The 57671-nt window shown below is 47.5% G+C and carries 32 protein-coding genes and 5 pseudogenes (2 of these 37 running past the window's edge); 18 read left to right on the top strand and 19 right to left on the bottom strand.

What is annotated here, in order from left to right; all coding sequences use genetic code 11:
- A protein-coding gene (locus MKX71_RS02025) for a 4'-phosphopantetheinyl transferase (RefSeq protein WP_003234549.1) crosses the window boundary here: on the top strand, positions 1-138 show its final stretch. The gene continues 537 nt to the left of window position 1, outside the view; 138 of the gene's 675 nt are visible here — the last part of the coding sequence; its start codon lies beyond the left edge, outside the window; its stop codon occupies positions 136-138.
- Here the strand turns inward: MKX71_RS02025 and MKX71_RS02020 are convergent.
- On the bottom strand, positions 133-1467 hold the full coding sequence (locus tag MKX71_RS02020; protein ID WP_339231683.1) for a PLP-dependent aminotransferase family protein: 1335 nt from the start codon (positions 1465-1467) through the stop codon (positions 133-135). The two genes, MKX71_RS02025 and MKX71_RS02020, sit on opposite strands and share 6 nt — an antisense overlap.
- 123 nt (positions 1468-1590) lie before the next feature.
- Here MKX71_RS02020 and MKX71_RS02015 point away from each other — a divergent pair, with 123 nt between their 5' ends.
- Both MKX71_RS02015 and MKX71_RS02010 read left to right on the top strand, forming a co-directional pair.
- Positions 1591-2529 (top strand): DMT family transporter, encoded by a 939-nt coding sequence (locus MKX71_RS02015; protein ID WP_128992398.1) that lies wholly within the window; start codon positions 1591-1593, stop codon positions 2527-2529.
- Between the two features lie 53 nt (positions 2530-2582).
- On the top strand, positions 2583-3140 hold the full coding sequence (locus tag MKX71_RS02010) for a YcxB family protein (RefSeq protein ID WP_080528914.1): 558 nt from the start codon (positions 2583-2585) through the stop codon (positions 3138-3140).
- A gap of 14 nt (positions 3141-3154) precedes the next feature.
- On the opposite strand, the gene MKX71_RS02005 is transcribed toward MKX71_RS02010, so the two are convergent.
- The 8 genes and pseudogenes from MKX71_RS02005 to hxlR all read right to left on the bottom strand — a co-directional run bounded on the left by MKX71_RS02005 (position 3155) and on the right by hxlR (position 31555).
- A complete protein-coding gene (locus tag MKX71_RS02005; RefSeq protein ID WP_046160045.1) occupies positions 3155-4381 on the bottom strand; it encodes an MFS transporter in 1227 nt (408 codons plus the stop codon).
- Positions 4382-4481: 100 nt separating this feature from the next.
- Complete coding sequence (gene srfAD, locus MKX71_RS02000; RefSeq protein ID WP_024573248.1) at positions 4482-5210, bottom strand: surfactin biosynthesis thioesterase SrfAD; 729 nt, start codon at positions 5208-5210, stop codon at positions 4482-4484.
- 28 nt (positions 5211-5238) lie between these two features.
- A complete protein-coding gene (srfAC, locus tag MKX71_RS01995) occupies positions 5239-9066 on the bottom strand; it encodes a surfactin non-ribosomal peptide synthetase SrfAC (RefSeq protein ID WP_339231682.1) in 3828 nt (1275 codons plus the stop codon).
- A gap of 36 nt (positions 9067-9102) precedes the next feature.
- Positions 9103-16632: pseudogene (gene srfAB / locus MKX71_RS01990) on the bottom strand (surfactin non-ribosomal peptide synthetase SrfAB); the annotation flags it as partial.
- A complete protein-coding gene (gene comS / locus MKX71_RS01985) occupies positions 16578-16718 on the bottom strand; it encodes a competence protein ComS (protein ID WP_010886404.1) in 141 nt (46 codons plus the stop codon). The gene comS and the pseudogene srfAB (MKX71_RS01990), both read right to left, overlap by 55 nt.
- A 43-nt stretch (positions 16719-16761) precedes the next feature.
- Positions 16762-19854 (bottom strand): annotated as a pseudogene (gene srfAB / locus MKX71_RS01980) (surfactin non-ribosomal peptide synthetase SrfAB); the annotation flags it as partial.
- Positions 19855-19866: 12 nt separating this feature from the next.
- On the bottom strand, positions 19867-30630 hold the full coding sequence (gene srfAA / locus MKX71_RS01975; protein ID WP_339231681.1) for a surfactin non-ribosomal peptide synthetase SrfAA: 10764 nt from the start codon (positions 30628-30630) through the stop codon (positions 19867-19869).
- Positions 30631-31192: 562 nt separating this feature from the next.
- Entirely contained in the window at positions 31193-31555 is a 363-nt protein-coding gene (gene hxlR, locus MKX71_RS01970; RefSeq protein WP_003246265.1) for a transcriptional activator HxlR, read from the bottom strand.
- 231 nt (positions 31556-31786) lie between these two features.
- Here hxlR and hxlA point away from each other — a divergent pair, with 231 nt between their 5' ends.
- The 5 genes from hxlA (at position 31787) to nin (ending at position 35856) form a co-directional block, all read left to right on the top strand.
- Positions 31787-32419: a 3-hexulose-6-phosphate synthase gene (hxlA, locus tag MKX71_RS01965; RefSeq protein ID WP_003234604.1), complete on the top strand. Its 633-nt coding sequence runs from the start codon at positions 31787-31789 to the stop codon at positions 32417-32419.
- A 5-nt stretch (positions 32420-32424) separates the two neighbouring features.
- Positions 32425-32982, top strand: a complete 558-nt coding sequence (gene hxlB, locus MKX71_RS01960) for a 6-phospho-3-hexuloisomerase (protein ID WP_339231679.1) — start codon at positions 32425-32427, stop codon at positions 32980-32982.
- Between the two features lie 110 nt (positions 32983-33092).
- Positions 33093-34814: a methyl-accepting chemotaxis protein gene (gene tlpC, locus MKX71_RS01955; RefSeq protein WP_213420221.1), complete on the top strand. Its 1722-nt coding sequence runs from the start codon at positions 33093-33095 to the stop codon at positions 34812-34814.
- A gap of 167 nt (positions 34815-34981) precedes the next feature.
- Positions 34982-35431, top strand: a complete 450-nt coding sequence (gene nucA, locus MKX71_RS01950; protein ID WP_003234608.1) for a DNA-entry nuclease — start codon at positions 34982-34984, stop codon at positions 35429-35431.
- Between the two features lie 26 nt (positions 35432-35457).
- The gene (gene nin, locus MKX71_RS01945; protein ID WP_032722902.1) at positions 35458-35856 is read left to right on the top strand and encodes a DNA-entry nuclease inhibitor; all 399 of its coding nucleotides are present in this window, start codon (positions 35458-35460) and stop codon (positions 35854-35856) included.
- Positions 35857-35892: 36 nt separating this feature from the next.
- Here the strand turns inward: nin and bglC are convergent, their stop codons facing one another.
- The 4 genes and pseudogenes from bglC to MKX71_RS01925 all read right to left on the bottom strand — a co-directional run.
- Positions 35893-37326, bottom strand: a complete 1434-nt coding sequence (gene bglC / locus MKX71_RS01940) for a family 1 glycosylhydrolase (RefSeq protein ID WP_213380010.1) — start codon at positions 37324-37326, stop codon at positions 35893-35895.
- A 152-nt stretch (positions 37327-37478) separates the two neighbouring features.
- Entirely contained in the window at positions 37479-37811 is a 333-nt protein-coding gene (locus MKX71_RS01935; protein ID WP_015252849.1) for a YckD family protein, read from the bottom strand.
- 81 nt (positions 37812-37892) lie between these two features.
- Positions 37893-38346, bottom strand: a pseudogene (locus tag MKX71_RS01930) (RDD family protein).
- 18 nt (positions 38347-38364) lie between these two features.
- Positions 38365-38507 (bottom strand): annotated as a pseudogene (locus tag MKX71_RS01925) (hypothetical protein); the annotation flags it as partial.
- A gap of 215 nt (positions 38508-38722) precedes the next feature.
- Between MKX71_RS01925 and MKX71_RS01920 the strand changes: the two are divergent.
- Positions 38723-39586 carry a transporter substrate-binding domain-containing protein gene (locus MKX71_RS01920; protein WP_080528904.1) on the top strand — a complete coding sequence of 288 codons (864 nt, stop codon included), beginning with the start codon at positions 38723-38725 and terminating at the stop codon, positions 39584-39586.
- Between the two features lie 9 nt (positions 39587-39595).
- Complete coding sequence (locus MKX71_RS01915) at positions 39596-40276, top strand: amino acid ABC transporter permease (protein WP_003234624.1); 681 nt, start codon at positions 39596-39598, stop codon at positions 40274-40276.
- 48 nt (positions 40277-40324) lie between these two features.
- On the opposite strand, the gene zinU is transcribed toward MKX71_RS01915, so the two are convergent.
- The 5 genes and pseudogenes from zinU to MKX71_RS01890 form a co-directional block, all read right to left on the bottom strand.
- Positions 40325-41518, bottom strand: coding sequence for a zinc metallochaperone ZinU (gene zinU / locus MKX71_RS01910; RefSeq protein ID WP_259266317.1), 1194 nt, complete (start codon positions 41516-41518; stop codon positions 40325-40327).
- Between the two features lie 27 nt (positions 41519-41545).
- Positions 41546-41719: a hypothetical protein gene (locus tag MKX71_RS01905; protein ID WP_230488355.1), complete on the bottom strand. Its 174-nt coding sequence runs from the start codon at positions 41717-41719 to the stop codon at positions 41546-41548.
- A 237-nt stretch (positions 41720-41956) separates the two neighbouring features.
- Positions 41957-42530, bottom strand: a pseudogene (locus MKX71_RS01900) (L,D-transpeptidase).
- Complete coding sequence (folE2, locus tag MKX71_RS01895) at positions 42527-43441, bottom strand: GTP cyclohydrolase FolE2 (RefSeq protein ID WP_144500918.1); 915 nt, start codon at positions 43439-43441, stop codon at positions 42527-42529. Before folE2 ends, MKX71_RS01900 begins: the two are co-directional and overlap by 4 nt.
- 116 nt (positions 43442-43557) lie before the next feature.
- A complete protein-coding gene (locus tag MKX71_RS01890) occupies positions 43558-44763 on the bottom strand; it encodes a nitrate/nitrite transporter (RefSeq protein ID WP_339231678.1) in 1206 nt (401 codons plus the stop codon).
- 179 nt (positions 44764-44942) lie between these two features.
- Here MKX71_RS01890 and nasB point away from each other — a divergent pair, with 179 nt between their 5' ends.
- The 5 genes from nasB (at position 44943) to cobA (ending at position 53799) form a co-directional block, all read left to right on the top strand.
- On the top strand, positions 44943-47258 hold the full coding sequence (nasB, locus tag MKX71_RS01885; RefSeq protein ID WP_339231677.1) for an assimilatory nitrate reductase electron transfer subunit NasB: 2316 nt from the start codon (positions 44943-44945) through the stop codon (positions 47256-47258).
- A gap of 6 nt (positions 47259-47264) precedes the next feature.
- Positions 47265-49397: an assimilatory nitrate reductase catalytic subunit gene (gene nasC / locus MKX71_RS01880; RefSeq protein ID WP_327847571.1), complete on the top strand. Its 2133-nt coding sequence runs from the start codon at positions 47265-47267 to the stop codon at positions 49395-49397.
- 120 nt (positions 49398-49517) lie between these two features.
- Positions 49518-51935: an NADPH-nitrite reductase gene (nasD, locus tag MKX71_RS01875; RefSeq protein ID WP_003234637.1), complete on the top strand. Its 2418-nt coding sequence runs from the start codon at positions 49518-49520 to the stop codon at positions 51933-51935.
- Positions 51936-51966: 31 nt separating this feature from the next.
- Positions 51967-52287, top strand: a complete 321-nt coding sequence (nirD, locus tag MKX71_RS01870) for a nitrite reductase small subunit NirD (RefSeq protein ID WP_003246252.1) — start codon at positions 51967-51969, stop codon at positions 52285-52287.
- Positions 52288-52347: 60 nt separating this feature from the next.
- The gene (gene cobA, locus MKX71_RS01865) at positions 52348-53799 is read left to right on the top strand and encodes a uroporphyrinogen-III C-methyltransferase (RefSeq protein WP_074794510.1); all 1452 of its coding nucleotides are present in this window, start codon (positions 52348-52350) and stop codon (positions 53797-53799) included.
- 31 nt (positions 53800-53830) lie between these two features.
- On the opposite strand, the gene ffoR is transcribed toward cobA, so the two are convergent.
- The gene (ffoR, locus tag MKX71_RS01860; protein WP_163136475.1) at positions 53831-54841 is read right to left on the bottom strand and encodes a ferredoxin--NADP(+) reductase; all 1011 of its coding nucleotides are present in this window, start codon (positions 54839-54841) and stop codon (positions 53831-53833) included.
- 160 nt (positions 54842-55001) lie between these two features.
- Here ffoR and MKX71_RS01855 point away from each other — a divergent pair, with 160 nt between their 5' ends.
- The 3 genes from MKX71_RS01855 to MKX71_RS01845 all read left to right on the top strand — a co-directional run.
- Positions 55002-55856 (top strand): alpha/beta hydrolase, encoded by an 855-nt coding sequence (locus MKX71_RS01855; protein WP_015715216.1) that lies wholly within the window; start codon positions 55002-55004, stop codon positions 55854-55856.
- Positions 55857-55955: 99 nt separating this feature from the next.
- Positions 55956-56840 (top strand): permease, encoded by an 885-nt coding sequence (locus MKX71_RS01850; protein ID WP_339231675.1) that lies wholly within the window; start codon positions 55956-55958, stop codon positions 56838-56840.
- A 4-nt stretch (positions 56841-56844) separates the two neighbouring features.
- Positions 56845-57671: the 5' portion of a TIGR03943 family protein gene (locus MKX71_RS01845; protein WP_003234649.1), read on the top strand. Its footprint extends 31 nt past the window's final position; 827 of the gene's 858 nt are visible here — the first part of the coding sequence; its start codon is at positions 56845-56847; its stop codon lies off the right edge, out of view.

The raw sequence follows: 57671 nt of genomic DNA, 5'->3' as shown, positions 1-57671 counted from the left end.
ATTGAGCTTCCGGACAGCCATTCCCCATGCTATATCAAAACGTATGAGGTCGATCCCGGCTACAAAATGGCTGTATGCGCCGCACACCCTGATTTCCCCGAGGATATCACAATGGTCTCGTACGAAGAGCTTTTATAAATGGCTCATCAACAGCTTGACACCGCGCTCAATATCTTCCGTTTTCACATTGGAAATATTGATTTTTAATAGATTTTCTTTCGGATAATCTGATAAATAATGACGGTCTATCGCCTCAAGGAGAACCCCTTGTTTTTCCAGTCTATGAATCACTCTTGAGGCGGGCAGATCCTGAGGAAGCACCAGATGGGTGTGCATACAGGGTGCCTGCCCGCTGGAGAACGTAAAGCGTCCGCTTCCCAGCTGCCTGTGAGTTCGAATGGCTTGATGTAGCCTCAGCGACCGCTCTTTATAAGAATCTCTGATTTTCTCCTTATGCCTGCCGTACATACCGCTTTTCAGGTAAATCTCCAATGCCGCTTGAGAAATCATCGAACAGTCGATGTCGTTCAGCTTTTTGTACGCATAGAACGTGTCAGTCAGCGCTTCGGGCAAAACAGCCGCCCCCACGCGAAGGCCGGGGAACATCATTTTCGAGAAGCTTTTCAAATAGATGACATGTGAGGACAGATCATATGCGTACAGCGGATCTGCCTTTTTATTTTCCTCCAGATCACCGAGGTAATCATCCTCAACGAGGTAGACATCATACGCTTCTGCCAGTCTCACAAGCTCCTGTTTATCACACTCTGACAAAGAGCAGCCAAGCGGGTTATGGAAGCGGGGCATCGTATAAAAAAATTTAATCGATTCTGTTTGAAATAACCGCTCAACCTCGGCTATATCAAGCCCTTCTTCCATTCGTTTCACCCCGATGGCGGGAATCCCAAGCGTCTCAAGCTGTTCGACCATCAAATGGTAGCCCGGCTGTTCAATGGCGATCTTCTCTTTCCCATTTGGGAACGGCATGGCACAAAGCAAGGATAACGCCTGCTGGACACCTGATGTAATGAAAATATGCCTTTCATCCGCAAATACCTGTTGATTGGCCAAGAGCTTTCGGAGTACGCGGATGAGTGAGGGAAGCCCCTTTGGCGTCCCATAAATAAACAAATCGTTTTTGTATGTATCAATCGCTTTGTTGATGCAGTGCTGAAAATCAAGATACGGAAACACATCGGGATCCGGCGCAGATGTGGCAAAGTCAATGGGACCCTGCTGCCCGCTTTTGGCTTTTCCCGTCTTTTTCACAATATAATAGCCGCTTTTCGGAACGGAATAGATAAGGTGGCGTTTTTCCAGCTCCTGCAGCGCGCGGATCACTGTGCTTTTGCTGACTTGGTAGCGGGCGGACAGCTGACGGATAGATGGAAGCCTGTCTCCTTCTTGATAGGCGGTGCTTTGCATCATCTCCTCTATCCTCATTAATAGACTCATATATTTCTCCATGCCTTCTCCCCCTGTTTTGTACCGGTACAGTTCATTGTTTTTCTCATTGTACCGTTCTGACCGCGGCCATACAATAAAGGGAGCGACCGGCGCTGCAATTCAGGTAAAGGAGCCCTTCCCATTATGGTTAAACATCAGCAAGCCCCCGCTTATATAGCGGCTATTTTATATTCGTTCATTATCGGTTTATCCTTTCTATTCGTAAAAATCGCACTGCAAACAGCAGAGCCGTTTGATATTTTGGCGCATCGGTTCACCATTGCGTTTGCTGCGGCCACTATACCGATCTTATTCGGCTGGGTAAAGCTATCAATCCGCATAAAGGACGTCATTGCCATTTTGCCGCTCGCCCTGCTGTATCCCGCGTTATTTTTCAGCTTTCAGGCATTCGGCCTTGTGTACTCGTCCTCCTCTGAAGCGGGAATTATTCAGGCAGCCATTCCGATTTTCACGATGGTCTTTGCCGCTTATGTTTTAAAGGAACGCCCAACGTGGACGCAAAAGGGGTTCACGGTTTTATCCGTTGCCGGCGTCATGTTTATTTTTGTGATGAAAGGCGTTGACGTGGAATCAGCCAGCTTAAAAGGGTCTTTGCTGATCCTATTGTCCGCTTTGTCTTCAGCGATGTACAATACTGCTGCCAGAAAAATGACGCAGCGGTTCAAGCTGACCGAGCTCACCTACATCATGTCAGCCATCGGTTTTGTCGTCTTCAACGCCATCGCCCTTGTGCGTCACGGAGCGGCGGGAACAGTCGGCACTTATTTTCTGCCGTTCCGGGAGCCCGGCTTCGTTCTCGCCATTGTGTATTTGGGCGTGCTGTCTTCACTTGTCACTTCATTTCTGTCTAACTATACGCTGTCGCGAATTGAGGCGTTTAAAATGAGTGCTTTTAATCATGTATCTACCATTGTGACGATGATTGCAGGAGTTATGATTCTCAACGAAAGCCTGGCCTGGTATCATCTTGCCGGGGCTGTTTGTATTATGATTGGCGTGGTGGGGAGCAATATCAATCTGGAGAAAAAAACAAAGCGCCCTGGTATGCCTGCAAAAAAATGAGAAATTATGCTAGACTGAAAGGAAAAACATGGTTAGAGGTGTAGGTTTACCGTATGATTCAATATGCTAGTGAAAGTATCAATCTTCCAGGAGAAATCGCTTTTAAGGATGTAAGAGAAATCTTTTTTTATCAAATCGCAAAAATATCATGCTTTTACTTTCTGTTGTTTTGCACCATATTTGCTGCAGTTAACTTCATTAACGGATGGCCCCGTATCGTTTATGGCAGTGACGCGCTTAACTTGTTTATGAACAGTATGTTGATTATCGTGATGTCCGTTCTGTTTACACTGCTGCTCCTCCTTCTTCTATATGTGAAGTTTTCCAGAGCATACAAGAAGAACGAACGGATGAAATCTAAAAGAACATATACTCTGAACCAAGAAGGAATTCGTATATGTTCTAAAAAATATGACCTCATTTTCAATTGGGATGAAATTACAGCTGTTTTCGAATATAAAAATATCTTCAGGGTCAATACATCAAGTGGCCAATATATTGCGATCCCCAAACATTTTTTTCACTCCGAAGAGGAGATGAACAGATTCAAGGAGATTATCCTTAAAAATACCGAAACAAAAAAACTCAAATTTAAAAAGGATCAGCATTGACAGTGCTGATCCTTTTATATTGAATGGTGGGTTTCTTTTGCCTTCTGTTTATCTAAAAACGGCACCAGCTCTATTACAGCCGATAAACCCACAAACACGATGCACACAGCGACAATCAGCAAATAACCATGAGTCATGTCAAAAAACAAACCGCCCGCATACACGCTAAGAGCTCCGGCAACCTGATGGATAAAGAAATTGATGCCTAACAGCGATCCGATCAATCCTGTTTGATAGCTTTCCGAAATTGACGCCGCGGTCAGCGGGATCACGCCTGTGTAACTGAGCCCGAATAACAGGATAAACCCGAAGTACCAAAGGTCGCTGTGATGAATTCCGAGAATGGGAATGAGCAGGCAAATGAGGCTGAGCAGCCGAATGAAAAATAAGATGGATAGCATGACGCTTCTGCTGCCGAGGAGATCTGACAGCCAGCCCGCCAATAATCCGCCAATGATGATAAATGCCCCGAACGCGGCCATCATTCCGTTGACATGAGAGACATGCGCATCCTTCAGTATCGGGACGAGGTGAGCATCAATAATTCCCATTGTAAATCCGCAAGTAAACACGCCGAAGTACAGGATATGAATGAGGCGGGATTGCTTCATCACGTTCCAAAACCCTCGCCAATCATAAGATTTTTTCACAGTTTCCGCTTGCGCATGTGGCGGGTGCTTCATCCCAAAGACGAGGAGCGGCAGCAGAACAGCCGCCATGACGATTCCCAAAATGGTATAGGTGCTCTGCCAGCCGGCATGATACGGAGCCGCAGCCCAAATGGGCGAGAGAAGCAGCAGGCCCGCAGAGTTGGCATTGGTCAAAATAGCAAGCGCCAGACCTTTATGTGTGTCAAACCAACGGCTGATGAAGTACTGGGTCGTCACGCCGACCGCGCAGGAATAGCCGATTCCGCCAAGCACACCGTAAATGGCGGAAAACACATGAACATTCGGTGAATAAGGAAGCACCAAAAAGCTTGCGCTGATGCAGACAGCTCCCAGCGCCATAATTTTTCTGACACTGAAACGGTCGATAAAAAAACCGACAAAAAACTGGACGATGCCGGTTGTGATCATAAAAATGCTGACAGAAACCGAGATCAGCGACCTGTCGGCATGGAAGGCATCTGCCATTGGCAGCATAAAAAATTGAAAGGAATTTCTGAATGAGTTCATTCCGATGGCGAAAACAAACGTAAACAGCAATACAAACCATTTCATCCTGGGAGACGTGCGCATGTTTCGACCTGCCTTTATTTAAGTATTTCGACTATTATACCATGCAAAAATTGGCATTCAACACAAAAAAAGCGGAACAGCCGAAGCTGTCCGCTTTTGATCACGGTTGAATGATCGGATGCTGATTCAAGATCGCAAAAATCCGTTCTGCGACTTCTTCCGTTTGTGACAGCAGGAACATGTGCCCGCCGTCAAATTGATGGAATGTGATGTCTTTTGCCCACTTCTTCCACCCTTCCGCATCTCGTATGCATTTTTTATCATCAAGCCCGTTAAAGACATGAACAGGCGACTGGATCTGGGCCAGATCGAAAAGCTCAAATTGTTCAAGAGCCCGGTAATCTGATCGGAAAGAAGGCAGGAAAAAGGACATGACCTCCTTATTTTCAACAAGCTCTGCGGGCATTCCGCCTAATTGGATAATATGATCGAGAAACTGATCATCAGGCAGGTGGGACACTTTCTTCCGCTGAATATGAGGCGGCTGGATTGCAGAAATGATAACCGCCTGCGGAAAGACGCCTTCACGCTCAAGCTTTTGCGCCAGCCTGAAGGTGATCATTCCACCCATACTGTGTCCGAACAGCACAAACGGCCGATCAGGGCGAAGGTTCAGTTCTTGCTTGTACAAATCCGTCAGCTCTTCGAGATCCTCAATGGCTGACGTTTGATTCGTGCCGTGTCCCGGCGGCTCGGCAGCGAGCATCTCGCACTCCCCCTGCAAAAAAGCATGGAGAGGGCGAAACGACGCCGAATAGCCGCCGGCAAACGGAAAACAGATGAGCTGCGTTTTTTCCGACGCATCAAATGATTTGAAGAGTTGGCTCATTGGCTGTCTCCTCCTTTCATCACTTCATTTATGAAACCGTTACGGTTTGTGTATTAAGAAATTCGAGCAAAATCCCGGCATTCCTATCTAGCGTTTCGCCCTGCAGCATTTCTGCGTGTGTTCCGAAGCCTCTTTTCACACGGTAAGCACCTGTTGTAGCTTCTTCCCATGATGCAAGCCATTCCGGCATGTCAAAATTAGTGCCGGAAGTCAACAGATCAATATCTGCTTTCACCTGGCCTGTGCTGATCAGGCTGACGTAGTATGAGTAAAAGGCATGTGTTTTTTGCTTGAGGCCTTGTTTGACGGCTTCGCTGTTGAGCGCTTCATTGTCCCGATTGACATTCATCAACGCTTCGACATCACTTTCAACCGTGCGTCCGTCCAGATCACTGACACCTTGTTTTTTATAGGAATCCACCATGATGATCCGCTGAACAATACGGCCTTGTTCCTCAAGCTTTTTCGCAGCTTCAAACGCCAGGCTGCATCCCGCTGAATACCCAAACAATGTTAAAGGCCCTTCCGGCTGCAGCTTCTGGATCAAATCCGCATAGCGGTCAAGCCGGTCTTCCTCCTCAATAAAATCAAAGGCGCACAGCTTGTATGACGGCAAGCGGCTGGACAGATTTTGGTACATAAGACCATAGCCCAAGACCGGCGGGAATGCGAAAATGATCTGCTCCTGATCCTGATTCATTATCGTTACATCCTGCAAGCGATCAGGACCCCCATTTTTCAAATACGCTGAAATGCCGGCGATCGTCGGCGCTTCAAACAAAAGCTTTACTGGAAGATCAATCCCGAGCTCTTTCTTGATGCGGGACGCGGCGGTCATGGCTTTCAAGGAATGCCCTCCGAGCGCAAAGAAATCGTCATGAATGCCAATTTGCTTTCTGCCGAGAACCTCAGACCATATTTGTGCGATTGTTTCTTCCATCTCGTTCCGCGGTCCAATCCATTCTTCCGCCAGCTGATCCTGATCAGGTTTTGGGAGCAGCCGTTTATTGACTTTCCCGTTCGTCGTTAAAGGAATCTCATCCAAGAAGGTAAAGGTTTGCGGCACCATGTAAGCAGGAAGCTGTTTTTTCAGGTGCGCCTTCACGTCCTCAGCTGAAAGCTGCGTCCGGTTCACAAGGTAGGCATTGATTGATGCATCGCCAGACTCATGGCGGTCCGCCACAACGACCGCATCTTTCACACCTGGGTATTCCTGCAGCTGCTTTTCGATTTCTTCAAGCTCAATCCGGTGTCCGCGTATTTTGACCTGGTCGTCAATACGGCCGGCGTATTCAATCGTTCCATCCGGCAGCCAGCGCGCTAAATCCCCTGTACGGTAAAGCGTTTCTCCCGGCTTGAACGGGTTCTCGATAAACTTTTCCTTCGTGAGGTCAGCACGATTTACATACCCTTTTGACACGCCCATTCCGCTGATGCACAGTTCACCGATCGCCCCGAATGGCTGGAGCTGGCTTTGCTCGTTCAGAATATAAACACTGGCATTGCTGATCGGCTTTCCAATCGGCAATGAGGAGATGGAATCCGGCAGATCATGCACGACGTGAGCTGTCGCAAACACTGTTCCCTCAGTTGGCCCGTAGCAGTTAATCAGCTTGCCCGGCCCCATGATCCGCAGCGCTTTTCTGACATGAGGCACTGACGCGCGCTCTCCGCCGAATAATATACAGCGAAGCCCCTTCATCCAATCCTCTCCCGCATCTGTGAGAAGATTAAATAGTGCGGTTGTCGCAAACATGACATTGACATTCTCTTGCAGGATCAGATCTGTGAGCCGTTCTGTATCAAGCAGCGTATGTTCATCTGCGATAATGAGCCGTGCCGCATTCAGCATAGAAGCATAGAAATCAAAGGTAAATGCGTCAAAGGCGTAATTGGAAACAGATAAGAATGTATCTTTTTCAGAGAATGCCATGTAGTCTACATGCTTGACCAATCCTTGAATATTGGCATGAGTGGTGATATTGCCCTTTGGCTTTCCGGTTGTGCCGGACGTGTACATGATATATGCCGGATCATTAGGATCAATCGCGGTTGCAGGATCGCTTGCCTGTTCTTCAAACCGTGTTTGATCATCAATGAAGAGCGTTGTGCCTGTATACGGCAGCTCAGCCGCTTGTTCTTTCATCTCCTGATGCGTCAGAAGACAGGCTGCCGCACTGTTAGCCAGCATATACGAGATTCGGTCCTCTGGCAGCTTCGGATCAACCGGCAGATAGGCTGCTCCCGCCTTTAATACACCGAGAATGCCGATCACCAGTTCAAGTGAGCGCTTCGTGTACAGCGCTACAACAGAGCCTTTGCCCGCACCTTGTTTTTGCAGCCGGCGTCCAAGGCGGTTCGCTTCCTCATCTAATTGTCGATAAGACAGGGTCTGGCCGGAATACGTAAGCGCCGGTGCATCCGGATTGACGTTCACTGCTTCCTTGAACCAATCCGTCAGAGGCTTTGTTTCATGAGCTTGAGCCGGCGGGTTTAAGCCGGTTAGCAAAAATTCTCTCTCCCTGTCGTCGACGATGTTGATCGTGCTGACAGGCTGATCCGGATTCTGGATGAGCTGCTGAATTGCTGTGAGAAGCTGAGATTTCAAGCGCAGGATAAACGCCTCATCAAACACATTCTCATTATAGGCAAGCTTAATCAGCATCTCATCTCCCGGGGAAGCCATCAGGTTGAGATCATAATTCGACTTCTCAAAAACATGAACATCCACCATATCAAAGCCGTTTTCACTGCTTTCTTCATTTTTCGCATCCTGAAGCGGATAGTTCTCAAAAACAATGATGTGGTCAATCAGTTTCGGCTGATCGGCCTGGCTTTGGATGTCATAAAGCGGCACATATTGATGCGGCTCAGACTGCAGCGATTGCTCCTGCAGCTGCTTGAGCAAGCCGTTAAATGTGATACCCTCAGACAGCTTCACACGTCTCGGGACAACGTTGATAAACAGCCCGACCATATGTTCAACGCCTTTGATTTCCGCGGGACGCCCTGAAACAACTGTACCGAAAGCCAAATCGCCAGACTGCTGATAGCGACTGATCAATACGCTCCAGACTGCCTGCAGCGCCGTACTTAAAGTGGTATGCTGCGATTTTGCAAGCTCAGTAAAAGCCTTTGTTTCCGCCTCCGACAGTGAAAAGAGCAGCTCTTTCGGCTCATAGCCGTCCTTTTGTTTCTTTCTTTGCTCCGCAAACGTCGTTTGTCCTTCAAAGTCCTCTAAATACTCTCGCCAGTAACGCAGTGATGCTTGTTTATCCTGCTTTTCAAGCCACTTGATGTAGTCTTTATACGGTTTGACGGGCGGCAGGCTGTACGGCTTTTGTTCGCGCAGAGCATTGTATACCTTAAATAGATCCTGTACGACGATGCCGAAGCACCATCCGTCCAAAATAATGTGGTGGTAGCTCCACACCCATTCAAAGCTTTCTTCAGCTTTCTTGAAAATGGCTGCCCGCATCGGAATATCCCGCGTCAAATCAAAACCCCTGATCTTATCCTGTTCTTTGTACTCATTGATTTTGGCTGTTTGCTCGCTGCTCGTTAAGTGTGTCAGATCGATTTCTTCTATATGGAACTGCCGTTTTTTCAATACGACTTGGACAGGTCTTTTTACTTTTTCGTGAATGAACACGGTACGAAATACATCGTACCGGTCCATGATCACATTCATGCTTTCTTCAAGACATTTGATATTCAAGCTGCCTTTTACTTTCATCGTGATTTGTTCAAGGTAAAAGCTTTGGCCGGGATTCAGGATGGCATGAAAAAGCATCCCTTCCTGCATCGGCGATAGGTAATACATATCTTGAACCTGATCCTTGCTAAATTGACTCATATGTTTCGCTCCCGCCTTCTGTAATTCCCTTGCGTTTTATTTTAAATTCTCCTCAAGCATGTCAAAGATATCTCCCATCTCGTCCATTTCAAGGTCTTCGGCGCTGAAGTCGCTTGGTGTGAATTCCTTGTCTTCTTTTTCCGTGCAATGGCGGATTAGCATCAGGAGGTTTTCTTTAAACCGTTCCATTTGCTCCTCGACTGTAGCTCTTTCAAACTCCTTCTCATTGTAGGAGCAGGAAAGCACAAACCGGCCGTTTCTGATCATGCCGCTGAAGCTTAATGCGTACAGCGCCTCTGATTCTCCGCTTACTTGGCGCCCCATATCGAAAGCGGACGGTTCAAAGAAATCGGTTTTGACTTCACTGTCGAATTGGCCCAAATAGTTGAAGCTGATCTCCGGTGTGAAGCCCTTTGTTTCCGCTGTTTCTGTGAAATAACGAAGAATGCCGTAGCCAACACCTTTGTCCGGAATGCGGCGCAGGTTTTCTTTGACTGTTTTGATCACAGCTGAGGCATCTGCTTCAGATATGTCGAGCACAACAGGGTATTGTGCCGTAAACCAGCCGACCGTTCTGGAGATATTCACATTCGGTATGATGTCCTCCCGGCCGTGTCCCTCAAGGTTAATGCCAATTTTGGCCCCCTTTGTCCATTCTTTCATTGTCAAACCGAGCGCGCTGAGAAGAATATCGTTGATTTCAGTTCCATATGGCTGATGAACATCTGTTAAAAGATGCTTAGTGTCTTCTTCCGTTAATTCACATAGGACGGATGATGTATCCTTGACGATCCGCTGCTCTGTTTCACAATCCTTTGGTAAAGGAGAAACCTGTTCAGCGGCAATTTGCGACCAGTATTCAGCCTGCTGTAAAAGATGCGCTGATTGGCTGAATGCCGCCAGTTCTTCCGCCCAATCCTTGAAGGAGTTTGTTTTTTGCGGGAAGACAAGGCTCTCTTCTTTCTCAGCCTGCATGTAGCCTGAAGCAAAGTCTTCAAGCAAAATCCGCCATGACACACCGTCGACCACCAGATGGTGTACAGCAATGAGCAGGTGATCCCCGGCTTCTGTGCGATATTGCTCCGCCTTTAGAAGCGGCCCGTTTTGCAGATCGAGACTGCTCTGCAGCTTGTTCGCGAGAATTTTAATCTGGCTTCTCAGCATCTCTTCATCGGAGCCGTACAGATCCACGATTTCGAAGCTGACCTTGCTCTCACTGATCGGTTGATACGCCTGAACGATGTCCCCGTTTTCCTCACGATAGACCATACGGAGCGCGTCATGATGCTCGATCAGCGCCTGCAATGTTTTCTCCACCCGTTCAGGATCAAAGCCCTTTTTGGCGTGAAGCATCACCGATTGGTTCCAGTGGTGCTTGTTCGTGAAGTTCTTTTCAAAGAACCAGCGCTGGATCGGCGTCAGGATGACTTCGCCCTCCACCGGGCCTTGGTCTGCCTGTTTGCCTTCGGCACGCTCTACATATTGGGTAAGCTCCTCGATCGTCGGATGCTGGAAGAGATCTTTCATTTCCAGCTTCCAGCCGTGCTGGTTCAAGCGACTCGCCATTTGAATTCCTTTGATGGAATCTCCGCCAAGCGAGAAGAAATTGTCGGTGACACCGACTTCAGACATTCCAAGCACGTCCTGCCAGATGCCGGCAAGCAGCTCTTCCATGTCGGTCGTCGGCGCTTTGTATTCTCCGCTTCCCGCTTCGAGGTCCGGCTCAGGCAAGGCTTTGCGGTCCACTTTGCCGTTTGCCGTAACCGGAAGCTCGTTCAGCGTCACCCAGAACGCCGGGATCATGTAATCCGGCAGGGTTTCCTTCAGTGCTGATTTCAGTGCTTCTATGTCAGCTGTTTCCGGTGTGACATACGCCGCGATTGCTGTATTGCCGCCTTTATCTTTGACAGCCGTCACCGCCGCATCCTGCACCTCAGAAAGCTGGGCGAGCTGGACTTCAATTTCTGAGAGCTCGATCCGGTAGCCGCGGACCTTGACCTGCTGGTCGATCCGGCCGATGTATTCGATGCCGACGCCCGTCCATTTCACCAAATCGCCGGTGCGGTACATGCGCTCACCCGGCACAAACGGATCAGCGACAAACCGCTTCGCGGTTTCGTCTTCTCGATTCAGATAGCCTCGCGCTAATCCGCGTCCCGCCACACAAAGCTCTCCGGCTACGCCTTCCGGCTGCACCTGATTGCCCTCTCCGAGAATGTATACTCTCGTATTGGCAATGGCCCGTCCGATGGAAAGCGAGCCTTCCTCCGGATGGATTTCTGCGCTTGTGGCAACGACCGTGTTTTCTGTCGGCCCGTAGTTGTTGACGAGTGTGTACGGCTTTTTCACTGCCCGCTTCAGCTTGTCTCCTCCAGTGAGCAATACGCGAAGTGATGTGTTCTCAAGCTCCATGAACTGTTCCGCAAGCTGTGTCGGCAGGAACGTGATCGTTACGCCGTTCGTTTCGAAGTAATCGTTCAGGCGGACGATATCGAGTCGAATCGCTTCATCAATGACGTGAAGCTCGGCACCGATCGTCCAGGTCGGGAACATCTCCCAAATGGAAGCGTCGAACCCGAAGCCCGCGTACTTCGCACTGCGGTCCTCCGCTGTCATGCTGAACGCGTCGTGGTGCCAGAAGCACAGGTTCACAAGCGCATGGTGCTCGACCATGACACCCTTCGGCTGTCCGGTCGTTCCAGACGTGTAAATCATGTACGCCAAGTTCTCCGCGGTTACAGCGGTTTCTGGATTTCCCTCGTCGTTTTCATCAAGCGGCAGGCTTAGAATCGTGCGGCTTCCGTCGAGAAGAATGACATCTCCCGTAAAGCTGTCCGGCACTGAAATGCCTTCCTGTTTCAAGAGAAGCTTCGCGCCGCTGTCCTGTAAAATATACTCAATCCGCTGATCCGGGTAGTCAGGATCAATCGGCACAAACGCCGCTCCGGCTTTCAAGACGCCGAGCACCGCGGCGGACATTTCAAGCGACGGCTTCGTGAGAATGCCGACGCGGTCATCCGGGCTGATGCCGCAGTCCATCAGAATCCGCGCGAGACGATTCGCCTTCGCATTCAGCTCACCGTACGTCCAAGACTGGCCGTTGTATGTGACAGCCGGGCGGTCTTTGTGGCGCTGTACAGTCTCTTCGAATAGCTGATGAACCGTTTTGTCTGTCGGCACAGGCAGCGCTTTGCCCTTCCATGCCTCAAGAAGCGCTTGCTTTTCTGTCTCGGTGACGAGTGACAGGCTGGAAAGCGGCTGGTTCGGGTTATCCGCAACAGCCTTTAGTAGCCGCAGAACGTATTCGCTCCATTTTTCAGCTGTTTCTTTTGCGAACAGATCTGTCGCATATTCGAGCTGCAAGCCAATGCCATTTTCATCAGTAAATCCGCCCAGTGTCAGATCAAACTTAGAAGTTCCCTGATGAGCCTCATAAGGTGAAATGCTCAGATTTTGCAATGTAAGCTGTTCTTTATCAGGGTTTTCTGTCGTCACCATCACATTAAACAATGGGTTTCGGCTCATATCCCGAGGGAGATCAAGCTGATTAACCAGATCTTCAAACGGATACTCCTGATGCTCAAGCGCTGACAGGTTCGTCTGCTTTGCTTGCTCCAAAAGCTCCGCAAATGTTTGCTGTTCTTTCGCTTCCATTCTCAGGGCAAGTGTATTGACGAACATTCCCGGCATGTCCTGAACATCAGCATTCGTCCGGCCGGCAGTAACGGAGCCGATGACGATATCCCGCTGTCCGGAAATTTTGCTTAAAAAGACGTGGAAAACAGCATGGAGCACCATGTGCAAGGTCGTTCCGGTTTCGGCAAGCAGTTTTTCTACCGCCTTTGCCGTCTCACTTCCCGTACGGAAACGGATCGTATCTCCTTTAAAGCTTTGCACAGGCGGACGGGCATAATCGAGCGGGAGATCAAGCTCTGGCAGCTCGCCTGAAAGAACTGACATCCAGTACGCCTCATGCTCCTTCATCCGTTCTTTTTGCTCAGCTTCATTTTGCCAAACGGCGAAATCTTTATAATGAAGCGCCGGCTCCGGAAGCTGCTCTCCTTTGTAAAGCAGCGCCAATTCTTTTACAAAAATGCCTCTTGAGACGCCGTCTGCGATGATATGATGCATATCTAAAAGCAGCAAATGTTTTTTCGCTTCTATTCGAAGCAAAGCTGCGCGAATGAGCGGTGCGTCGTTTAAGTCGAATGGCCGGATAAATTCCTTAATCTTTTGGTCCGCTTCGTCTTCTTTGGCTTCAAACACATGAAGATCAACCTCCGCCTTCTCAATGATGCACTGAACAGGCTCACCATTAGCTTCCATAAATGACGTCCGCAATGATTCGTGACGGTTCACAAGCTGATTGAGTGAGTCGCGCAGGCACGAAATATCAAGCTCTCCTTCCATTAGAAGAACAGATGGCATGTTGTAGCTTATCGTCTGGCGGTCAAGCTGATTGAGCACGTACATCCGTTTCTGTGCGGATGACAATGGATACATAGCCTGCTTGTCAGCCGGTTTGAGGACTTGATGGCCGCCTGAAACGGCAGACGCCTCCATATAAGCCGCCAGCTGGCGAACAGTCGGCTGCTCGAACAGTGCTTTAAGCGGTACGCTTTTCTCCAATTCCGCCTGAATGTTGGCAATCAGCATCATCCCTTTTAATGAATGGCCGCCTAAATCGAAAAAATTGTCGTCAATGCCGATGGCTTCTATGCCAAGCGTTTTCTGCCAAATGCGGCATAAGCTTTCTTCAAGCGCTGTCTCCGGTGCGGCCAAGGCCTTGCCTCCGGATTGTGCCGCGTTCGGCTTCGGCAAAGCGTTTCTGTCGGTTTTTCCGTTTGCCGTCAGCGGAATCGCGTCAACCTGCACAAAGAAAGCAGGAATCATATGAGACGGCAGTGTTAGGGAAAGCTGGTACCGGAGCTCTGCTTTTTCAATAGCTTGATCCGACGTATAATACGCGCAAAGCTCTTGAAGACCGCCCTCGGAAACCGCTAGTACAACCGCTTCTTGAATTCCGCTGAGGCTGAGCATGACCGTTTCAATTTCTTTCGGCTCAATGCGGTAGCCTCGGATTTTCACCTGATCATCAGCCCGGCCGATAAATGCAAGCGTACCGTCAGAAAGTCTTCGTACGACATCTCCGGTTTTGTACATGAGGCTTCCCGGCGAATATGGATTTTCTACAAATCTCTCGGCTGTCAGCTGAGGCCTGTTGAGATACCCTCTCGCGAGCCCCTGTCCCGTGATATAGAGCTGTCCGCTCGCTCCCGGCGGCACAAGCTTCAATGCTTCATTTAAGACAAGCGCGCCGGCATTCGCAATCGGGCGTCCGATTGTCGGGCGTTTCGCAAATGCATCCGGCTCAGACAGATCAACCCGCCCGGCGATGGCGCCGATCGTTGCTTCTGTCGGGCCGTAGTGATTGATAAATTCGGTATGTCCATACATCTTACGGAAGGTGATAACATCAGTCGGGATGATTTTTTCTCCTCCCAAGACGATCAAGCGCAAGGATTCAAAGTTCGCATCTTTTGCAAAACTGGCGGTGTTCACTATTGTATGGAACAGAGACGGTGTCAGCTTAATATAAGTGATCCCATGCTCCTTGATATAGCGCGCTATTTCATCCGGCGCCGTATAGGTTTCCTTCTGGACGATATGGAGCTCGCCCCCGCCCAGAAGTACAGGGAACATGCTCGTATAGCCAAGGTCAAATGCGTAAGATGAAAGCAATACAGTCTTATCATTTTCCGTCAGGCTCGCCTCTTCACTAAACCAAGAGACATAGTTTGTCAGATTGCGATGCTCAATCTGCACGCCCTTTGGCTTTCCGGTCGTACCGGACGTATAAATGACGTATGCAAGATTGCGAGACCCGGAAATGGATGATGGGCGCTCCTTGCTTTCATTTCTCCATTTACCGTCATCAAGGCTGACAATTATCCCTTCATATTGCCCAATAGCCGTCATGTTTCTTTCATTCACGACCGCAAATTTTGCTCCGCTGTCCTCTAATGAATAACGGATTCGTTCTTCAGGTGTATCAGGATCAATCGGAAGGAAAGCTGCCCCCGCCTTCATGACACCGAGAATGGATACCATGACTTCAGCTGACCGGTCCATAACAATCGCGACGATGTCTTCATTTCCGGCCCCTTGGGCACGAAGATGATGCGCCAGCTGGTTCGCCTGTTCATCAAGCTCGCGATAGGTCAGCAGATTTCCGCCATCCTTCACCGCAGGATGGTCAGGTGTTTGCTGGGCCTGTTTTTCAAAAAGAGCTGCAAAGGTTGCTTCGGTAATTTGAGTCATATGTCTTTCTTCTAGCAAAGCAGCCGTTTCTGCAGATGAAAGCAGATCTACATCAGACAGCCGAACGTTTGGATTAGCCGCGGCCGCTTTGATGATATTGACAAAGTGGCGGCTCCAGCGGCGGATCGTCTCGTCCTTAAACAAGGCAGTCGCATAGTCAAAGCTTAGGCCGATATCCTCTTCACGCTCGACCGCTTCCAAGGAAAGATCAAATTTCGCAACATGATGAAGCATGGAATACGAGGAAATCTTCAAATCTCCTAATCTTAATGAAGGAATCTCCATATTTTGCATGTTGAACATCACGCTGAACAGCGGACTTCTGCTTGTATCCCTTGTAAGCGGAAGCTTTTCAATCAGCTCCTCAAGCGGATAGCTCTGGTGCTCGAATGCTTGAAGGCTGGCTGTTTTGACCTCTTCAAGAAATTGCGCGAAGGTTTTATCTCCCGCTGGTGCCGTTCTGAGTGCGACCGTGTTGACAAACATACCCGGCACACCTTGCAGATCAGGATGTGTTCTGCCAGCTGTCGGCGAGCCAACAATGATATCATCCTGTGACGCGTACTTGGAAAGGAGTACATTGAACGCCGCCAGCAAAAACATGTATATCGTCGTATCTGTTTCTGCCATGAGCGATTTGATTTGAGCCGTGATTTGCTTATCAAGCCCAAACATCACGCGTTCTCCCGCAAAGCTCCGTTCAGCTGGCCGCTCGAAATCCGCGGGAAGATCCAGTATTGGCAGTTCGCCTTTAAAGACATCGAGCCAGTATTCCTCATCTTTTTGATAATTAGTTTGTTCTTTGTGCCAAACTGCGTAATCTTTATAGTGAATTTGTGGCAGTTCCAGATCTGCGCCTTGATATATTTTGGCAAGATCACCGATTAGAATGCCTGTTGAACTTCCGTCAGTAATAATATGATGCATATCAATGAGCAGCAGATGGCGTTTTTCTTCCAGCTGGACAAGCTTCGAACGGACGAGCGGCGCGCGGTTTAATTCAAACGGCTGAACAAATGCTTTGATTATCTCTTCCGCGTCTTCTTCCCGTCCCTTGGCAGCCTCCAGCTGGAACGATATGTTTTTATGAACGGTTTGCACAACCTCTCCGTCGATCATGTCAAACGATGTACGGAGGATTTCGTGCCGGTTGATTAATTGCTGAATCGCGTTTTCAAGCCGGTCTTTATCTACTTCTCCCTCCAGCAGAAGTACAGCGGGGACGTTGTAGCTTGTGTTTGCTTGTCCAAGCTGATTGAGGATATACATTCTCCGCTGGGCCGGGGATACAGGATAATGCTGCTGATAAGATGCTTGCCTGATCGGTTCAAACGTCTGCTCCTCCTTGCTTTCATTCTCTTCCAAATACAGTGCCAGTTCTTGAATAGTCGGCTTTTCAAAAAGCACTTTTATCGGAACTTCCTTATGAAAATGCTCTTGGATTTTTGCCGTCATCATCATCGCTTTCAAAGAATGGCCGCCGATCATAAAGAAGTTATCGGTAACGCCTGCTTTGACGCCGAGTATTCCTTCCCAGATCTCCGCTAATTTCTTTTCACTCTCTGTTTCTGGTGCTGCGTATTCCGGCTGCACAGCTTCTGATTGCGGTGCAGGCAGTTCCTTTTTGTTGATTTTCCCGTTTGGCGTGAGCGGCAGACTGTCCATTTGAATCAGGTGGGCAGGGACCATATAGTCAGGCAAAGACTGAGACAGTGTTTTTCTCAGCTCGCTCACAGCCACTTCACGGTCCGCCGTAAAGTACGCGCAAATTTCATTTTCATCTGCTTTGTTCTTGTGGATGATCACTGCAGCTTCTGTCACATGCTCAGCCATGTTCAGTTTTGTTTCAATTTCGCCAAGCTCAATTCGGAAGCCGCGCACCTTCACTTGGTTGTCGATTCTGCCTAAAAATTCAATATTGCCGTCCGGCAGCCATCTTGCCAAGTCACCAGTGCGATAAATTCTCTCACCCGGTCTGAACGGATCTTCGAGAAATTGCTTATCTGTCAGCTCAGGGAGATTGACATACCCACGCGCTACACCGATTCCGCCTACGCAAAGCTCGCCAGGCGCGCCGATTGGCTGCAGGCATTGCTGCTCATCCAAGATGTAGGCAGTGGAATTTCCGATCGGCTTCCCGATTGGGATAGAGCCGCCATACTCGCGGTCGATCAGAAAACTTGTTGAAAACGTCGTGTTTTCTGTCGGGCCGTATCCGTTCCACAATGAAAGCGACGGCGATGCCTGTTTTACTTTGCTGACAATATGCGGGACAAGGGCATCTCCGCCGATGATTAAATGGCGCAGTGTGCCGAACATACCCGCATCCTTTGCAGCAAGCTGGTTGAATAAAGGTGATGTCAGCCACATAGTTGTGATGCTTTGCTCACGCAGGAATGCAGCAAATTGTTTCGCATCAAGCAGTGTCTCTTTTTTGACCGGATAAAGCGCTGCGCCATTTAGCAGTGCGCCGAACACTTCAAACGTTCCGGCATCAAAGCTGACTGCCCCTGTTTGCGCCATGCGGTCCTCTTCAGTAACAGGAACGTACCCGGCATTTTTGACGAGGCGCAGAATGCTTTTATGTTCGATCATGACGCCTTTCGGTTTGCCCGTTGAACCGGATGTGTACATGATGTACGCCAAATCAGACGGGGCGGATGGCAGGCTGAGATTGTCAGCCGCTTCGCTCCCTTCAAAGCCTATGTCCAGTGTAAGAACCGGCACTTGCAGCTGATGTGCCTGCCCTGTATAAGAATTTCCGGTCAAAACCATTCGAACGGAGCTGTCCTCTGCCATGAAACGAAGACGAGCCCCAGGAAGCGCTGGATCAAGCGGCACATATGCGGCACCTGCTTTTAACACAGCCAGCATGCCGACAACGGTTTCTACTGAGCGATCGTTCATAATCGCTGCTGTTTCCCCTTTTTGAAGCCCTTGTTCGACAAGCTTTCTCGCCAGACGGTTAGCCGCTGCATTCAGCTCGCGGTACGTCAGCACGGTTCCTTCATATACGACGGCAGTGCTCGCCGGCGTCCGTTTTGCTTGCTCTTCAAACACCTGATGAATAGCCATTCCTTCAGGGAGTTCGGCTTTCGTGCTGTTAAACACCTCGACAATTTGACGCTGCTCTTCGTCTCCCACAAGCCCGTACTCACGCACAAAAGCGGCCGGCTGATCGACAGCTGCTTCCATCATGCGGGTAAGGTGCTCCGCTGTCCGTTCGATAAAAGCGGAATCAAAGGCGGCTCCGTTATATTTAATTTTGACGGTCCACGTTTTGCCTGGATACACAATCAGGTTGAAATCGAAGCTCGTTTGTTCAAATGCGCTTTCTACCTTAATCGAAAACCCGAGGCGGTCTTCCATGCTGCCGTTTTCAAGCTCTTGATCAAGCGGATAATTTTCAAATGCGACCAGATGGTTTAAGAGATTGCCATCAAGGGCTGAGCGTTTTTGAATCTCATAGAGCGGCACGTAATCGTAACGCTCTGCCTCTACTGCATGCTGCTGAACAGCTGTGAAAATATCAGCGAATGCAGCATCTCGTTCAACTTTCACCCGCACTGGAATGGTGTTGATAAACAGCCCCGCCATCGTTTCGATTCCGTTGATTTCAGACGGTCGTCCCGAGACGACCGTTCCGAAGATCACATCATCCGTAAAGTTGTATTTGCTGAGAACAATGCCCCAAACGGCCTGAAATAGGTTAGGCCCTGTCACTTGATGGAGATTTGCTGTTTGCTGAATACGGGCAACCAGTGTTTCGTCCCATGTAAATGAATATTCTTTATTGACGTATTCGTCTTTTTTCACAGGCAGGCGGCCCGGGAGCACGCTTGGCTGTTCAAAACCCGCCAAGCGCTCGCTCCAGTAGCTCTCCGCTTCTTCATTGTCCTGTTTTCCAAGCCACTTGATGTAATCGGAATAAGGCTTGCCCTGACCGTTTGCCGGTGTCCTGCCTGCTCTGAGCGCTTCATAGTTTTGGAACAGGCTTTTCATGAGGACGCCCATGCTCCAGCCGTCCATCATAATATGATGATTGCTCCAGACAAGATACAGCTGATCTGCAGCAAGGCGGAAAACCGCCACCTTGAACAATATGTCTTTTGCCAGGTTAAAACCTTGGCGCTGAACGTCTTGTTTGTAACGCTCAATGTGCTCCTTCTGGCGGTTCTCGTCTGCATGACTGATATCCTCATAATGCACCTTTGTTTTGCGTTCCGCTAACACGACCTGACGCGGTTTTTGCAGCTGCTGATGCACAAATACCGTACGGAGAATATCGTATGACCGAATCAGTTCATTGACGCTTTTCTCAAAGATTTCAAGATCAAAAGCGCCGTGAATCCCAAGCTCTAATTGTGTGAAGTACGAGGAAGAATGCGGATCAAGCATCGCATGATACAGCATTCCCTCCTGCATTGGTGTCAGTGCGTACACCTTTTGAATCGATTTTTTGCTCATATGCCACCTCTATTAGAAAATTTCCATTAATTTATCCAGCTCATCCAGCGTCAAATCGTCGTCACCAAGATCACTCGGGGTCAGTTCCGTACCGTCTTGAGATAGGCAATGTTCAATGATTCTGAGAAGATGCGCTTTAAAGCTGTCACTGAATGTTTGTACTGTTTTTTCATGAAATTCAAGAGAATGATAGGCCAGTGACATCGTCAGTTTTCCGTTTTCGATATATCCGACAACATCCAGCGCATTCGGTTTTTCTGTTTCAGGGCTTAATGACTGTCCTGATGGCAGCTCTGATCTCGTAAACAAACCTGCATCCGACATTTCGTCAAACTGACCTAAATAGTTGAAGCTGACATCCGGCTGAATCGAGAACGCCACATCTTCTTTATGTTCGGGTGCCGTCAGATAGCGCAGAATGCCGTATCCGACTCCCTTATTCGGCACATGTCTGATATCTTCTTTCATTTGCTTCAGCTGGTAGCCCAGATCATCCGCATGCTTCATATCGAGCACCATTGGGTACATACTTGTAAACCAGCCGACTGTGCGGGAAATGGTCAGGTCTTCTATGATTTCTTCACGTCCGTGCCCCTCTAAATGAACATTTACTCGATCCTGACCCGTCCACTCCTTCATTGCCAATCCGAATGCCGTCAGCAAAATATCATTCATTTCTGTGTGATATGCCTCATGCACCTTTGTGGTGAGCTGTTCTGTCTCTTCAGCAGTCAGCGAGAATTCAATTGTCTTTGTATGTTTCATTCGCTGATCACCAGATTCGCGGTCTTTCGGAAGCTTTGCCGCAACAGCTTGTTCTTCAAGCTGTCTCCAATACTCTTTTTCTTTCAAAAAGGCTTTGGAGTTCGCGAAGTCTTGCAATCTCTCTGCATACTCTGCAAATGAATGTGTTTTCTGCGGGAGAACCGGTTCATTGCCTTGCTCAAGCTGTGTATATACTGCGGCGAAATCCTCCAGTAAAATCCGCCACGACACGCCGTCAACCACTAAGTGGTGAATGGCAAGAAGCAAGTGGTCTCCGTCTTCCGCTTGGAACAAGCCTGCTTTTAACAAGCCGCCTTCCTGCAAGTCGATGCTGCTCTGCAAACGCTCCGCTTCTCTCTCTATACGATCTTCGTAATCTGCAGCTTGGCCCTCAATCTGGATGACCTCCAATTGAGCTGAAGCAGCTTCAAGACCTCTGTTGTATTGAATGACGTCTTCCTGTCCCTCACGATAGACCATACGGAGCGCGTCATGATGCTCGATCAGCGCCTGCAATGTTTTCTCCACCCGTTCAGGGTCAAAGCCCTTCGCGGCGTGAAGCATCACCGATTGGTTCCAGTGGTGCTTGTTCGTGAAGTTCTTTTCAAAGAACCAGCGCTGGATCGGCGTCAGGATGACTTCGCCCTCCACCGGGCCTTGGTCTGCCTGTTTGCCTTCGGCACGCTCTACATATTGGGTAAGCTCCTCGATCGTCGGATGCTGGAAGAGATCTTTCATTTCCAGCTTCCAGCCGTGCTGGTTCAAGCGGCTCGCCATTTGAATTCCTTTGATGGAATCTCCGCCAAGCGAGAAGAAATTGTCGGTGACACCGACTTCAGACATTCCAAGCACGTCCTGCCAGATGCCGGCAAGCAGCTCTTCCATGTCGGTCGTCGGCGCTTTGTATTCTCCGCTTCCCGCTTCGATGTCCGGGTCAGGCAAGGCTTTGCGGTCCACTTTGCCGTTTGCCGTAACCGGAAGCTCGTTCAGCGTCACCCAGAACGCCGGGATCATGTAATCCGGCAGGGTTTCCTTTAGTGCTGATTTTAGTGCTTCTATGTCAGCTGTTTCCGGTGTGACATACGCCGCGATTGCTGTATTGCCGCCTTTATCTTTGACAGCTGTCACCGCCGCATCCTGCACCTCAGAAAGCTGGGCGAGCTGGACTTCAATTTCTGAAAGCTCGATCCGGTAGCCGCGGACCTTGACTTGCTGGTCGATCCTGCCGATGTATTCGATGCCGCCGCCCGTCCATTTCACCAAATCGCCGGTGCGGTACATGCGCTCACCCGGCACAAACGGATCAGCGACAAACCGCTTCGCGGTTTCGTCTTCTCGATTCAGATAGCCGCGTGCCAGTCCGCGCCCCGCCACGCAAAGCTCTCCGGCTACGCCTTCCGGCTGCACCTGATTGCCCTCGCCGAGAATGTATACTCTCGTATTGGCAATGGCCCGTCCGATGGAAAGCGAGCCTTCCTCCGGATGGATTTCTGCGCTTGTGGCAACGACCGTATTTTCTGTCGGCCCGTAGTTGTTGACGAGTGTGTACGGCTTTTTCACTGCGCGCTTCAGCTTGTCTCCTCCGGTCAAGAGGACGCGAAGTGATGTGTTCTCAAGCTCCATGAACTGTTCCGCAAGCTGTGTCGGCAGGAACGTGATCGTTACGCCGTTCGTTTCAAAATAATCGTTCAGGCGGACGATATCGAGGCGGATCGCTTCATCAATGACGTGAAGCTCAGCGCCGATCGTCCAAGTCGGGAACATCTCCCAAATGGAAGCGTCGAACCCAAAGCCCGCATACTTCGCACTGCGGTCCTCCGCTGTCATGCTGAACGCGTCGTGGTGCCAGAAGCACAAGTTCACAAGCGCATGGTGCTCGACCATGACACCCTTCGGCTGTCCGGTCGTTCCTGACGTGTAAATCATATACGCCAAGTTCTCCGCGGTTACAGCGGTTTCTGGATTTCCCTCGTCGTTTTCATCAAGCGGCAGGCTTAGAATCGTGCGGCTTCCGTCGAGAAGAATGACATCTCCCGTAAAGCTGTCCGGCACTGAAATGCCTTCCTGTTTCAAGAGAAGCTTCGCGCCGCTGTCCTGTAAAATATACTCAATCCGCTGATCCGGGTAGTCAGGATCAATCGGCACAAACGCCGCTCCGGCTTTCAAGACGCCGAGCACCGCGGCGGACATTTCAAGCGACGGCTTCGTGAGAATGCCGACGCGGTCATCCGGGCTGATGCCGCAGTCCATCAGAATCCGCGCGAGACGGTTCGCCTTCGCATTCAGCTCGCCGTACGTCCAAGACTGGCCGTTGTATGTGACAGCCGGGCGGTCTTTGTGGCGCTGGACAGTCTCTTCGAATAGCTGATGAACCGTTTTGTCTGTCGGCACAGGCAGCGCCTTGCCCTTCCATGCCTCAAGAAGCGCTTGCTTTTCTGTTTCAGTGACGAGTGACAGGCTGGAAAGCGGCTGGTTCGGGTTGCCGGTAACAGCATCTAAAAGCTGCATCCAGTATTGCTTCCATCGTTCAATCGTTTCCTGCTTAAACAGAGCTGTATTGTATTCGAGTACGAATGTAAGCCCTCCGTCGGTTTCGTCAGCCGTCAGCGTGAGGTCAAACTTGGCTGTTTTCCGTTCAAACGGATGCGGCTCAAGCTGAATCCCTTTCATTGTTAAATCCTTTATATTCGCATTTTGCATTGAAAAAACTGCATCGAATAACGGATTTCTGCTTGTGTCACGCTGAACCTGAACATTTCCGATCAAATCCTCAAGTGGGTAATCCTGCGCATCAAAAGCGCTGAGTGCCGTTTCTTTCACTTCGTTAAGATAGTCAGCAAACGTCTTTTCACCCTTCGGATACGTGCGCAGCGCCAATGTATTGACGAACATTCCGATGACGCGGCTGACGTCCGCTTGAGATCGTCCGGCCACAGGTGAACCGACGATGATATCGTCTTGCCCGCTAATTTTTGATAAAAACGCACTGTATGAAGCCAGAAGCACCATGTAAAGCGTGGAATCCGTTTCTTTTGCAAGCCTGCGCAGAGCATCAGCTTTGCCTGCTTCTAATGAAAATGCAATGCGGTCTCCCTCAAATGTTTGAACGGCAGGCCGACTGTAATCAGTCGGAAGCGTCAGCACCGGCAGCTCTCCGTCCAGCTCCTTCAGCCAATGCTCTTCTTGCTTCTTGTAAAGCTCAGACTGAATGAACTGCTTCTGCCACACGGCATAATCCTTATATTGAATACGGAGCGGCTCAAGGGTTTCTCCGTCGTACAGCTTTGAAAGCTCCTCAATCAGCACACCGACAGATGCACCGTCAGAAATAATATGATGCATATCGAACAGCAGCACATGCTCAGTGTCTGAATGCTTGATAAGCCCTATTCTGAACAGTGGAAGTTGGTCGATTTTGAAAGGCTTAATAAACTCAGAAACGATCCGCTCTGTCTCTTCTTCCGGGGCTTCGAAATAGGCTATCTCACACTCAGCCTCTTCCCAGATCCGCTGCACCGTTTCTCCATCTTTTATTTCAAACGTGGTTCTCAAGGCTTCATGACGCTGCATTAACTGCTGCATGACGCTGTTAAGCCTTTCAACATCAAGCTCACCTTTCAGGCGCAGAACCGCCGGCATGTTATAGCTCGTTTGCGCATCCTCAAGCTGCTGAAGCACGTACATCCGTTTTTGCGGTGAAGAAACAGGATACGTATCTTGTTTCTCTGCCGGGCTGATACTTGCGGCTGTCCCTTTTTCAGCAGAGGCAATCACCTGTGCCAAGCCTTCAACCGTCGGTGACTGGAAGAGATCCTTGAGTGACAGCTCAACGCCCAGTTCCTGATGAACCAAGGCAAGCATCTTCATGCCTGCTAATGAATGTCCGCCAATGTCAAAGAAGTGGTCATAAACGCCGACTTGTTCTGCCTGAAGCACCTGTGCCCAAATGTCTGCGACTTTTTGTTCCGTTCCATTGCGTGGCGCAACATATGAAACACCTCTTGAAACGTTGGCATCAGGAATCGGCAGCGCTCTCCGGTCAATTTTTCCGTTCCCTGTCAGCGGCAGCTCGTCCATTTGGATAAACACCGCAGGAACCATATATGCCGGCAAGTCCTTCGCAGCATGCTCTCTCATCTCTTGTGATGAGATGTCTCCCTCTCCGACATAGTAAGCACACAACAGTTTATCTCCCGCTCCTTGATCAACGGCAAGCACAACACTTTCCTGAACACGATCATGGGTTTGCAGCTGATGTTCGATTTCTCCAAGCTCGATGCGCTGTCCGCGAATCTTCACCTGATGGTCGATTCGCCCGATAAATTCGATGTCGCCATTCGGCAGCCATCTCGCAAGGTCTCCCGTTTTATACATGCGTTCGCCGGATGTAAACGGATGGGGAACAAATTTCTCCTCAGTCAGTTCTGGACGGTTGTAATAGCCTTTCACGAGACCTTCGCCGCTGACGCAAAGCTCTCCGGCAATCCCGGCAGGCTGCACGTTTCCCGTACGGTCAAGAATGTATACTTCCGTATTGCTGACCGGTTTTCCAATCGGAACAGACAGCGTGTGCTCCTCCAATTCATCAACAGGATGATACGTCGCGAAAACCGTGCTTTCAGACGGCCCATACATGTGAAGGAGCTTGCCCTTTCCAACCGTTTGCAAAGCTTTTCTGACATGCTCAACCGAAGCCCGTTCCCCGCCAAACATAATCTTGCGAAGCGTTGACAAGCATGCCGGATTCAAGTCCACAAGCAAGTGGAACAAAGCGGTTGTAATCATGAGAATGCTGATGTTCTCCCGTTCGATGACGCGGGACAGGCGAGCCATGTCCAAAACGGTTTCTTTCGGTATCAGCACCAGCTTGGCTCCGTTTAACAAAGAGCCGAACATATCGAACATAAACGCGTCAAACACGTAATTGGAAAGACCGAGAATCGTATCCTGTTCTGTAATGCTGAGATAATTCGTTTCCTTCACCGTGCGGAGAATATTGGCATGTGTCACGATATTCCCCTTAGGTGTTCCAGTCGTTCCAGAAGTATACGTCAGGTTGGCCATTGCCGCTGAATCCAGAGGCAGTGTGAGGTTTCGCGCATCGGCATGATAGCTTTCTTCCTCATCGGCTAGCACGATAACGCCCTTAAATTCCGCTTCTTCCGCCAAAGCCTTTAATTTCCTCTGAGTGAGAAGCACCTTTGCTCCGCTGTCACGGAAGAAATGCTGCATCCGCTGAATCGGATGTTCCGGATCGATCGGAACATAAGCCGAACCTGATTTTAATACTGCCAAGATCGACACAATCATATCCATTGACCGCTCGCATAAGACAGCCGCAGTTCTGCCTTCGCCAGCTCCAAGAGAAAGAATGCCGCGGGCTAAACGATTGGCCCGTTCATTCAGTTCACGATAAGTGAGTGATTCGCCTTCATATTGAAGCGCAGTGTGGTCTGGCGTATTCGCCGCTTGCTCCTCAAACAGCTGAACAATTGTTTTGTCTTTCGGATAAGGTGTTCTGCCCGGGTTAAACTGTTGAATTTGCGAAGCAGCCTCCTCTTCAGAAAGAAGCTTATACTCAGAAATCGGCTTCTCCGGATCAGCCGCAGCATCTTCAAGCAATCGCGCAAAATGCGTAAGCAGCCTGTCTGCCGTGCTTTGTTTAAACAGCTTTGTGCTGTAATCCAAATCAAGCTCAATGCCTTCATCGGTTTCTCTCGCCTGCACCGTCAAATCAAATTTGGCAATCTTGAAATTGGTCTCATGAACAGACAAGGAAAGATCGCCGACAGCCGGAATGCCCTCTGTCGCGTTTTGAAGGCTGAACATCGTGTCAAACAGCGGATGCCTGCTAACATCACGCGGGATGTTCAAATCTTCAACAAGCCACTCAAACGGATAGTCCTGATGAGAAAAGGCATTCAGCACCTGTTTACGAACACGCGAGATCAATTGGGTAAACGTCTCATCTTGCTTCACCTCACTGCGAATCGCAAGCGTATTGACGAACATCCCGATAATGCCCTCTGTATCGGAGTGATTTCTGCCCGCTGACGGTGTCCCGACAATGATGTCATCCTGCCCCGTATACTTTGACAAAAGCGTATAGTAAGCGGACAGCATCACCATATATAAAGTGGCGCCGTTTTGTTCAGCCAAACAATTGAGGCGATCCTTTACCCCCGCATCCAGCTTGATTGACACCCGATCCCCTTCAAAGCTTTGAACAGGCGGTCTTGGGTAATCGGACAGAAGCTGAAGCACCGGGAGCTCGCCTGCAAAGACTTCCTTCCAATAAGCCTGGTCCTTCTTGTACCCTTCAGCAGCCTGTCTGCTTTGCCATACAGCGTAGTCCTTATACTGGAGACGAAGCTCAGGAAGCTGTTCGCCTTTATAAATGCGTGCTAACTCCTCCAGCATAATGCCAATGGATACACCGTCAGAAATCAAATGGTGCATATCAAACAGCAGCATATGACGGTTCTCTTCAAGCCCCAGCAAACCGATTCTGAACAGCGGAGCTTTCGCCAAATCAAATGTCCGAACGAATGAAGCCATAATTGCCTCATCTGAGCGGCCGCCTCTTTCAATCATTTCGATGTTGAAATCAACGCTATCGTGAATGTTCTGTCTCGGCGTGCTGTTTTCAAGAACAAATGATGTTCTCAATGACTCGTGGCGTCGGATTAACCCCTGAAATGCGCGCTCCAGTTTTTGAATATCTAAAGGCCCTTCCAGAATTGCTGCCGCAGGCATGTTGTAGCCGACTCCCGCATCCTCGAACTGGCTGACGATATATGTTCGCTGCTGTGCCAGAGAAAGCGGATAATGCTCCTGTTTTTCAGCAGGTTCAATCACCGAAAATGCCCGGCTTTCTCTGTGATCAGCTTCCTCTGCAAGAGCCGCAATCGTCGGATGCTCAAACAAAAATTGAAGCGGAATCTCGATGCCTGTTTCCTTATGAATCTTTGTTAAAAGGGTCATGGCCTTCAATGAATGCCCGCCCGTTTCAAAGAAATTGTCAAAAATCCCCGCCTTCTCAACGTTCAGCACGTCCTGCCAAATGGCTGCGATTGCTTTTTCAGTCTCATTTCGCGGCGCTGTATAGGCAGTGCCGCTGACAGCCTTCACCTCTAGTGCAAACAGCTTGCGGCGGTCGACTTTGCCGCTTGGCGTAAGCGGAATTTCTGTCACTTCTGTAAAGTAAGCCGGCACCATATAGTCAGGAAGCTGTCTGGCCGCATGCTCCCTCAAGCCGGCTGGCGCAAATTCGCTTCCAGGCTTCTGCACAACATATGCGCAAACCTCAAGATTTCCCTGTTCGTCAGGGCGTGCCAAAACAACGGCTTTTGCAACGTCTGGCGCCTGCTGAATCACGGCTTCAATTTCCCCAAGCTCAATCCGGTATCCGCGGACTTTGACCTGGTCATCCTCTCTGCCTAAATATTCGATTGTTCCATCTGGAAGCCAGCGCACCACGTCCCCGGTCCGGTACATGCGATCGCCCGGCACGAATGGATCTTGTAAAAACTTCTCTTCCGTTAATTCAGGCAAATGCAAATAGCCTCGGCCCACACCGTCTCCCGCGATATAAAGCTCGCCAGCCACACCTTCAGGCTGCAGCCGGCCTTTTTGATCCAAAATATATAAGCGGTTATTCCCCAGCGCTTTCCCGATCGGCACATACGCTGATTGAACTGCATTCTCAGGGATAACCGGATGAACAGACGCGTCAACGCACGTTTCAGTCGGCCCGTACACATTAGTCAAACGCGGCGCTGTGCCGGCTTCTTTAAACAGCTTCAGCAGCTTGTCCGCAACAACAGATGACAGGCCTTCTCCTCCGATCAGCATGTGCTTCAGTTTTAGGCCTTCAAAATCGCCCGCTGCTGCCAGCATTTGCAAATGAGCCGGTGTTCCATCCGTCGCCTCAATGCTGTTTCTCCGATAATATGTAGCAAGGGCGGTCCCGTTCGTCACTGTTTTCTTCGGTACGATATAAAGGGTTTGTCCCAAAAGAAGCGACGCGAAGATCTGCTTCACTGACGCATCAAAGTGGAACGGCGCAAGCAATGCCATCCGCAGGGTTTGTCTGCCGCTTTGATAAATCGTCTGCTGCAGAGATTCAACCAAATGATGAACCTGGCGATGCTCGATCATAACGCCTTTCGGACGTCCGGTTGTTCCCGATGTGTAAATAATGTAGGCAAGATTCCGCGCGTTTACATCAGCCTCCGTTATATCGTCTGCACCTTCCGCAATTGCCTGATCTAAGTCAATCAGCTCAGCATCGGCTTCAGGCGCTGCAACCTTCGATTCAGTCAGGATGAAGTCCGCCCCGCAGTCCTCCAAAATATATTGAATCCGCTCTGCAGGAAAACCCGGATCAATCGGCACATAGGCTCCGCCGGCTTTTAAAATTCCCATGATAGCTGTAATCATCCGTTCAGAACGTTCAATCAAAACCGCGACAGGACTGTCCGGGCCAACCCCTTTCTGTTTCAGCACATTGGCGATGCGTGCAGATTGTTCATGTAACGTTCGATAGGACAATGTACGATCTTCGAATACAACCGCTGGATGATCTGAAAGCTGCTCAGCCTTTTCTTGGAACAGTTCCGGGATCGTCATGTCCTTACGGTAGCTCACAGATTTACCGCCGGCCCTCGCAAGCAGCTTCTCTTTCTCCGCATCAGAAATCATCGTTAATTCATCAATGGTATGCTCTGGATGCGTTAACGCGTTCTCCAGCATGGTAATCATGCGCTCACAAATCATGTTGATTTCTTCACGAGAAAATAAATCAGTGCGGTAATCAAAATCTATGGTGAGTTTCCCAGTATCCCATCGATCCTTTACATGAATTGAGACATCATTTAATCCGCTGCCGCTGAAAATCGGCTCAGTCAAAAAGGCAAGATCCTCTTCTTTCTGCCACTGCATCACTTGATATTCAAGAGAAACAGTAAACAGCTTGGTCAGAGAGCTCTTTGTTTCACGCAAATCGTTGATCAGGAGATTATACGGGTACTTTTGGTGGCGGAGTGTCTTCATGAGATCCTTCATCCGGTCTTTGACAAATTCTAAAAACGCCTGCCCGCCGTCAATGTTTGTCCGAAGCGGAACCGTAGAAACAAACATGCCAAGCATCTGCTTCTCTTTCACATTTGTCCGGTTGCCCATAAAGGTTCCCGTCACAACATCATTCTGGCCGCTGACCCTGTACAAGTAGGCGGCGAGCAACGATTGAAATACCGAAAGAACACTGACTTTATTCGCCTCACAAAACGACAGAATCTGCTGATGAAGCGCTTCAGGCACATCTTTAGAGAACCTTTCAGCATCTAAACTTCCTCCTGCGGAAGCATTCCGTTTCAGGGAAACAAGTTCAGGCACCGATTCAAATTGTTTGTTCCAAAACGCCTTGTCCTTTTCAAACCGCTTCGATTGAGCATATTCCTGTTCAGATAAAACATGATCGATAAATGAATGCGAGATTCCTTCTTTTGTCTCTGAGCCGCTGGCTAATTCTAAATAAATGTGCATGATCGCATTCCCGAGAATATTCATGGAGATACCATCAGAAATCACGTGATGAACATTTGCGTAAAACCACACTTCATTTTCCTTTATGGTGAACAAGGAAAAACGGAACAAATCACAATCGTACAGCGGCAAAGGTTTTTTCGTTTCCTCCCGGCTCCATTGTGAAATAGACTCTATCGCATTCGGATCTCCAGTAGTGTCAGTATGTTTTATATCAACAGGCCGATACTCGCTAATATATTGAACAGGCTCTCCGTTTTCATCTAACCGCAACCGAAGGCGCATGGCGTCATTTCTGCGAATAAACTCTTGAATCGCCTGCTCAACAAGCACATAATCAATCGCATCAGCTGAAACCAGCTTGCCAATCCCTGCAAGATTTGAAATGCTCGTGTGAGGATAAAATTTTTCTGTGTACCAAATTCGTTTTTGTGCATCCGTTAAAGGGTAAAAAGTTATTTCCATATTTTCATACCTCCCCTAGTCTTCATAAGCAGTGAACTTGTGCAGAGCATTTTCTCTTTTTTATCCATACCAGATTTTAATTCTTATGAACTAACAACCGAAATAGCCCAAAGTACTACACTTAAAAAGCAGTGCTTCCAATCTGCCGCTATTAAAACAGGCTGCCATCAGTCAGCATTGCGGGGTTTAACACAAGCGGATAAAGACCGCAAGACTCTCACCCTAATAGGAAACAATTTTGGCTATTTATTCATTGTTTTCAATATTTTTTATCTTGCTACCGTTCACTTTAAATGAAAAAAATGTTTTTATCACCGAAAAATGGGTGAAAAGTTTCATGCGGGATGCCGAAAGATTCCAGTTTATTTACAGGGATATTTTTGCGGGATGCCGCAATCATTTCCACTAAACATTATTTACAGAAAAATAAAAATTTTTAAACCAAACTGCTGCGTTCAATCTTTTTTTATTGCTGAATGCAATTTCCAATCTTTACATGACTATGTGTACCGCGCAAAAACCGAAAAAAAGGCAAAAAAAAGACACCCTTGCGAAGAGCGTCTTACAACGATTCTTTCATGACATTTTTGTCGATATCAATCAATTCCATATAGCCTTTCCCCCACTCATACATGGCTTCAAGAATAGGCATGAGGCTTTCTCCGTGCGGGGTCAGAGAATATTCAACCTTCGGCGGGACAACCGGATACACTTCCCTGTGAACAATCATATCCTGCTCAAGCTCTCTCAGCTGATTCACGAGGATCTTCTGCGTAATATCAGGAATCAATGTTTTTAATTCATTGAACCGTTTTGTGCCTTCTTTTCCTAAATGCCATAAAATGAGCATTTTCCATTTACCGCCAATCACTGCAAGCGTTAATTCCTTCTCACAATTAAACCTTTTGTCGTCCATCCGGCTCAATAGAATCCCCCCTTAGTAACCTTTTTGTATGTTAGATACGTATCATCACTTACTTACTTTTTTGCAGACTCTTTTTTCATTATACTCACTCATAAAATCAAGCGAAAGAAATCTGATTGTCTCTCCTCACAGTATCCTCCAAGTAACTTGTTGACTTCAAAGTGCCTACTTCTCATCAAATAAGAGAACCTATAGAATGAACAATAATTCGAAAAAGGGAGTGAATCAACAATGGAATTACAGCTTGCATTAGACCTCGTCAACATCCCGGAAGCCATTGAGCTCGTCAAAGAGGTAGAACAATACATCGACGTAGTTGAAATCGGAACACCGGTCGTCATCAATGAAGGCCTAAGAGCCGTTAAAGAAATAAAAGAAGCATTTCCTCAATTGAAGGTTCTTGCAGACCTGAAAATCATGGATGCCGGAGGCTACGAAATTATGAAAGCGTCGGAAGCAGGCGCTGACATCATCACCGTTTTAGGGGCTACAGACGATGCAACGATTAAAGGCGCAGTAGAAGAAGCCAAAAAACAAAAGAAGAAAATCTTAGTGGACATGATTAACGTGAAAGATATCGAATCCCGTGCGAAAGAAATTGACGCACTAGGCGTTGACTACATCTGCGTCCACACTGGCTATGATCTTCAAGCAGAGGGCAAAAACTCTTTCGAAGAATTAACGACAATCAAAAATACCGTAAAAAACGCAAAAACCGCAATCGCGGGCGGCATCAAACTTGATACACTGCCAGAAGTGATCAAGCAAAACCCTGACCTTGTCATTGTTGGGGGCGGAATTACAAGCGCAGCTGATAAGGCGGAAACAGCTTCAAAAATGAAGCAGCTGATTGTCCAAGGATAACTCCTATGAAAACGACTGAATACGTAGCGGAAATTCTCAATGAGTTACACAATTCAGTAGCTTATATTTCTAATGAAGAAGCTGACCAGCTTGCCGATCACATTCTTTCATCCCACCAAATTTTCACCGCGGGTGCGGGGCGGTCTGGCCTGATGGCAAAATCCTTCGCGATGAGACTGATGCACATGGGCTTCAACGCCCATATTGTAGGTGAGATTCTCACTCCGCCGCTCGCCAAAGGAGATCTAGTTATTATCGGCTCAGGATCAGGCGAGACAAAAAGCTTGATTCATACCGCAGCAAAAGCAAAAAGCTTACACGGAATTGTTGCCGCTTTAACCATCAATCCGGAATCAAGCATCGGAAAACAAGCGGACCTCATCATCAGAATGCCTGGTTCTCCTAAAGACCAGTCAAACGGAAACTATAAAACCATTCAGCCAATGGGATCATTATTTGAACAAACTTTGCTGCTCTTCTATGATGCAGTGATTTTAAAACTCATGGAGAAAAAAGGTCTCGATTCTGAAACTATGTTCACTCACCACGCAAACCTTGAATAGCATCACACAACCGGCCTGAAGATCAGGCCGGTTTTATTTTTTCTAAAATAAAACTTTAAACCCAAAAACCCGATAAGTAATATGACCTGCAAATCGTAAAGGGAGGAATTATGTTGATAAAACGATTTAAGATGAAGCTAGGAACTAAAATTCTTTGCCTCGTTTTCGTGGTGATTCTTTTGTTTTCGGCATCAGTTGGCACTGTGATGCTTAAGGAAATTACAGAAAGCTTGAAACAAATGGCAACTGAAAAAGCGAAAGGTGATCTCGCTTTAAGCAGCACTTATATTGATGATGTCATGTCAGGCGACTGGCAGGTGAAAAACAATAAGCTCTATAAAGGGCAAACACAAATCAATGGAAATGAAGATATTGTTGATCTGCTTGGTGAAAAGACAGGTGATACCATTACCATTTTCCAAGGCGATACTCGTGTTGCAACCAATGTCATGAAGAATGGCGAAAGAGCCGTCGGCACCCAGGCTTCTTCTGAAGTTATTGCCGCTGTTTTAAAGAAAGGAAAGCGTTTTTACGGACAAGCAGATGTAGCAGGTTCTTCTTATCAGACTGCATACATGCCGTTAAAAGATCAAAATGGGAACATCATCGGCATGCTGTATACCGGGGCTAATCAAAGTATTTTAGCATCACTTACACAATCACTTTTCACTCAATTCGCTATCGTTCTTGTTATCGTCATTATGGTATCTGTCATCCTTGTCTTGGTTTTCACCAGAAAAATCAACAAGCGGCTGAACGCTTTAAAAAGTGCCTTTGAAAGTGCCGGAAACGGAGATATGACAATAGAGGTGTCAGACAAAACCGGTGACGAGCTATCAGAACTAAGCGTCTATTATAATAAGATGAGAATGAAGCTGAACGATACCATACAAACCGTACAACAATCAGCCCTTCAGCTTGCGTCAGCCTCTCAGCAGCTCTCAGCCGGAGCAGAGGAAACAAATCAAGCTTCAGAAAAAATCACAGAAGCTGTACAGCAGATTGCAAATGGAGCCCAAGATCAGATCACCCGAATTGAAAATAGTGAAAGCTCATTAAAACAAGCTTCAGCAGACATCCGGGATATTTCTGCAAATACTGCCGCTATCGCTGACAAAGGGCAGCTCGCTCAATCAAAAGCAGACATTGGACAAAAGGAAATTGCAAATGTACAGGCGCAAATGGATGCGATTCACCAGTCCATTCAGAAAAGCGGAGAAATCATACACCAGTTAGACGGCCGCTCTAAACAAATTGAGCAAATTTTATCGGTCATCACCCAAATTGCCGATCAGACAAACCTGCTTGCGCTGAATGCAGCGATTGAAGCTGCCAGAGCCGGTGAACAAGGAAAAGGCTTTGCTGTTGTTGCTGATGAAGTACGGAAATTAGCGGAAGAGTCTCAACAGTCTGCGGGGCAGATTTCAAAACTGATCATAGAAATACAAAAGGATATGAACCGGTCTGCAAGATCTGTTGAGTATGTGAAAACAGAAGCTGCAGAAGGAGTCACCATGATCCAGCGCACCAGAGATGCATTTAAGGAAATTGCAGCTGCAACAGGTGAAATCAGCGCCGAGATTAGTGATTTATCAGCATCTGTAACAAACATTTCAGCCAGTGCACATCATATAAATGATTCCTTTGCAGCCAATACGACCGACATTAAAGAATCTACTAAAAATACCCGGCAAGCGGCTGCATTAACAGAGGAGCAATTTGCTGCAATGGAGGAGATTACCGCAGCTTCTGAAACACTTTCTCAATTAGCTGAGGAGCTTACCGGTATCATAAGCCAATTTAAAATGATTAATCAAGCCGAAAACGGCTGATGACTTACTATCATTATTGTAAATTGGCAATCGTATTTTGCTGAAAACAAATATTTCGATCTGCTAAAATTACGATTTCTGCAATAAACTGAGCGTAAAACATAAAATTTAAACCTTTACACCAAATGCTTTCTGGATTACTCTTGTGTCAGTTTTAAAAGCGGGAGGTGAACATCACGACGGACATCATAAAAACGATACTTCTCGTCATCGTCATCATAGCAGCTGCAGCTGTCGGTCTGATAAAAGGAGACTTTTTCTCAACTGATCAAAAAACGTCTCAAACGAAAGAATATGATGAAACAATCGCCTTCCCATCTGACCGGTATCCCGAAACTGCCAAGCATATTAAGGATGCGATAAATGAGGGACACTCAGAGGTGTGCACTATTGACAGAGACGGAGCTGAGGAACGCCGCGAGCAATCATTAAAGGACGTACCTTCCAAAAAGGGGTATGACAGAGATGAATGGCCAATGGCCATGTGCAAAGAAGGCGGTGAGGGAGCTTCTGTAGAATACATTTCTCCCGCTGACAACCGCGGAGCAGGCTCTTGGGTCGGGCATCAGCTTACCGATTACCCAGACGGCACAAAGGTTTTATTCACAATTCAGTAAACAGTACATAGAGGAGGAACAGCACATTGATCAAATCATGGAAGCCGCAAGAACTTTCGATTTCATATCATCAATTTACTGTATTTCAAAAGGATTCTACACCTCCTGTAATGGATTGGACTGACGAAGCGATTGAAAAAGGATATGCTGCGGCAAACGGAGCCATTTCCTTTGAGGCACAGCGAAATACAAAGGCCTTTATTCTTTTGCGCCTGAACAGTTCAGAAACAGTAAACTCCTACGAAAAAAAAGTGACTGTTCCTTTTCATGTCACAGAAAACGGAATTCATATTGAAAGCATCATGTCTAAAAGACTGTCCTTTGATCTGCCTAAAGGAGACTATCAATTGACATGCTGGACTGTGCCGGCTGAAATGTCAGATTTGCACGCCGACACTTATATTATTGATGCTGTTTCTGTGTAATGAAAAACCCCTGAGAGAATAACTCTCAGGGACTCTTTATAAACTTTCTCCGTTTGTCTTGATGACATCTTGATACCAATAAAAGCTTTTTTTCTTCAAGCGTTTTAAATCGTATGTGCTTTCTTCATCACGATTGACATATACAAATCCGTATCTTTTTTGGTAGCCGTTCAGCCAGCTTAACAGATCAGTAAACGACCAGCTGCAATAACCGATTAAATCGACACCGTCACTGATGGCTTGTCTGCATTGCTCAAGATGCGAACGCAAATAATCAATTCGATAATCATCCTGTACAGTGCCGTCCTCAACTTTATCAAATTCACCCAAACCGTTCTCTGTTATAAACACTGGAAGCTGATAGCGGCTTGTAATTCGGCGAAGACCGATACGCAGCCCAATTGGGTCAATTGTCCAATCCCAGTTGCTCGTTGTCAGATACGGATTTTTTTTCGTTTTGAACACTCCGGGTATCCCCGTCTCCTGATTGGTTCCCTTTTGGCCTGTCGTATTCATTTTCCCTTCTGACACACCATCAAGCGGATTTCGTTCATAGGTGATCGTCTGATAATAATTGACACCTACAAAATCAGGCTTCCCTTTGGCGAGCAGGTCCATATCTCCTGCTTCAATTGTCGGCGCCCATCCCTGTTTTTCCAAGTAGCGGAATGGAATTTGCGGGTAGGTTCCCCTGCAATACATGTCAAGCCACCAATTGTTCGTAAATTCTTCGGCGTTTTCAAATGCCAGTATATCCTCTGGATGGCTTGATAAAGGGTAAGCCGGAGAATAAGCAAAGCTAGGACCTATTTTGCCTTCAGGCACATATTCTCTAAATGATTCGATGGCTTTTGCATTAGCCAGAAACGCAATATGGTTTGCTTCGTAAAATCGTTTTCTGTCTTTCACTCCAGGCGGATGCATGGCTGTAATAAATCCGTGATTAAAATTGTAGTTCTGTTCGTTTAACGTAACCCAATATTTCACCCTGTCTCCAAAACGTTTATAAAGAGTAATACAGTAGTGATTAAAATCCTCTATGATGTTTCTGGATTCAAACCCGCCGTATTCGTCCATAAGCGCTTGAGGCAAATCCCAGTGATATAAAGTCAGAACCGGCTCGATGTGATGAGAAAGCAATTCATCAATCATACTATCGTAAAACGCTAGACCTGCTTCATTGATCTCTCCTTTTCCTTTTGGAAAAACCCGTGGCCAGCTGACGGAAAATCGATATGCTTTTAACCCCATCTCAGCCATCAGAGCGACATCTTCTTTAAATCGGTGATAATGGTCAACCGCAATGTCGCCATTGGTTCCTTTAAACGTTTTGCCCGGTATTTTCGTAAACACATCCCAAACAGAAGGGCCTTTGCCATCTTCATTCCAAGCGCCTTCAATCTGGTACGCTGCAGAAGCAGAGCCCCACAAAAAATGTTTCGGAAAAGATTCTGGATGCTGGTGGATCATAGTGTTTATCACTCCTGAATTATTGATAAACCTATCATAGGCTATGAAACGCGTTTCATATCAACTCGATGTTAGTCGCGGAACAGCTCAGCTAATATTGCCTACCTGTAAATAACGCAAAAGCACCCAATTCCAATTGGATGCTTACCATTTTAATGTCTTTTTTCAAATTTATGCGGATGAGGATGGTGCTTTGGAACAAAGCCGTTTTGTTTCATCATTTCAAAGTGTTTGTCCAAGTGATTTTTGATGTGTTCTCCTCTTTCTTTAGGCAGGATACCGTATTGTACATACTTTGAGATCACGTCTTTGCGCTTTTTAAGAATCTCTGCTTCCAGTTGTTCAATCTCTTTCTTTTGCTGATCTGTCAGTGTAACATTTGCGGGAGGCTGCTGCTGTTTTTCAGCGGCCTCAGCTGTACCGGTCAGAGAAATGACAGCCGCTGCAATGAACATTGTGATGATGTTGATGGTTATTCGTTTCATCCAGTTTATTCCTCCAATCCTATTTTTCATATGTTTTGCTGCCTTGTATTTTTTATGCATAAAAATAAAAAGAGCGAACCATTATTCGCTCTTTCTAATCTCTTCGTCAGCATTAAGTTCCTCTTCACTAGTGTCGCATAAGTGACATATGTTCCCGCGATTAAATCATGCAGGGTCCGTTTGTCTTCTCGTACGGCAATCAGAATCAGGCTGGCGATCAAGCCGAGTCCGAAGGTTATACAGTAAACCAGGCCGGCTACAATAACCTGTTAAAACATTGTTAACAGACTAACCTGTGATCCGTCTTTTTTACGATTCTGATTCCGCAGATCCTTTTTCCGATAAGATAACCGCGCCAAAACACCGGCAGCAAAATAGAATACAGCAGAACAACCAAACTGATGAACATGCTGTCGTTTGGGTCTTTTCCTGTAATCAGCCAATAGATCAGCAAAAGCGGCACGGAGACTATAATGTAGTCTAACAATGCAGCTCCAAGTCTGATCCAAAATCCGGCTGGTTTGTAAATATTCATTTGACTCCCCATTATGGTTTAAATGTTTCCATTTTCTTTCTTATCGAATATGTCATATGCCTTAGGGGCATCAGCAAGACTTAATTTATTCTGAAGATCGGTTTCATGCTTCTTGACCATTTCTTACGGTATTGGCATAGATGAATGACGGATCTGCTGCACCTTCACTTCACAAGCTCCTATTCCATGCACGTCTGGCATTCATCCTTGGACAACTCCTTTTTTCATCACCTCTTCCCTTCATAGACGCTTTTAAACACCCATCCATGCCTTTTGTATACACAATTCGAACTTTTTGAAAACGCGATCAACATATTGCAACCCCTTATGTTCAATGCTATCTTTTTAGTTGATTAACAGATTGGGGGAACTATAGGTGAAATCATTCATGCATTCCAAAGCCGTTATATTCAGTTTCACAATGGCTTTCTTTCTTATATTGGCAGCCTGTTCCGGCAAAAATGAAGCCGATTCCAAGGATACAGGCTGGGAGCAGATTAAGGATAAAGGGAAAATCGTAGTCGCTACATCAGGTACGCTCTATCCTACTTCTTATCACGATACTGACTCTGGCTCTGATAAGCTGACGGGCTACGAGGTTGAAGTTGTTCGTGAAGCGGCAAAACGCTTGGGGCTGAAGGTTGAGTTCAAGGAGATGGGCATTGACGGGATGCTGACAGCGGTGAACAGCGGACAGGTTGACGCAGCCGCGAATGACATCGATGTGACGAAGGACCGCGAGAAGAAGTTCGCATTTTCTACTCCATATAAATATTCATACGGCACGGCAATCGTCCGTAAAGACGATTTATCCGGGATTAAAACGCTTAAGGATTTAAAAGGGAAGAAAGCGGCTGGCGCGGCTACAACCGTCTACATGGAGGTCGCGAGAAAATACGGCGCCAAAGAAGTGATTTATGATAATGCGACGAATGAGCAATATTTAAAAGATGTTGCCAACGGACGCACTGACGTCATTTTAAACGACTATTACCTGCAGACACTTGCGCTCGCGGCATTCCCGGATCTCAACATTACAATTCATCCTGACATCAAGTACATGCCGAACAAACAGGCCCTCGTCATGAAAAAAAGCAATGCGGCACTTCAGAAAAAGATGAACGAAGCATTGAAAGAGATGAGCAAGGATGGCTCTTTGACTAAACTGTCGAAACAATTCTTCAATAAAGCAGATGTATCAAAAAAAATTGATGCCGACGTTCAGGACGTTGATTTGTAATCGGACGCCATGATCAATAGCATTCAATGGGAATATATTTTCAACACGAAGCTGGCTATTGAATCGTTCCCTTATGTCATAAAAGGCATTGGATATACACTGCTCATCTCTTTTGTAAGCATGTTTGCGGGAACTGTGATCGGCCTGTTCATATCACTCGCCAGAATGTCTAAGCTTGCTTTGTTAAGATGGCCGGCGAAGCTCTATATCTCATTTATGCGGGGCGTTCCGATTTTGGTGATTTTGTTTATCCTTTATTTCGGGTTTCCTTATATCGGCATTGAATTTTCCGCTGTCACGGCTGCTTTAATCGGCTTTAGCCTTAACAGCGCCGCCTACATTGCGGAAATTAACCGTTCAGCCATTTCATCCGTCGAAAAAGGACAGTGGGAAGCCGCATCCTCGCTGGGTCTTTCCTATTGGCAGACGATGAGGGGCATCATTTTGCCGCAATCGATACGTATTGCGCTGCCTCCGCTTGCCAATGTATTGCTCGACTTAATCAAGGCGTCATCTCTCGCTGCGATGATTACAGTGCCGGAATTGCTCCAGCATGCGAAAATCATCGGGGGCAGAGAGTTTGATTATATGACCATGTATATTCTGACCGCTCTCATTTATTGGGCCATCTGCTCCATTGCCGCGGTCTTTCAGAATATCCTTGAGAAAAAATACGCTCATTATGTTTAAACAAACGTTTCATTAAAAAAAGCCGTTCCCCATGGGACGGCTTTTTTTCTATTGATTCAGCTTCCATTTAAACGGGTCCTCAAACAGCGACCAGTCGGAATCAAATTCATACTCAGTCAACAGGCATTGATCAAGCTCTTTCGTGATCGTTTCTTCATCCAGGTCAGTTCCGATAAAAACTAGCTGCGTTAGGCGGTCGCCGAACTCCGGGTCCCACTCCTCCAGGATTTCCGGCTCCTGCTGTTTGACTTGCTCCTGCTCAAGCTTCGGCAGCGCCGCCACCCAATAAGATACAGGCTTAATCGTAACCGACGGACCTGCTTGCGACATCAGCAAAGCAAGGTTGTTATGAGATGCGCACCAGACGATTCCTTTGGCACGTACCACGTTCTTTGGCATTTGATCCAACCAACGGTAAAATCGTGTAGAATGAAACGGCAAACGTCTCTTATATACAAATGAAGAGATACCGTATTCTTCTGTTTCCGGGGTGTGTTCCGCATGGCCTGCCGTCAGTTCTTGAATCCAGCCGGCCGATCCGCTCGCTTCCTCGAAGTTAAATAACCCTGTATGCAAAATCTCCTGCGGTTTTACATTTCCTTTGACGGAACGAATGAACCTGGCTCTTGGCTGCAGATTACGAAGAACGTTTTCAAGCTGTTCGAGCTCTTGCTCGCTGACCAAATCACATTTATTTAAGATCAGTACATCGCAAAACTCAATTTGATCGATCAAGAGGTCGGCGATTTCTCTTTCATCCTCTTCCCCCAATGCTTCTTTGCGGTCCAGAAGGCTTTCGCCTGACTGATAATCATGCCAAAAACGGTTGGCATCAACCACCGTCACCATCGTATCCAGCTGACAGAATTTTGTAAGATCGATTCCCATCTCTTCATCGATATAAGAGAAAGTCTGGGCCACCGGGATCGGTTCGCTGATTCCTGTCGATTCGATGACGATATAATCAAACCGTCCGTCTTTTGCCAGCTTCTCAACTTCAATTAATAAGTCTTCGCGAAGCGTGCAGCAAATGCAGCCGTTTGACATTTCCACAAGCTTTTCATCTGTTCTGGAAAGGCCCCCTTCCTGCTTAACCAAGCCCGCGTCAATGTTCACCTCGCTCATATCGTTTACGATAACCGCTATTTTCAAGCCTTCGCGATTTTGCAAAATGCTGTTCAGCAATGTTGTTTTTCCCGCACCTAGATAACCGCTCAGTACGGTAACCGGAATTTTTTTCATAACAGTGCCTCCATTAAAATAGAATGATTACGATTTAAATCGAATACTTCGCCGTATGTACAATGGTGTAGAGCAGCTTTTCGCGCTCATTTCTCGCTGCCACCCGATTTCTAAATCAGTAAAGGCTCCAACCGCGTTTAATCCTTTTCCCCATCGCAAATCCCTGCCCCTTGCCGACATTCGGAAAACCGCAGCTTGCATAAAGCAATTGCTCTACTTGAAATGCTGAACCGATGGAGAGCGCAAATATCTCATCAGAATGCGGCTTGTGTATCGTCTCCAGTTTTCAAGAGACGCTTCATGGGGATCAATGACAGCAAGATCCTTAGCCTTTCCGCTTTTCACAGATACAGCCAATGATAAGCCATTTACCACAAAACGTAATTATTACGATTTAAATTGTATGGTCTTTTTTCCTTTTTGTCAACGGTTTTCAATTCAGCTGATCACCACTTTTGTATGTTCAGGGATATTTTCATATATCCATTTCGCATCTGGAATGGTCAGCCTTATACAACCGTGAGATGCTTTCGTTCCTAGTTTTTCTGCTTCCGTTTTGATGACTTTTTGATCCTTTGTCATTGGCACACTATGAAATAGAAATTCGCCGTGGTTTTTCCATGATACCCAGTATTCTGCGCCTTCCTGGTATCCTTCGGAGAAAAACCATTCTCCCCGTTCAGGCTCTACATAAAAGGAGCCCTTTGGCGTAGCATCATCTTTTGTTTGATCAAGACCAGAAGAGATCATCATTGTATAGATGGTGTTGCTTCCTTCCTTGATGTAAGCCTTCTGCTCCTTCACATTCACATCAATCCAGACATGCTTCTGTTTAATATCCGGGTATTCTCCGCCCGAAGGCTTCGTCCAATCAATGCTTGTTTTTGCTGTTTTTCGAACGTCCGTTATGTTTTCGACCGTTTTCTTTGTATTGATACTTGCGTGTTCTTCTGCATGATCGGAGCAGGCTGACTCGCATAAGAACTGCAATAATGAATAATGAGCGTTTCATATTCTATCCACCTGTTTCGAAAAACGCAGCTTCGCGCAGGCATCGTGGAGATGGATCGATTCTTCATTGCGGCATTCAATCTCAAAGGCCGACACCCATTCAAGCTCAAACAAATCCGCAGCAATCAGCCGGACGAGATCCTCAACAAATCTCGGGTTTTCATAGGCCGTTTCTGTCACGGCTTTTTCATCAGGCCGCTTCAATACCGGATGCAGTCTCGCAGAAGCATTTGATTCTGCGGCGTGAAGCAAATCAGCTTTAACATCACTTGGCAGCGATGCGGCCGGGTGAATATCCGCCCAAATGCTGACCGTTCCCCTCTGATTATGGGCACTGTATTCGCTGATTTCCTTGGAGCAAGGGCACAGAGTCGTTACTTTTGCTGAGATGCCGGCACGCTGTTTAAACGGCTGATCTTTGCGATAGGTGACAGACATGAATATATCAGCATGCATCAAACCCGCTTTCTCAAGCTTCGGGCTTTTCCGTTCGAAAAACCACGGAAACCTCACTTCAACTGTGGCAGATGATGTGTCCATGTTTTCTGCAAGCTCTTTCGTAAATTGCTGAAGAGAGGAAAATGAGAGAATCCAACCATTTTGATGATAGACTTGCAGCAGCTCTGTTAACCGGCTCATGTTAATCCCTTTCTGATTTCTCGGCAAATTACAAGTCATTGTAAAGTTCGCAGCCGTTGTTTGCTCGGCAGGCATCATGGCAGAAGTGATTGTGACTGGATGGGACACATTAGCGACACCTACATGCTGAATGTCAAAAAAATAATCCTTCCTGATATTTTGCAGGTCCTTCATTTTCTCTTTTTCCACTGGTTTCTCGCCTTTGATCGGACTGACCGATCCAAAGTATTGAAGACGCTCCGTTTTTTTCGGGAGCAGCGTATGTTGATTCATTCAGAAAACTCCTCTCGCTAACAAATCGTAATAATTACTATTTATTTTGATCGGTTCACTGTTGAAAATCAAGAGAAAATAAAAAAGACACGCACAAACGCGTGTCCGTCAAAATCCTAAACATCCGCCGGGCTGCTTTCCGCGCTCCGGCTTTTCCGCCAGTAATAGCCTGCGGCAAGCACAAGTGCAAACGCCAGCAGCGCGATACAGGAAAACGTGATAAAACCGATAGCATATGTGCCTGTCATCTGTTTGAGAGATCCTAAGATGTTCGGCAGGAAAAACCCTCCGATTCCTCCGGCCGCACCGACGATTCCCGTCACCATGCCAATTTCTTTGCGAAAACGCTGCGGTACAAGCTGGAATACTGCGCCGTTTCCCATTCCGAGCCCCATCATTCCGACAAACAATAGAACAATAACCATTGAAAGAGATGGCAGGCTGCTGACTCCGGCCATACACAGTGCCACGATGACAAACAATACAAAAAGAACTTTCGTGCCGCCGACACGATCCGAAATCAAGCCCCCGACAGGCCGGAAAAAGCTCCCCGCCGCCACACATAATGTAACGAAGTCCCCTGCGTGAATTTTTGACAGCTGGTATTGATCAACAAAGAAAATAGATAAAAAGCTTGAGAGCCCGACAAATCCGCCAAATGTGACGCTGTACAGCAGGCAGAAAAACCATGTTTCCTTTTGCCCGAACACATGCAGATAGCTTTTGAGCGGCTGCGGAGCCGGCTGTGCAGGAGAATCCTTTGCCATGGATACAAAAAGAATAAAGACGATCAATAATGGAATTAGCGCAATTCCCATGACAATGTGCCAGCCGAACTGCTCTGCCAGACGAGGGCCAAACAGGGTTGCAAACAACGTGCCGCTGTTCCCCGCTCCGGCAATCCCCATCGCAAGTCCCTGCAAATGAGGCGGATACCAGCGGCTGGCCATAGGCAGCGCTACAGCAAAGCTTGCCCCCGCCACGCCAAGCAGAATCCCGATGGCATACAGCTCAGTCAAGGAACGGCCGCCGAATGTCCCCCAAAGCAGCGGAATCATCGTCACCAGCATCCCGATCACTGCCGTTTTTTTCGGTCCGATTCTGTCCGTTAAAATACCAAGAATGATACGAAACACAGATCCAGATAAAATCGGCACAGCTACGACAAGCCCTTTCTCAAAAGGAGACAGGCCAAAATCCTGAGAAATATAAACACCCAGCGCCCCAAGCATAACCCATATCATAAAACTGACATCAAAGTATAAAAAGGAACAGAGCAAAGTGAGTGGATGACCGCTAGTTTTCAGTTCCGACAGCTTCATAAGATTCCCCTTTCTAGACCCTCATTATTTTACATTTTCTGAATCAAGGATATAGGACCATTATTTTCTGGAAAAGACATGTGTAAGTTTTTGTGACACGTTTAATGCGTTAACAATGCATTGTGACATAATTTTTAATAGGAGAAAACTTACGAGCTTCGCCAAAGGAGGTCTGATACATGAAGAAACAAAGATTAGTGTTAGCGGGAAACGGCATGGCCGGAATCCGCTGTATTGAAGAAGTATTAAAGCTGAATCGCCACATGTTTGAGATTGTCATTTTCGGAAGCGAGCCGCATCCCAATTACAATCGCATTCTCTTATCCTCTGTATTGCAGGGTGAAGCGTCACTCGATGATATTACACTGAACAGCAAGGATTGGTACGACAAGCACGGGATCACGCTTTACACAGGCGAAACGGTTATTCAGATTGATACAGATCAGCAGCAGGTCATCACAGATCGGAAACGCACTCTGTCGTATGACAAATTAATAGTGGCAACAGGCTCCTCCCCTCATATTCTCCCTATCCCCGGGGCAGACAAAAAAGGTGTCTATGGATTTCGGACAATAGAAGACTGCCAAGCGCTGATGAACATGGCCCAGCACTTTCAAAAGGCTGCGGTAATCGGAGCCGGCTTATTAGGACTGGAAGCTGCAGTAGGTTTACAGCATCTCGGTATGGATGTCAGCGTCATTCACCACTCCGCCGGCATTATGCAAAAACAGCTCGATCAAACAGCGGCGCGGCTGCTGCAAACAGAGCTGGAACAAAAAGGCCTAACCTTTCTTTTGGAGAAAGACACCGTCTCCATTTCCGGCACCACGAAGGCAGACCGAATCCATTTTAAAGATGGCTCTTCATTAAAAGCAGACTTGATTGTGATGGCGGCCGGCGTCAAACCGAATATTGAATTGGCTGTATCCGCTGGAATCAAAGTGAACCGCGGGATCATCGTGAATGACTTCATGCAGACAAGCGAACCGAATATCTACGCCGTTGGTGAATGCGCTGAGCATAACGGAACGGTGTACGGATTGGTGGCTCCGCTTTATGAGCAGGGAAAAGCGCTCGCCAGTCATATTTGCGGCGTTCCATGTGAGGAATATCAAGGCTCAGGACCATCAGCGGCGTTAAAAATAGCTGGAATCGATGTGTGGTCAGCAGGAAAGATCCAAGAGGATGAACGCACGACGAGCATCAAAATCTACGACGAACAAGCAAGAGTTTATAAAAAAGCGCTTTTTGTAGATGAAAAACTGGCCGGCGTTATTTTATTCGGAGACACCCGTGACAAGCAGCGGCTTCTCGACAGCCTCCTTAAACAACGAGACATCTCCATTGTCAAAAAGCAGATCATCGAACCGGAGACAAGCGGCCCTTTATTTGAATCCATGCCTTCCAGTGAAACGATTTGCCAATGCAACACAGTGACGAAAGGCGCGATTGAAGAAGCGGTGCACACGAATAGCTTAACAACTGTTGAGGAAGTCAAGCACTGCACCAAAGCCACTGGGTCCTGCGGAGGATGCAAACCGCTCGTTGAAGACCTTTTGAGGCACATGACCAACAGCGAATATACGAAGCCCGCCGGCACACCTTCGTTTTGCAGCTGTACTGATTTTACAGAAGACGACATCATCGCTGAGCTTCAGCGCAGGCCATTCACTAATCCGGCAGAAGTGATGAACCAGCTTGACTGGAAAACAAAAAACGGATGCAGTACTTGTGTTCCTGCGATTCAATACTATCTGGAAATGCTGTACCCTGGGTTTGTCCAGCCTGAGCCAGCCACTGAAGAGACATGCATCCTGATCCCGCAAATGTACGGCGGGCGGACAAACGCGGAGCAGCTAAGAACCATCGCCAACATCATTGAGGCATACAGCATTCCCGACGTATCCATCACTCACGGCCAAAGGCTGAAGCTTTCCGGGATCAAGCCTGCGGATCTCCCGAACATAAAAAAAGACCTGAAGATGCCCGTTTACACTAATGAACACCGACACGCGCTGCAAAGCATCAAAGCATGTACATGCGGGCAAAATCGATCAATTCAGCAGCTGGCAGCCCAAATCGAAAGACAACTTGAGATGCTTCCCTTACCCGCTCCCATTTCTATCAGCTTATCATGTGAAACAGACTGCACCGATGCCGCCCTGCAAGATGTCGGCGCAATTCGGACACAAGCTGGCTGGGACATTTACATCGGAGGCGTCCGGGGAACTCATGCCCGTTCAGGAGCTCTGTTTTGCGTGACTGAGAACGAAGACAGCACTGCCGGCATGATCAAAGGACTGATCCAGTATTATCGGGAAACGGCTCATTACTTAGAAGCAGTTCATCAGTGGATAGACCGTCTCGGGATCGTTCATATCAGAGAAGTGCTATTCGAAGAAGACCTAAGGGCACAGCTGCTGGAAAGCCTCCAAACAGATCTGTCACTGATTCAAAACCCGACTGTAGAGACGGGCGCATATAAGAAAGGATGAGGCATTTTGACTGAACGACTGCTTAGATATTTCCGTGATAAACAGCAAGACGTCCAATCAGAAAAAACATATGACACTCAATGCCCGTTTTGCAGCATGCAGTGCAAAATGCAGCTCGTGGAACAAACCATCGTCACGCGCAAAAAGTACACTGCGATCGGGATTGATAATCCTACAACACAGGGTCGGCTATGCATGAAGGGCATGAACGCCCACCAGCATGCCCTGAACTCCTCCCGCATCACCCGGCCGCTGCTGAAGAAAAACGGCGAGTTTATGCCTGTTTCCTGGGAAGAAGCACTGAATTACATTAAAGACCAAGTGACAATGATACAAGTAGAACACGGCCATGACGCTATGGCGGTATACGGAAGCGCCTCGATTACAAATGAAGAGGCGTATTTGTTAGGGAAATTCGCACGGGTGGGCTTACAGACAAAATACATCGACTACAACGGGAGGCTTTGTATGTCCGCCGCAGCAACCGCAGCCAACCAAACATTCGGCGCGGACAGAGGCTTAACGAATCCCTTATCAGACATTCCCCACACCCGTGTGATCATTCTGGCCGGCACCAATATCGCGGAGTGCCAGCCTACGATTATGCCATATTTTGAAAAAGCGAAAGAAAACGGAGCTTACATCATTGCCATTGATCCGCGTGAAACAGCGACAACAAAAATCGCCGATCTTCATTTGAAAATCAAACCCGGCACAGACGCCGCCCTTGCCAACGGTCTCGTCAAAATCATCATCGACGAACAGCTTATAAACGAGGATTTCATTCAATCACGAACAAATGGATTCGAAGAGCTGAAGCAGCATACTGACTCGTTGGACCTGAATGACATCGCCGAACAGACGAGTGTCCCCCTGGTGGATATAAGAAAAGCGGCTGTAAAGTTTGCCAAGGAAACGTCCGGCATGCTGTTTACAGCCCGCGGGATTGAACAGCAAACCGATGGAACAGCGGCTGTGAAAGGCTTCTTAAACATGGTGCTGATCACAGGAAAAATCGGCAAACCTTACTCGGGCTACGGGGCGATCACCGGACAAGGCAACGGGCAAGGCGCCAGAGAGCATGGCCAAAAAGCCGATCAGCTTCCAGGCTACCGTTCTATCGAAAACGAAGAACACCGGGCGCATATTGCGAAAGTGTGGGGAATCCATCAGGATGAACTCCCGCGAAAAGGTGTCTCAGCCTATGAAATGATGGAAAAAATCAATGACGGCGACATCAAAGGACTGTTCCTCATGTGCTCCAACCCTGCTGTTTCCAGTCCAAATGCAAATCTCGTGAAAAAGGCTTTAAGAAGACTGACATTCTTTGTCGCAATCGATTTGTTTATTTCTGAGACTGCGAAATACGCAGATGTGATTTTACCTGCCTCCTCTTACTTAGAAGATGAAGGCACCATGACAAATGTAGAAGGACGCGTGACATTAAGAGAAGCAAGCCGGCCATGCCCCGGCGAAGCAAAGCATGATTGGCAGATCATTTGTGATCTCGCATCCGCTCTCGGCAAGGGCCGCTACTTTTCTTATACGTCAGCGGAGGATATTTTCAATGAATTGAGAGAAGCGAGCCGAGGCGGGATTGCCGATTATTCAGGCATCTCATACGGCAGGCTCAGACGTGAAGGCGGCATTCATTGGCCGTGTCCGGAATCTGATCATCCCGGAACTGGGCGCTTGTTTACAGAATCATTTGCTCATCCGGATCAAAAAGCGGCATTAAGTGTGATTCCAAACGAACCACCTGTTCCAAAAGAGAAGCCGACAGCCGATTATCCGCTTTATTTAACGACAGGCAGAGTCATGTCTCACTACTTAACAGGCGTCCAAACAAGAAAAAGCGCCGCCCTTGCCGCGAGACATTTTGAATCGTTTATGGAGATCCATCCGCAAACAGCAGCGACCTACAATATCGAGGACCGTGTACTGGTAAAGATAGAATCGCCGCGGGGAAGCATCACCGTCCGCAGCAAATTATCAGAACAAATCAGAAAAGATACTGTTTTTGTTCCCATCCATTGGGCAGACGCTCAAAATGTGAATGATTTAATCGGAGAAGCCTTAGATCCAGTCTGTAAAATGCCCGGTTTTAAGGTATGCGCCGTCCGAATCAGACCTATTTAAATTTTTCATAAAATTTTTAGAACTTTTCGTATATTTTGTTACATTTTATAACATGTATCTTAAATATTCCTTTTTGCTGTGCTACGCTGGAAAAAACATTGATAAGGAGCGGATCATCTGATGGGAAAAAAACAGCTAGTTCTTGTTGGTAATGGAATGGCCGGGGTAAGGGCCATTGAAGAGATACTGAGTGTTGCTAAAGACGAGTTTCAGATCACAATTTTCGGTGCCGAACCGCATCCCAATTACAACCGAATCCTTTTGTCAAAAGTGCTTCAAGGCGATACAGATATTAAAGATATTACGTTAAACGATTGGGACTGGTACGAAGAAAACAACATTCAATTGTATACAAATGAAACAGTCATCAAAGTGGACACGGAAAACAAAACAGTCATCACAGATGCAGACAGAATCCAGCCTTACGATGAATTGATCCTGGCGACAGGCTCGGTCCCTTTTATCCTTCCGATTCCGGGCGCAGACAAAAAAGGCGTCACAGCTTTCCGGGACATAAAAGATACAGACACAATGCTCGCCGCGTCAAAACAATATAAAAAAGCTGCCGTCATCGGCGGAGGACTTCTTGGTTTGGAAGCAGCTCGCGGACTGCTGAATCTTGGCATGGATGTGTCCGTCATCCACCTTGCCCCATTCCTGATGGAGCGCCAGCTTGATGCAACGGCAGGACGCCTGCTGCAAAACGAGTTAGAAAAACAAGGTATGACCTTTTTACTTGAAAAGCAAACAGAAGAAATTGTCGGTGACGACCGTGTCGAAGGCCTCCGATTCAAGGATGGCACAAGCATTGAAGCTGATTTAGTCGTCATGGCTGTCGGCATCCGCCCAAATACAACGCTCGGGGCCGAGAGCGGCATTCCGGTTAACCGCGGCATCATCGTCAACGATTATATGCAGACTGAAATCCCGCACATTTACGCGGTCGGCGAATGTGCCGAGCACCGAGGAATCGCCTACGGGCTTGTGGCGCCGCTATATGAACAGGCAAAAGTGCTGGCAAAGCATATGTGCGGCATCGAAACAAAACCGTATGAGGGCTCCGTTCTCTCCACACAGTTAAAGGTATCAGGCGTCGAGGTCTTCTCTGCCGGTGACTTTAACGAATCAGAGGAGAAAAAAGCGATTAAAGTCTTCGATGAGCAGGACGGCATCTATAAAAAAATAGTCCTGAGAGGCAATCAAATTGTCGGTGCTGTTTTATTCGGCGACAGCAGCGAAGGCAATCGCCTGTTTTCTATGATTCAAAAAGAAGCCGATATCTCTGAAACCTCTAAAATATCAATCTTACAGCCCCTCAGCCAGGAAGCAGGCACAAGCATAACCGCAGCGATGAGCGACGATGAAATCATCTGCGGCTGTAACGGCGTGTCAAAAGGTGCGATTATTCAAGCCATACAGGAAAAGGGCTGCTCGTCAACGGACGAAATCAAAGCATGCACCGGCGCATCCCGCTCATGCGGAGGCTGTAAGCCGCTCGTAGAAGAAATCCTCCAGCATACGCTCGGATCAGACTTTGATGCGTCAGCGCAAAAAGAAGCCATTTGCGGCTGCACCACATTGTCGAGAGATGAAGTCGTAGAAGAAATCAAAGCCAAAGGGCTGTCACATACAAGAGAAGTCATGAATGTGCTCGGCTGGAAAACGCCAGAAGGCTGTTCTAAATGCCGACCCGCTCTGAACTACTACTTAGGCATGATCAATCCAACCAAATACGAGGATGACCGAACATCCCGCTTTGTTAATGAACGAATGCACGCCAATATTCAAAAAGACGGAACATACTCAGTCGTTCCTCGGATGTACGGCGGCGTGACCAACTCCACAGATTTGCGCAAGATAGCCGATGTCGTTGACAAATATGAGATCCCGCTCGTGAAAATGACAGGCGGCCAGCGAATTGATCTTATCGGCGTGAAAAAAGAAGACCTTCCGAAGGTATGGGAAGATCTTGATATGCCATCGGGCTACGCGTACGGAAAAACGCTCCGCACAGTGAAAACATGTGTAGGCGAGCAATTCTGCCGCTTCGGCACACAAGACTCCATGGCACTGGGCATTGCGCTTGAGAAAAAATTCGAAGGGCTGAACACGCCTCACAAAGTCAAAATGGCCGTGTCTGCCTGCCCGCGAAACTGTGCGGAATCCGGCATTAAGGACCTTGGCGTTGTCGGCATCGACGGAGGCTGGGAGCTTTATGTCGGCGGAAACGGCGGAACCCATTTGCGTGCCGGCGATTTGCTGATGAAGGTGAAAACAAATGAAGAAGTCTTAGAATACGCGGGCGCTTACCTGCAATATTACAGGGAAACCGCAAACTATCTGGAGCGTACGTCCGCATGGCTTGAGCGCGTCGGTTTATCCCATGTCCAATCCGTGTTAAACGATCCGGAAAAGCGGCAGGAGCTGAACGGCCGAATGAATGAAACACTCTCTGTCCACAAGGATCCGTGGAAAGACTTTTTAGAGGATAAACAAACCTCTAAAGAATTATTTGAAAATGTCGTGACCACATCATAATGACAAAAACTATCATTGAGGAGGAATGGACATGGTAAACAAAGACGTAACAAAAGTATGTATCGGAAAAATTGAAGAATTGCCTGAACAATTAGGCAAAACAGTGTATATTGAAGATAAGGAGCTCGCGGTTTTCAAGCTTTCAGACGGAAGCATCCGCGCCATCGAAAACCGCTGTCCGCATAAAGGCGGCGTCCTGGCAGAAGGCATCGTCAGCGGCCAATATGTTTTCTGCCCGATGCACGACTGGAAAATTTCCTTAGAAGACGGAATCGTCCAAGAACCTGACCACGGATGCGTCAAAACATATGAAACGCTGATCGAAGGAGAACATGTTTATCTCGTATATTGATCAAAAGACCGGATCACTTTTCTAGTGGTCCTTCATTTTTTACAGTGACGGAAGGATGACATGATCATGAAGAACGGAATCGTATATTTCGTGGGAGCCGGACCCGGCGACCCAGGCCTGCTCACCATCAAAGGAAAACAGGCGCTCGAGGAAGCAGATGTGATTTTATATGACCGGCTCGCCAACCCGAAGCTGCTCGAATTTGCATCACCGGACTGCCAGTTTATTTATTGCGGAAAACTGCCAAACCGCCATTTTATGAAACAAAAAGAAATTAACGCCCTGCTGGTTGAAAAAGCATTAAATGGGTTAACCGTCGTTCGCTTGAAGGGCGGAGATCCGAGCGTATTCGGCAGAGTCGGCGAGGAAGCAGATGCTCTTCATGAGCACGGCATTCGCTATGAAATGGTGCCGGGAATCACCTCTGGAATTGCAGCGCCGCTATATGCGGGCATCCCCGTCACGCATCGGGATTTTGCATCGTCTTTTGCCATGATTACAGCGCATGATAAATCATTAAAAGGCACGCCGAACCTTGACTGGGAAGGGCTGGCCCGAAGCGTTCAAACCCTTGTTTTTTACATGGGTGTCAAGAACTTGTCTTATATTTGCCAGCAGCTTATTTCATACGGGAAATCGCCTTCTGTCCCTGTCATTGTCATCCAATGGGGAACGTGGGGCCGCCAGCGGAGTGTGAAAGGAACACTTGAGAACATTCAGCAAAAAGTGCAGGAACACCAGATTACAAACCCTGCGATTATCGTCATCGGAGACATCGTCAACTTTCAAACACACAGCTGGTTTGAAAGCAAACCGCTCATCGGACGGCATTTGATGGTTGTGACTCATGGCGAAGATGAAGACCCGCTTGCAGACAAGCTGCGCGATTCCGGCGCCGATCTCATCGAGTGGCCGAAATGGCGGACCGAAAACATGCCTGTCAATGAAGAAATTCTTCGAAAGATTGGCACCTTTGAAGACGTTTTTTTCACATCGCGCCGGGCGGTTTGTGAATTTTTCAGAGCACTGGCTTCTCAGAAAATCGACATCCGCCAGCTGACAGCCAAACTGAGTGCAGCATCTGAGCAAGCAAAGACAGAGCTTGAGAAACGGGGCTTTCTTGTCACCGCCATTCAGCCTGATTCAGAGAAACGTCTTGTTGTCGGGAGCCGCCATGCAGTGGAAAACATGCAAAAGCATGAATCCTGTTCGTTTTATATCACTCATGAAAACGTCATAGATGACCGGTTCACCCACATGATTCAGCGTACCATCAGTGAATCCCCGCTGCACATGGTCATTTGCCCGAACAAGCTGTCCGTTCAGCAATTGATCAATGGTGGCGAACAAATTGGCATTTCGCCGGAATTGTCAGCAAGCCGGCCCCCTATCGTCTGTATAGGCGATGACTCAGCTGCCGAAGCTTATGGATTCACAGCTGTACAAGAACAGGATGAATTGCTAGCTTTCATTCAGAATCAACAGACGCAGAAAAAGCTCCTTCACAGCTGATGGCTGGCAGCCCTTTCCCCCAAGGGCTGTTTTATTTATGTACCAATTTTTTATGATGGGTGGAATACATCGCCATATTCTCGGCCTTAGGATCCAAATAAGCCTTAGCGCTGTTGACTGCTGTCGGGCCTTCCGTAAAGCCGCCGGCAATTAATCTCAGCTTGCTTTCATAAAAAGCCGCGTCGCCCGCCACAAACACGCCCGGAAGATTCGTCCGCATATGTCTGTCAGCTTTCACCCTGCCTTCTTCAATCTCCAGCCCCCACTCCATCATCGGCCCTAGATCAATTTTGAAGCCATGATTAATGATCAGCTCATCAATTTCTATGTCTTTCCTCTGGCCAGACTCAGTATGACAAACGGTCACGCTTTTGATGCGCTCTTCATCTCCGTTCAACTGCTCCAGCCGATAAGGCGTAAGCACCCGCACCGATGATTGCTTCATTTTCGTCACGCTGCTTTCCATTCCGCCGAATTCCTCACGCCGATGAACGACAGTCACAGACGCCGCAATCGGTTCAAGCTCATTAGCCCAATCGACCGCAGTATCTCCGCCGCCTGATATCACCACGCGCTTATCTTTAAACGCATCGAGCTTTTCCACTCCGTAATGAAGATTTTTGCCCGCATATCGGGCCGCATCCTCGCTGTCAAACTCATTGACCTCAAGTGTACCCATGCCGCAAGCCAAAATCACAGTTCTTGTATAGTGCTTTTCCCCTTCAGAACCCGTCAGAACAATGGTGCCTTCATCTAGGCGTTCAAACCCGGTCACACGCTGATTCAATACGATATCAGGATCAAACGTTGCCGCCTGCTCCTTCAGCTGCTCGATCAGCTGCTTTCCCGCAATCCCCGGTATGCCGCCGATATCGCGAATGATTTTCTCAGGAAAGAATAAAGACACCTTCCCTCCGAGCTTCGGCAAAAATTCGATTACCTTTGTTTTCAGCTCCCGCATCCCGCAGTAAAAAGCAGTAAACAGCCCAATCGGCCCCCCGCCTATAATCGTAACGTCATATACCTCTTGATTCTCAGCCATCCGTCCTGCCTCCCGTTCACATCTATATCAAAATTTTAATTGAGAATGAATATCAATACAAAGTATATCATATTCAAGGGCCTTTGTTTATTCATTTCTTCACCTTGTGATCAATTGTTGAAAACCCTATAATAGGCAAAAAAACAAATGGGAGTAACAGATGAAAAGACGAGTCGAAACGATCACCTTCGAAGGACATACACTAGAATATTCAGTGGCTGGAAAGGGTGCCCCCATCCTTGTCATGCATGGCGGGCATTCAAATTGTTACGAGGAATTCGGATACACAGCGTTGATTGAGCAAGGGTATTCCATCATTACGCCTTCAAGGCCCGGCTATGGACGAACGTCAAAAGAAATTGGAAAAAGTCTTGCCAACGCCTGCCGTTTCTATGTGAAATTATTAGATCATTTACAAATCGACAGTGTCCATGTGATCGCCATCTCAGCAGGAGGGCCGAGCGGCATATGCTTTGCCTCACATTATCCGGAAAGAGTAAATACATTGACCCTGCAATCCGCGGTCACCAAAGAGTGGCTCACCCCAAAAGACACTGAATATAAATTGGGGAGAATTCTCTTCCGCCCGCCGGTGGAAAAGTGGATATGGAAGCTGATTTCTTCCTTGAATAACGCTTTCCCGCGTTTGATGTTTCGAGCTATGAGCCCCCAATTCAGCACGCTTCCGTTTCAGCGAATCAAGTCCTTGATGAATGAAAAAGACATAGAAGCATTTCGGAAAATGAACAGCCGGCAGCGCTCGGGTGAAGGATTTCTGATTGACTTGTCACAAACCGCCGCTGTCTCTTTAAAAGACCTGCAAGCCATCATATGTCCCGTGCTGATTATGCAAAGTGTTTATGATGGATTGGTTGACTTGTCACATGCACATCATGCAAAAGAGCACATTCGTGGCGCTGTTCTCTGTTTGCTTCACTCGTGGGGACACCTGATTTGGCTCGGAAAAGAAGCTGCAGAAACAGACAGTATCCTACTCGGTTTTTTGGAATCCTAACCAAAGTGAAACGATCCTTTCCCTTCCTCCGTCAAACAAGCAGTGCCTTTTTTTCTGGTATCATAAGAAAGGCAGCTTAACATGAGCGGAGGTTTTATTGTGACAGCACAATCATCTTTTCTTCAGCTGAATTCTATTTTTATCAGCATTTTAATAGAAGCCATTCCGTTTATTCTGATTGGCGTCATACTTTCCGGAATCATTCAAATGTTTGTTTCTGAAGAAATGATTGCAAGAATCATGCCGAAAAACCGTTTTCTCGCCGTTTTATTCGGTGCGCTGGCCGGCGTTTTATTTCCCGCCTGCGAATGCGGCATCATCCCGATTACGAGGCGGCTTCTGTTAAAGGGAGTTCCTCTGCATGCGGGCGTTGCTTTCATGCTGACCGCGCCTATCATTAATCCTATTGTTTTATTTTCTACTTATATTGCGTTCGGGAATAGATGGTGCGTGGTCTTTTACAGAGGCGGACTGGCTCTCGCCGTTTCGCTGATCATCGGGGTCATTTTATCCTATCAATTTAAGGATAACCAGCTTTTAAAGCCTGATGAACCCGGGCACCACCATCATCATCACGGCACCTTGCTCCAAAAACTGGGCGGGACCTTGCGGCATGCCATTGATGAATTTTTCTCCGTGGGGAAATATTTAATCATCGGCGCCTTTATCGCAGCCGCTATGCAGACGTATGTCAAAACATCCACTCTGCTTGCGATCGGGCAGAATGATGTATCCTCTTCCCTCGTGATGATGGGTCTGGCGTTTGTCCTGTCGCTTTGTTCAGAAGTTGATGCGTTCATCGCGTCTTCCTTCAGCAGCACATTTTCATTAGGATCGTTAATCGCCTTTCTCGTCTTTGGCGCAATGGTGGATATTAAGAATGTATTGATGATGCTTGCGGCCTTCAAAAAACGATTTGTTTTCCTGCTGATTACATACATTGTCGTGATTGTTTTAGCGGGATCACTACTGGTAAAGGGGTGATTGGATGTTTCGTCTATTGGTGCTGATGGGATTTACGTTTTTCTTTTATCATCTGCATGCCTCAGGAAATCTAACAAAATATATCAATATGAAATATGCCTATCTTTCCTTTATTGCGATCTTCCTGCTGGCCATTCTGACCGCCGTCCAAGCATATCTATTTATCAAGTCGCCTGAAAAAAGCGGGCATCACCATGACCATGATTGCGGGTGCGGCCATGATCACGAGCATGACCATGAACAAAACAAGCCATTTTATCAGCGTTATTTGATTTATGTTGTTTTTCTTTTTCCTTTGGTGTCAGGCATCTTCTTCCCGATTGCAACGCTTGACTCATCCATAGTCAAAACAAAAGGGTTCTCGTTTAAGGCGATGGAGAGCGGAGATCACTACTCCCAAACACAGTATTTGCGGCCTGATGCCAGCCTTTATTACGCGCAAGACAGCTATGACAAACAAATGAAACAGCTGTTTAATAAGTATTCCAGCAAAAAAGAGATTTCTCTGACCGATGACGATTTCCTAAAAGGAATGGAAACCATCTATAACTATCCGGGTGAATTTCTCGGACGGACGATAGAATTTCATGGATTTGCTTACAAAGGAAACGCAATTAACAAAAATCAGTTGTTCGTATTAAGGTTTGGCATCATTCACTGTATCGCTGATTCCGGCGTGTACGGGATGCTTGTGGAATTTCCGAAGGACATGGACATCAAGGATGATGAATGGATTCACATTAAGGGCACTCTGGCCTCAGAATATTACCAGCCATTCAAGTCAACTCTCCCTGTCGTCAAAGTAACTGACTGGAATACCATTAAAAAACC

The organism is Bacillus sp. FSL M8-0071 (genome assembly GCF_037975455.1).
In the GTDB taxonomy this organism is placed as follows: Bacteria; Bacillota; Bacilli; order Bacillales; family Bacillaceae; genus Bacillus; species Bacillus subtilis.
This window is presented reverse-complemented; position numbering and strand designations above follow the sequence as displayed.

Coding starts and splice junctions, on each gene's coding strand:
- MKX71_RS02020 (WP_339231683.1), bottom strand. CDS start 1,467: ATGGAGAAATATATGAGTCTATTAATGAGGATAGAGGAGATGATGCAA.
- MKX71_RS02015 (WP_128992398.1), top strand. CDS start 1,591: ATGGTTAAACATCAGCAAGCCCCCGCTTATATAGCGGCTATTTTATAT.
- MKX71_RS02010 (WP_080528914.1), top strand. CDS start 2,583: ATGATTCAATATGCTAGTGAAAGTATCAATCTTCCAGGAGAAATCGCT.
- MKX71_RS02005 (WP_046160045.1), bottom strand. CDS start 4,381: ATGCGCACGTCTCCCAGGATGAAATGGTTTGTATTGCTGTTTACGTTT.
- srfAD (WP_024573248.1), bottom strand. CDS start 5,210: ATGAGCCAACTCTTCAAATCATTTGATGCGTCGGAAAAAACGCAGCTC.
- srfAC (WP_339231682.1), bottom strand. CDS start 9,066: ATGAGTCAATTTAGCAAGGATCAGGTTCAAGATATGTATTACCTATCG.
- srfAA (WP_339231681.1), bottom strand. CDS start 30,630: ATGGAAATAACTTTTTACCCTTTAACGGATGCACAAAAACGAATTTGG.
- hxlA (WP_003234604.1), top strand. CDS start 31,787: ATGGAATTACAGCTTGCATTAGACCTCGTCAACATCCCGGAAGCCATT.
- hxlB (WP_339231679.1), top strand. CDS start 32,425: ATGAAAACGACTGAATACGTAGCGGAAATTCTCAATGAGTTACACAAT.
- tlpC (WP_213420221.1), top strand. CDS start 33,093: ATGTTGATAAAACGATTTAAGATGAAGCTAGGAACTAAAATTCTTTGC.
- bglC (WP_213380010.1), bottom strand. CDS start 37,326: ATGATCCACCAGCATCCAGAATCTTTTCCGAAACATTTTTTGTGGGGC.
- MKX71_RS01935 (WP_015252849.1), bottom strand. CDS start 37,811: ATGAAACGAATAACCATCAACATCATCACAATGTTCATTGCAGCGGCT.
- MKX71_RS01915 (WP_003234624.1), top strand. CDS start 39,596: ATGATCAATAGCATTCAATGGGAATATATTTTCAACACGAAGCTGGCT.
- zinU (WP_259266317.1), bottom strand. CDS start 41,518: ATGAAAAAAATTCCGGTTACCGTACTGAGCGGTTATCTAGGTGCGGGA.
- MKX71_RS01905 (WP_230488355.1), bottom strand. CDS start 41,719: ATGCAAGCTGCGGTTTTCCGAATGTCGGCAAGGGGCAGGGATTTGCGA.
- folE2 (WP_144500918.1), bottom strand. CDS start 43,441: ATGAATCAACATACGCTGCTCCCGAAAAAAACGGAGCGTCTTCAATAC.
- MKX71_RS01890 (WP_339231678.1), bottom strand. CDS start 44,763: ATGAAGCTGTCGGAACTGAAAACTAGCGGTCATCCACTCACTTTGCTC.
- nasB (WP_339231677.1), top strand. CDS start 44,943: ATGAAGAAACAAAGATTAGTGTTAGCGGGAAACGGCATGGCCGGAATC.
- nasD (WP_003234637.1), top strand. CDS start 49,518: ATGGGAAAAAAACAGCTAGTTCTTGTTGGTAATGGAATGGCCGGGGTA.
- nirD (WP_003246252.1), top strand. CDS start 51,967: ATGGTAAACAAAGACGTAACAAAAGTATGTATCGGAAAAATTGAAGAA.
- cobA (WP_074794510.1), top strand. CDS start 52,348: ATGATCATGAAGAACGGAATCGTATATTTCGTGGGAGCCGGACCCGGC.
- ffoR (WP_163136475.1), bottom strand. CDS start 54,841: ATGGCTGAGAATCAAGAGGTATATGACGTTACGATTATAGGCGGGGGG.
- MKX71_RS01855 (WP_015715216.1), top strand. CDS start 55,002: ATGAAAAGACGAGTCGAAACGATCACCTTCGAAGGACATACACTAGAA.